This window comes from Arenibacter nanhaiticus, from assembly GCF_900141935.1.
GTDB classification, from domain to species: Bacteria; Bacteroidota; Bacteroidia; order Flavobacteriales; family Flavobacteriaceae; genus Arenibacter; species Arenibacter nanhaiticus.
The window spans coordinates 235,167-292,837 of record NZ_FQYX01000001.1; the positions used below are offsets into that span (position 1 = coordinate 235,167).

The 57,671-nt window shown below is 41.4% G+C and carries 48 protein-coding genes, 2 tRNA genes and 1 pseudogene (2 of these 51 cut by a window edge); 23 read left to right on the top strand and 28 right to left on the bottom strand.

The annotated features are described in order from the left end of the window. From BUA16_RS01010 to nadD, 4 genes are all read left to right on the top strand, one after another. A protein-coding gene (locus BUA16_RS01010; RefSeq protein WP_072762775.1) for a 3-keto-disaccharide hydrolase crosses the window boundary here: on the top strand, positions 1 to 331 show its 3' end. Its footprint begins 485 nt before the window's first position; only the last 331 of its 816 coding nucleotides appear in the window; its start codon lies beyond the left edge, outside the window; its stop codon occupies positions 329 to 331. 430 nt (positions 332 to 761) lie between these two features. Continuing rightward, the gene (locus BUA16_RS01015) at positions 762 to 1,619 is read left to right on the top strand and encodes a YicC/YloC family endoribonuclease (protein WP_072762776.1); all 858 of its coding nucleotides are present in this window, start codon (positions 762 to 764) and stop codon (positions 1,617 to 1,619) included. Further along, positions 1,619 to 2,200 carry a guanylate kinase gene (gmk, locus tag BUA16_RS01020; RefSeq protein WP_072762777.1) on the top strand — a complete coding sequence of 194 codons (582 nt, stop codon included), beginning with the start codon at positions 1,619 to 1,621 and terminating at the stop codon, positions 2,198 to 2,200. Before BUA16_RS01015 ends, gmk begins: the two co-directional genes overlap by 1 nt. A gap of 87 nt (positions 2,201 to 2,287) precedes the next feature. Then, positions 2,288 to 2,875: a nicotinate (nicotinamide) nucleotide adenylyltransferase gene (gene nadD / locus BUA16_RS01025; RefSeq protein WP_072762778.1), complete on the top strand. Its 588-nt coding sequence runs from the start codon at positions 2,288 to 2,290 to the stop codon at positions 2,873 to 2,875. 378 nt (positions 2,876 to 3,253) lie between these two features. Here nadD and BUA16_RS01030 read toward each other — a convergent pair whose 3' ends face one another. The 7 genes from BUA16_RS01030 to BUA16_RS01060 all read right to left on the bottom strand — a co-directional run bounded on the left by BUA16_RS01030 (position 3,254) and on the right by BUA16_RS01060 (position 11,202). Continuing rightward, a complete protein-coding gene (locus tag BUA16_RS01030; protein WP_072762779.1) occupies positions 3,254 to 5,521 on the bottom strand; it encodes an inorganic phosphate transporter in 2,268 nt (755 codons plus the stop codon). Between the two features lie 129 nt (positions 5,522 to 5,650). After that, positions 5,651 to 6,313, bottom strand: a complete 663-nt coding sequence (phoU, locus tag BUA16_RS01035; protein WP_072762780.1) for a phosphate signaling complex protein PhoU — start codon at positions 6,311 to 6,313, stop codon at positions 5,651 to 5,653. A gap of 11 nt (positions 6,314 to 6,324) precedes the next feature. After that, a complete protein-coding gene (gene pstB / locus BUA16_RS01040; RefSeq protein ID WP_245795493.1) occupies positions 6,325 to 7,164 on the bottom strand; it encodes a phosphate ABC transporter ATP-binding protein PstB in 840 nt (279 codons plus the stop codon). Then, positions 7,143 to 7,997, bottom strand: a complete 855-nt coding sequence (gene pstA, locus BUA16_RS01045) for a phosphate ABC transporter permease PstA (RefSeq protein ID WP_072762781.1) — start codon at positions 7,995 to 7,997, stop codon at positions 7,143 to 7,145. Before pstA ends, pstB begins: the two co-directional genes overlap by 22 nt. Continuing rightward, a complete protein-coding gene (pstC, locus tag BUA16_RS01050) occupies positions 7,990 to 8,868 on the bottom strand; it encodes a phosphate ABC transporter permease subunit PstC (RefSeq protein ID WP_072762782.1) in 879 nt (292 codons plus the stop codon). The genes pstA and pstC overlap by 8 nt, the downstream gene beginning before the upstream one ends. A 67-nt stretch (positions 8,869 to 8,935) precedes the next feature. Continuing rightward, on the bottom strand, positions 8,936 to 9,880 hold the full coding sequence (locus BUA16_RS01055; RefSeq protein WP_072762783.1) for a PstS family phosphate ABC transporter substrate-binding protein: 945 nt from the start codon (positions 9,878 to 9,880) through the stop codon (positions 8,936 to 8,938). Positions 9,881 to 9,999: 119 nt separating this feature from the next. Next, the gene (locus BUA16_RS01060; protein WP_072762784.1) at positions 10,000 to 11,202 is read right to left on the bottom strand and encodes a porin; all 1,203 of its coding nucleotides are present in this window, start codon (positions 11,200 to 11,202) and stop codon (positions 10,000 to 10,002) included. Positions 11,203 to 11,535: 333 nt separating this feature from the next. On the opposite strand from BUA16_RS01060, the gene dgt reads away from it, so the two are divergent. Beyond that, complete coding sequence (gene dgt / locus BUA16_RS01065) at positions 11,536 to 12,879, top strand: dGTP triphosphohydrolase (protein ID WP_072762785.1); 1,344 nt, start codon at positions 11,536 to 11,538, stop codon at positions 12,877 to 12,879. Between the two features lie 6 nt (positions 12,880 to 12,885). Here the strand turns inward: dgt and BUA16_RS01070 are convergent, their stop codons facing one another. Next, entirely contained in the window at positions 12,886 to 14,163 is a 1,278-nt protein-coding gene (locus BUA16_RS01070) for a DUF3078 domain-containing protein (RefSeq protein WP_245795494.1), read from the bottom strand. Between the two features lies 1 nt (position 14,164). Continuing rightward, the gene (locus tag BUA16_RS01075) at positions 14,165 to 15,943 is read right to left on the bottom strand and encodes a 1-deoxy-D-xylulose-5-phosphate synthase (protein WP_072762786.1); all 1,779 of its coding nucleotides are present in this window, start codon (positions 15,941 to 15,943) and stop codon (positions 14,165 to 14,167) included. Positions 15,944 to 16,111: 168 nt separating this feature from the next. Here BUA16_RS01075 and BUA16_RS01080 point away from each other — a divergent pair, with 168 nt between their 5' ends. Further along, the gene (locus tag BUA16_RS01080) at positions 16,112 to 16,561 is read left to right on the top strand and encodes a nucleoside deaminase (protein WP_072762787.1); all 450 of its coding nucleotides are present in this window, start codon (positions 16,112 to 16,114) and stop codon (positions 16,559 to 16,561) included. 249 nt (positions 16,562 to 16,810) lie between these two features. Here BUA16_RS01080 and BUA16_RS01085 read toward each other — a convergent pair whose 3' ends face one another. The 4 genes from BUA16_RS01085 to aspS all read right to left on the bottom strand — a co-directional run bounded on the left by BUA16_RS01085 (position 16,811) and on the right by aspS (position 20,956). Then, positions 16,811 to 17,005 (bottom strand): cold-shock protein, encoded by a 195-nt coding sequence (locus BUA16_RS01085; protein WP_072762788.1) that lies wholly within the window; start codon positions 17,003 to 17,005, stop codon positions 16,811 to 16,813. 93 nt (positions 17,006 to 17,098) lie between these two features. After that, positions 17,099 to 17,350, bottom strand: coding sequence for a hypothetical protein (locus BUA16_RS01090; protein ID WP_072762789.1), 252 nt, complete (start codon positions 17,348 to 17,350; stop codon positions 17,099 to 17,101). Positions 17,351 to 17,366: 16 nt separating this feature from the next. Then, positions 17,367 to 19,160 carry a chloride channel protein gene (locus tag BUA16_RS01095; protein WP_072762790.1) on the bottom strand — a complete coding sequence of 598 codons (1,794 nt, stop codon included), beginning with the start codon at positions 19,158 to 19,160 and terminating at the stop codon, positions 17,367 to 17,369. Between the two features lie 41 nt (positions 19,161 to 19,201). After that, positions 19,202 to 20,956, bottom strand: coding sequence for an aspartate--tRNA ligase (gene aspS, locus BUA16_RS01100; protein WP_072762791.1), 1,755 nt, complete (start codon positions 20,954 to 20,956; stop codon positions 19,202 to 19,204). Positions 20,957 to 21,130: 174 nt separating this feature from the next. Between aspS and BUA16_RS01105 the strand changes: the two genes are divergently transcribed. Together BUA16_RS01105 and BUA16_RS01110 are read left to right on the top strand one after the other, a co-directional pair. Then, positions 21,131 to 23,764, top strand: coding sequence for a TonB-dependent receptor (locus BUA16_RS01105; protein WP_072762792.1), 2,634 nt, complete (start codon positions 21,131 to 21,133; stop codon positions 23,762 to 23,764). A 178-nt stretch (positions 23,765 to 23,942) separates the two neighbouring features. Next, positions 23,943 to 24,290 carry a toxin-antitoxin system YwqK family antitoxin gene (locus BUA16_RS01110; RefSeq protein ID WP_072762793.1) on the top strand — a complete coding sequence of 116 codons (348 nt, stop codon included), beginning with the start codon at positions 23,943 to 23,945 and terminating at the stop codon, positions 24,288 to 24,290. Positions 24,291 to 24,406: 116 nt separating this feature from the next. Here the strand turns inward: BUA16_RS01110 and BUA16_RS01115 are convergent, their stop codons facing one another. Genes BUA16_RS01115 through BUA16_RS01130 form a run of 4 tightly spaced genes read right to left on the bottom strand, consistent with a single transcriptional unit; the run spans position 24,407 to position 31,148 of the window. Continuing rightward, on the bottom strand, positions 24,407 to 27,934 hold the full coding sequence (locus BUA16_RS01115) for an efflux RND transporter permease subunit (protein WP_072762794.1): 3,528 nt from the start codon (positions 27,932 to 27,934) through the stop codon (positions 24,407 to 24,409). 6 nt (positions 27,935 to 27,940) lie between these two features. Next, positions 27,941 to 29,110 carry an efflux RND transporter periplasmic adaptor subunit gene (locus BUA16_RS01120; RefSeq protein WP_072762795.1) on the bottom strand — a complete coding sequence of 390 codons (1,170 nt, stop codon included), beginning with the start codon at positions 29,108 to 29,110 and terminating at the stop codon, positions 27,941 to 27,943. A 51-nt stretch (positions 29,111 to 29,161) separates the two neighbouring features. Continuing rightward, complete coding sequence (locus tag BUA16_RS01125) at positions 29,162 to 30,499, bottom strand: TolC family protein (RefSeq protein WP_072762841.1); 1,338 nt, start codon at positions 30,497 to 30,499, stop codon at positions 29,162 to 29,164. 43 nt (positions 30,500 to 30,542) lie between these two features. Then, the gene (locus BUA16_RS01130) at positions 30,543 to 31,148 is read right to left on the bottom strand and encodes a TetR/AcrR family transcriptional regulator (protein WP_072762796.1); all 606 of its coding nucleotides are present in this window, start codon (positions 31,146 to 31,148) and stop codon (positions 30,543 to 30,545) included. Between the two features lie 162 nt (positions 31,149 to 31,310). Here BUA16_RS01130 and BUA16_RS01135 point away from each other — a divergent pair, with 162 nt between their 5' ends. Next, positions 31,311 to 32,285, top strand: coding sequence for a polyprenyl synthetase family protein (locus BUA16_RS01135; RefSeq protein WP_072762797.1), 975 nt, complete (start codon positions 31,311 to 31,313; stop codon positions 32,283 to 32,285). A gap of 6 nt (positions 32,286 to 32,291) precedes the next feature. Here the strand turns inward: BUA16_RS01135 and BUA16_RS01140 are convergent, their stop codons facing one another. From BUA16_RS01140 to BUA16_RS01150, 3 genes are all read right to left on the bottom strand, one after another. Then, positions 32,292 to 33,434, bottom strand: a complete 1,143-nt coding sequence (locus BUA16_RS01140) for a lycopene cyclase family protein (protein ID WP_072762798.1) — start codon at positions 33,432 to 33,434, stop codon at positions 32,292 to 32,294. Between the two features lie 122 nt (positions 33,435 to 33,556). Beyond that, positions 33,557 to 34,063 (bottom strand): thioredoxin family protein, encoded by a 507-nt coding sequence (locus BUA16_RS01145; protein ID WP_072762799.1) that lies wholly within the window; start codon positions 34,061 to 34,063, stop codon positions 33,557 to 33,559. Positions 34,064 to 34,066: 3 nt separating this feature from the next. Next, positions 34,067 to 36,370, bottom strand: coding sequence for a TonB-dependent receptor (locus tag BUA16_RS01150; RefSeq protein WP_072762800.1), 2,304 nt, complete (start codon positions 36,368 to 36,370; stop codon positions 34,067 to 34,069). Positions 36,371 to 36,449: 79 nt separating this feature from the next. On the opposite strand from BUA16_RS01150, the gene BUA16_RS01155 reads away from it, so the two are divergent. The 9 genes from BUA16_RS01155 (at position 36,450) to BUA16_RS01195 (ending at position 44,648) form a co-directional block, all read left to right on the top strand. Further along, positions 36,450 to 37,109: a metal-dependent transcriptional regulator gene (locus BUA16_RS01155; protein WP_072762842.1), complete on the top strand. Its 660-nt coding sequence runs from the start codon at positions 36,450 to 36,452 to the stop codon at positions 37,107 to 37,109. Between the two features lie 53 nt (positions 37,110 to 37,162). Then, on the top strand, positions 37,163 to 38,089 hold the full coding sequence (locus BUA16_RS01160) for a metal ABC transporter solute-binding protein, Zn/Mn family (protein WP_072762843.1): 927 nt from the start codon (positions 37,163 to 37,165) through the stop codon (positions 38,087 to 38,089). Between the two features lie 21 nt (positions 38,090 to 38,110). After that, complete coding sequence (locus tag BUA16_RS01165; RefSeq protein ID WP_072762801.1) at positions 38,111 to 38,848, top strand: metal ABC transporter ATP-binding protein; 738 nt, start codon at positions 38,111 to 38,113, stop codon at positions 38,846 to 38,848. 6 nt (positions 38,849 to 38,854) lie between these two features. Continuing rightward, on the top strand, positions 38,855 to 39,982 hold the full coding sequence (locus BUA16_RS01170) for a metal ABC transporter permease (RefSeq protein ID WP_072762802.1): 1,128 nt from the start codon (positions 38,855 to 38,857) through the stop codon (positions 39,980 to 39,982). Then, on the top strand, positions 39,975 to 41,135 hold the full coding sequence (locus BUA16_RS01175; protein WP_072762803.1) for a metal ABC transporter permease: 1,161 nt from the start codon (positions 39,975 to 39,977) through the stop codon (positions 41,133 to 41,135). The genes BUA16_RS01170 and BUA16_RS01175 overlap by 8 nt, the downstream gene beginning before the upstream one ends. Positions 41,136 to 41,213: 78 nt before the next feature. Then, positions 41,214 to 43,247 (top strand): S9 family peptidase, encoded by a 2,034-nt coding sequence (locus BUA16_RS01180; protein WP_072762804.1) that lies wholly within the window; start codon positions 41,214 to 41,216, stop codon positions 43,245 to 43,247. A gap of 94 nt (positions 43,248 to 43,341) precedes the next feature. After that, complete coding sequence (locus BUA16_RS01185; protein WP_072762805.1) at positions 43,342 to 43,770, top strand: hypothetical protein; 429 nt, start codon at positions 43,342 to 43,344, stop codon at positions 43,768 to 43,770. 41 nt (positions 43,771 to 43,811) lie between these two features. Further along, complete coding sequence (locus tag BUA16_RS01190; protein ID WP_072762806.1) at positions 43,812 to 44,222, top strand: DUF2141 domain-containing protein; 411 nt, start codon at positions 43,812 to 43,814, stop codon at positions 44,220 to 44,222. A 39-nt stretch (positions 44,223 to 44,261) separates the two neighbouring features. Continuing rightward, a complete protein-coding gene (locus BUA16_RS01195) occupies positions 44,262 to 44,648 on the top strand; it encodes a DUF423 domain-containing protein (RefSeq protein ID WP_072762807.1) in 387 nt (128 codons plus the stop codon). A 228-nt stretch (positions 44,649 to 44,876) separates the two neighbouring features. Here the strand turns inward: BUA16_RS01195 and BUA16_RS01200 are convergent. The 5 genes and pseudogenes from BUA16_RS01200 to BUA16_RS01220 form a co-directional block, all read right to left on the bottom strand. After that, positions 44,877 to 45,233: pseudogene (locus BUA16_RS01200) on the bottom strand (helix-turn-helix domain-containing protein). 2 nt (positions 45,234 to 45,235) lie between these two features. Beyond that, positions 45,236 to 45,529 (bottom strand): type II toxin-antitoxin system HigB family toxin, encoded by a 294-nt coding sequence (locus tag BUA16_RS01205; protein ID WP_072762808.1) that lies wholly within the window; start codon positions 45,527 to 45,529, stop codon positions 45,236 to 45,238. A gap of 556 nt (positions 45,530 to 46,085) precedes the next feature. After that, a complete protein-coding gene (gene feoB, locus BUA16_RS01210) occupies positions 46,086 to 48,323 on the bottom strand; it encodes a ferrous iron transport protein B (protein ID WP_072762809.1) in 2,238 nt (745 codons plus the stop codon). After that, positions 48,320 to 48,565 (bottom strand): FeoA family protein, encoded by a 246-nt coding sequence (locus BUA16_RS01215; RefSeq protein ID WP_072762810.1) that lies wholly within the window; start codon positions 48,563 to 48,565, stop codon positions 48,320 to 48,322. Before BUA16_RS01215 ends, feoB begins: the two co-directional genes overlap by 4 nt. 117 nt (positions 48,566 to 48,682) lie before the next feature. After that, positions 48,683 to 49,360, bottom strand: a complete 678-nt coding sequence (locus BUA16_RS01220; protein WP_072762811.1) for an SCO family protein — start codon at positions 49,358 to 49,360, stop codon at positions 48,683 to 48,685. Positions 49,361 to 49,523: 163 nt separating this feature from the next. Between BUA16_RS01220 and rseP the strand changes: the two genes are divergently transcribed. From rseP to BUA16_RS01245, 5 genes are all read left to right on the top strand, one after another. Beyond that, positions 49,524 to 50,840: an RIP metalloprotease RseP gene (gene rseP, locus BUA16_RS01225; protein WP_072762812.1), complete on the top strand. Its 1,317-nt coding sequence runs from the start codon at positions 49,524 to 49,526 to the stop codon at positions 50,838 to 50,840. Positions 50,841 to 50,943: 103 nt separating this feature from the next. Continuing rightward, a tRNA-Asn gene (locus tag BUA16_RS01230) sits at positions 50,944 to 51,017 on the top strand. A gap of 249 nt (positions 51,018 to 51,266) precedes the next feature. Beyond that, a tRNA-Asn gene (locus BUA16_RS01235) sits at positions 51,267 to 51,340 on the top strand. A gap of 559 nt (positions 51,341 to 51,899) precedes the next feature. After that, entirely contained in the window at positions 51,900 to 53,963 is a 2,064-nt protein-coding gene (locus BUA16_RS01240) for an amino acid carrier protein (protein WP_245795495.1), read from the top strand. 476 nt (positions 53,964 to 54,439) lie between these two features. Beyond that, complete coding sequence (locus BUA16_RS01245) at positions 54,440 to 55,612, top strand: dicarboxylate/amino acid:cation symporter (RefSeq protein ID WP_072762814.1); 1,173 nt, start codon at positions 54,440 to 54,442, stop codon at positions 55,610 to 55,612. A 4-nt stretch (positions 55,613 to 55,616) separates the two neighbouring features. Here the strand turns inward: BUA16_RS01245 and BUA16_RS01250 are convergent, their stop codons facing one another. From BUA16_RS01250 to BUA16_RS01260, 3 genes are all read right to left on the bottom strand, one after another. Next, a complete protein-coding gene (locus BUA16_RS01250; protein WP_072762815.1) occupies positions 55,617 to 56,069 on the bottom strand; it encodes a hypothetical protein in 453 nt (150 codons plus the stop codon). Next, entirely contained in the window at positions 56,063 to 56,623 is a 561-nt protein-coding gene (locus BUA16_RS01255; RefSeq protein WP_084668380.1) for a hypothetical protein, read from the bottom strand. The genes BUA16_RS01250 and BUA16_RS01255 overlap by 7 nt, the downstream gene beginning before the upstream one ends. A 573-nt stretch (positions 56,624 to 57,196) precedes the next feature. Then, positions 57,197 to 57,671, bottom strand: the final stretch of a protein-coding gene (locus BUA16_RS01260) for an FMN-binding glutamate synthase family protein (protein WP_072762816.1). Its footprint extends 1,112 nt past the window's final position; only the last 475 of its 1,587 coding nucleotides appear in the window; its start codon lies off the right edge, out of view; it ends in the stop codon at positions 57,197 to 57,199.

The following is a 57,671-nucleotide window of genomic DNA, read 5'->3' on the forward strand; positions in this document are numbered from 1 at the left end:
TAACGATACCTATGTAAACGGGCAGGTAGGGGCTATCTATAAGCAGCATGTGCCTTTAGCGATGGCATCGGTCCCTAGTGGCGAATGGAATACCTATGATATTATTTATCACGCCCCAGAGTTTAATGCGGAAGGTGAAAAAATAAAATCGGGAACCCTTACACTTCTACATAACGGTGTCTTGGTACAAGACCATGTAGAAATTAAAGGAACTACCCCATATATTGGATGGCCTAAAAATCCACCGCACGGCAAGGGTCCCATTAAATTGCAAGACCATGGTGATAATAGCCGTGTAAGCTATCGCAATATTTGGGTAAGGGAATTATAAGTTCCAAAGGTCTATTGCTAGAAACCATACGCCCTACTGTTTGTTTTTTTTAGATAATTTTGAAGTGTTTTTTAAAATTCGGGATCAAAAAAAATCTCCTTTTAGGTTATAGTACAGTAGGGCGTGTGGCAACTAGTAAGAATAAGAATGTTCGATTTTAAAAGTCTTCCAAAGCGCTTAACTTTAAAAACAACATAGCTGCCGATCATAGGGGCGGTAGGTCTTCTATAAGGAGGCTTGGCAAAGGGGCATTATCTTTTATGTTAGTTTGGAAAATATTGAAACTCAAGAACCCCAATAGAAAAGTCCGGAAATGCCCGAAAAACAAGCCGAAGATCTCTAAAGGGAGATATTTTACTTTTTTAGCCCTGATCCTTAAAAGTACAAAACCCTATTTTTATGTACCTTTGCCAAAATTTAAAGCAATTTTATGATTCAATCCATGACGGGTTTTGGAAAGCATGTAATACAACTTTCCACGAAGAAAATTACCATAGAGATTAAATCCCTTAATAGTAAAAGTCTCGATTTAAATGCCCGAATTCCATCGGCCTATAGAGAAAAGGAATTGGAATTACGCAGGACTATTGCGAATTCTTTGGAAAGGGGAAAAATAGATTTTGGACTGTATATTGAAAACACTGGAGGAGAAACTTCCTCTTTTGTCAATGAAGGAGTGGTACGCCAATATATGCAGCAATTAGGGAATATAGTACCTGGTAACGAAATGGGCTTGTTAGAAATTGCCATGCGTATGCCCGATACCATGAAAACCGAACGTGAAGACATCAATCCAGAGGAATACCTGGTGATTAAGGATACCTTGAGCAAGGCCTTGGAAGAAATAAATACCTTTAGAACGGAGGAAGGGAAAGTCTTGGAAGCGGACTTTTTAGCGAGGCTGGCAACATTAAACGACTTATTAGGACAAGTCGCAGCAATGGATCCAGATAGGCTTTTAACCGTTAGGGAGCGTTTGGAAAAGGCGGTATCAGATTTAAAAACAGAATTGGATGCCAACCGATTTGAGCAAGAGCTGATTTATTATTTGGAAAAATACGATATAACCGAAGAGAAGGTCCGTTTAAAAAATCACTTGGATTATTTTGGGAGTACCTTAAAGTCTGACGATTCTAACGGAAAGAAACTAGGGTTTATCAGTCAGGAAATCGGAAGGGAAATCAATACAATAGGATCAAAGGCCAACTTTGCGCCTATGCAGCAATTGGTGGTACAGATGAAAGACGAATTGGAAAAGATTAAGGAACAAATGTTGAATGTATTGTAATGGCAGGAGGTAAATTAATAATTTTTTCTGCCCCTTCTGGCAGTGGAAAAACAACCATAGTAAAGCATTTATTATCAAAGCCAGAGCTTAATTTGGCCTTTTCAATTTCGGCTACTTCCCGTCCTAGAAGAGGGAAAGAAAAGCACGGGGAACATTATTACTATATGTCCTTGTCCGAGTTTAAAAACCATATTAAGAACGATGACTTTTTAGAATGGGAAGAGGTATATCGCGATAATTTTTACGGTACCCTAAAAAGTGAGGTAGAACGTCTCTGGGCCGAAGGCAAGAATGTTATTTTTGATATAGACGTGGTCGGAGGATTGCGGATAAAAAAAACATTTCCTGACCAAACCTTGGCTGTTTTTGTAAAGCCGCCGAGTATTGACGAACTTAAGATCCGTTTAAAAAAGCGCAGTACCGAATCTGAGGATAAAATAAACATGCGTATTGCCAAGGCATCGGTTGAATTGGCTACCGCACCACAGTTCGATAGCATTATAAAAAATTACGATTTAGACACTGCCCTTGAGGAGGCCCATACGTTGGTGGCTGACTTTTTGGGTGTAGAAAAAAAATAATAATATATCGGTCCTTCCCCCAACAGTATATTGCGGGGAATGGCCGATATTTGGTTTTAGCCGAATAAAGCGCGGTACAATTTCTATATGAAGAAAAAAATAGGACTCTACTTCGGGACATTTAACCCCATCCATGTGGGACATTTGATCATTGCCAATCACATGGTGGAGTTTTCAGATCTGGAGGAGGTCTGGTTTGTGGTAACGCCTCATAATCCGTTTAAGAAGAAAAGTACTTTATTAGACGACTATCATCGTTATGATATGGTGTACGAGGCTACCAAGGAATATCCTAAGTTAAAACCGAGTAATATTGAGTTTAAGCTACCGCAGCCCAATTATACTATCAATACCTTGGTGCATTTGGAGGAAAAATATCCTAACAAATACGACTTTGCACTCATCATGGGGAGGGATAATTTAAAGAGCCTTCACAAGTGGAAGAATTATGAGGTCATTTTGGAGAATTATAGTATTTATGTGTATCCAAGAATAACCGAAGTCGAGAATATTGCTGTCCTAAAAAACCATCCAAAAATCGTAGAGGTCGATGCCCCTATCATGGAAATTTCATCGACGTTTATCCGCAAACAAATCAAGGCCGGTAAAAATATCAAACCTTTATTACCTTTAACTGTTTGGGAGTATTTGGATAAAATGAATTTTTATCGCTAGTTAGGCAATTCTAGGATTCCTTAAACTTTGTACCGGTATCTAAAAGAGCACCTTCAATAGGCGCGCAGTAGATTTGGTTTAGTTCCTTTCTAAGGGTTGCTGCTGCCTTTTAGGTAAGGCTGCTTCATTCCTCTTATCTAATATTGAATAGCTGGCTGTAGCGTACTGCGTACAGAGCCTTTCTGTGTCGTTTTTAGTTTTTATGGAACTGATGTAGGCTTGTTTGGTTAAGCAATCTTAAAACCGATGTAAAGGGCAAAACAACACCCTGATTGAGTCATAGAGTCGACTGTTCCTAAGTGGAAGAGGTTTGTCGTTGCATAGAAGGCAAAAAAAATACCGTAGCGAAGGCTACGGTATTTTTGGAAAGCTTTTTAATTAAGGCTCTATGGTTGCTGGTTTTACAGAACTGTCGTGTTCTTGGTAGTACAGCTCCAATAAGTTCATAGTAGCATTTATAAAATCCTTTGTTTCTAATAAAAAGGTAAAGTATAAGGTGGTATTTTTTGGACTGGATTCTTCCGTACGTGTCCTAGCCACCTGCTTTTCTATTTTAGAGGAAACAAGGTCTAATAACTCTTGTTTGCTAGCCAATATAGAACCAATATTCTCAAAGGAACGAGTTTCGAAAGTGTGTTTGGTCTCACTTAACAAGGTATCTAGTTTTAGGTCTATCTCCTTAAGTTCCTTAATTTGGTTGTACTTTAATTTTTTGTGATTGTTGTGAATATGCTTGTGGCTTATCTTGGTCAAATATTCCAAAGATTGGGCCATATCCTGGAGGTATCCCAATATATTGATGTAGAAATTACTGGCGCCAACACTGGCATCGTCCAGGTTTTTGATAAAGTAAAAAATATGATCCCTTAATTCATCTACTTCATCAGAAAGTTTAACAACGCCTTTTTTGTTCTTTTTCAACATATCCAAATCTTGTTTGGCAAGACCATCAATGGTATTGGTGAAAATCTTGTTACTTCGTTTGGCAACGTTAGAGATGTTGTTGGCACTTTCTTCGATAACGCCCTGTATAGAACTGCTTTCTGCCTTTCTAAGGCTGTCTTCGGCTCTTATTTCTTTAGATTTTTTATTGTGGGAGATATAGTTTCTCACCAATAAAAATACCGCTATCAATAATAAGATAGCCAACATAGAAGGCACATGGATATTTAATAGGTAAACGATTACTGCCGCAGAAATAAAGGCGATAAAGGCTGTAAAAAACCAACCTCCAATTACATTTAATACTCCAGCCACCCTGTAAACGGCACTTTCCGCACCCCAGGCCCTATCGGCCAAGGACGTACCCATCGCAACCATAAAGGTAACGTAGGTTGTAGACAATGGTAATTTATAAGAGGTCGCAATAGAGATCAAAACCCCGGCAACCATAAGGTTTACCGCTGCCCTTACCATATCAAAAGCCGGCAGTTCATAGGTTTTGTCCTTCGATAAGGCGATGACCGGTTTTTGAAAATTCAAATCGATTTTTTTCTGTAATGAATTTGGGATAAGGGCGTTTGCCCCAGCAGACAGTAACATGGCGGTCCTTACGATGCCACGTGATAGGAAATTGGGCTGAAAACGCTCTTTAGACTCCCCTTCCCTGGAAAGGTTTATTTCGGTTTCTGCTACGTAACGTGCCTTTTTGGAAAACCATAAGGTGATAACCATGATCATTCCGGCAACAAATAACAATACCGTAGGCGTAGGAACTTTTTTAGCCAATATGTTCATGCTGAATTCCGTCGCAGGGATACCAGAGGCACTCCATGCTTCAAAAGACTGCCAAGCGGCGATCGGAACACCGATAAAGTTTACCAAGTCGTTCCCCGCAAAGGCCAAGGCCAAGGCAAAGGTACCAGCGACAATGATAAGTTTGTAGATATCGTATTTTAAAACGGAAGAGACAATGTAAGAAATTGCAGAACAAACAACAAGACTTCCAACGATGATCACTTTGGTGCTGTGTTGAATAAAGTATAACACATCTTCACTGACAAAGGTGGCTCCTTTTAAACCTTTGATCAATATAAAATAAGTGATGGCGGTTAAAGCAGCCCCTCCAAATAGGGCGCCCACCCATTTCGGTTTTTTTCTAAAATCGAAAGAAAGCAATAAACGGGAAAAATATTGGACCAAGGCCCCTATGGTAAAGGCAATGACCACCGAGAGCAAAATACCCAATATAATTTCTGTGGCCTTGGAAGTGTTAATATGGTTGTAAACATCCATATAGTCGCCCGTTGTATTGGCAACTTTTATAAAGGCCATTGCAACGGCAGCTCCCAAAAGTTCAAAAACGATCGATACCGTCGTAGAGGTAGGCATCCCTATGGTATTGAAAAAATCCAGGAGAAGAATGTCGGTGATCATGACCGCCATAAAGATAATCATAATCTCACTGAACATAAATTCACTCGGATTAAAGATCCCTTTTCTGGCAACCTCCATCATTCCGCTCGAAAATATGGCACCTATGGCAATTCCCAAGCTGGCAACGATCATGATGGTCCTAAAAGAAATCGCCTTGGAACCAATGGCAGAATTCAGGAAATTAACGGCATCATTACTAACGCCTACTACCAAATCTGCCGCTGCCAAAAAGACAAGGGCAATAATCATTAAGAAATATATATTATCCATAACTATTTGTTAAAAAGCAACGGTGCAAACCTAATTAAAACCTAACAATCTTGGATATTAATTTGGTAATAATTTATAAAAAAATAGAGAGTGACAATACATTACACAACAAGGGAATGGCCTTTGTTCCTATTTTTTTTTCTTGTGCTTTACTACTTCGGCTTCTATATAAAAAATAATTTCCTCGGCAATATTTTTAAGCAGATCGCCTACCCTTTCCATTTTTTTTACTACCGAGAATAAAATCAAGGATTGTTTAATAACGGCGATATCCTTTTTTATTTCTTCTTCGATAATTCCAAAGGAGTCTCTGTTGATCTGATCTAGGATCTTATCCTTTTTAAAGACCTTTCTGGCCAGGCTTACGTCTTTCTCCTCATAGGCGGTCGTAATATAGTTGAACATCTCCATGATGGTGCTGTACATTTTTTCGAATTGTAAGACCTGGAATAATTCGGGTTTAATTTTCTCGTCCATATCGTCTACATAGCGCGAAATACTATAAGCATGGTCAGCGATACGTTCTAGGTCGAAATTAATTTTCCTGATGGCCATGACAAAGCGTAGGTCTATGGCTACGGGATTGTACAGGGCCAAGAATTTTTCACAATCTTCCTCTATCTTTAGATCTAGGGCGTTAACACGGGCTTCTTTAGTGATGACTTCCTCTGCCAGATCGCTATCGTGCTCCATAAAGGCTTCCTTTGCCTTTTCCATTTGGGATTTGCAAAGAGTAAGCATTTTAAAACCAGCTTGGTTTATAACGTCTCGTTGGTGGGTTGCATTTGCCATATACAAATTGTTTATCCGAACCTACCGGTAATGTAGTTTTCGGTTTGTTTTTTTTCTGGGTTAGTAAAGATATTCTTTGTTTTATTAAATTCTATGAGTTCCCCCAGGTAGAAAAAGGCAGTATAATCACTGATTCTACTGGCTTGTTGCATATTATGGGTAACAATAACAATGGTATATTTCTGTTTTAGCTGAAAGATAAGTTCTTCAATTTTTGCCGTAGAAATAGGGTCTAATGCAGAGGTAGGTTCGTCCATTAAAATAATGGAAGGTTCTACCGCCAAGGTCCTTGCAATGCACAAACGTTGTTGTTGTCCTCCTGAAAGGGCCAGTCCCGATTTTTTTAAATCGTCCTTAACTTCCTCCCATAATCCTACTTGTTTCAAAGAAGAAATTACACGGTCATTGATCAACTGTTTGTCCTTGATGCCTTGTATTTTGAGGCCATAGGCAACATTGTCGAATATTGATTTTGGAAAGGGGTTCGGTTTTTGAAAAACCATTCCTACCTCCTTGCGCAACTCTTCGACATTCACATTTTTCTTGTAAATGTTTTGTCCGTTGATCTTAATTTTTCCTTCTAGAGAAAATCCGTCTACATAATCGTTCATCCTATTGAATAGGCGAAGGAAAGTAGATTTTCCACATCCCGATGGGCCAATAAAAGCAGTTACTGTATTTGGTTTAATACTCATGCTAATGCCTTTGATGGCATTAAACTCTTCGTACCAAACCTTAATATTTTTGGTTTCTATTTTCGGGGTCTTTTTAAGGCTAGTATCGACAATGCTATCTAGTACTACACCTTTTTTCTTTGGATTCTCCATAGTTATTTCCATTTCTTTTGCCATTTATTTCTAAAGTATACCGCTATACCGTTCATTATAAAAGTGATGCCCAATAATATGATAATCGCAGCGGCGGCGTTTTCTATAAATCCTGCTTGTGGCCTAGAGATCCAATTGAATATTTGGATGGGCATGACCGAAAATTCATCCATGGGGCTTTGAGGGACAAAGGGCACATAGGCCAAAGCTCCTACGACTATTAAAGGGGCTGTCTCTCCCACAGCTCTGGAAAGGGCCAGGATGACCCCGGTAAGGATTCCTCCTCCCGAAGCGGGAAGAATTTGGTGCCAGATAGTTTGCCATTTTGAGGCTCCCAAGGCAAAGGAAGCATCTTTAATAGATTGTGGCACCGCTTTAATAGCTTCTCTTGTCGATACGATTACGATAGGAAGTATCAGCAGGGACAAGGTTAAACTACCTGCTAGGACACTAGCTCCCAAATTCATGATTCTTACAAATACTTCCAATCCCAGAAGCCCGTATATGATAGATGGGACACCGGCTAAATTAGAGATGTTGATTTCTAACAATCCGGCCAGTTTGTTATTCTTAGCGTATTCTTCCAAATAAATACCAGCCGCAACGCCAACCGGAAAAGCTATGATGGTGGTAAGGGCTAAAATCCATATACTCCCCATTAAGGCAGTATAAATACCGGAGTTTTCGGCCTTTCGAGAGGGAAGATCGGTAATAAAGTCCCAATCGATTCTACGAATACCATCAATAAGAATGTCACCAATAAAAATGGTCAACAACACCAATCCTATAACGGTACAGAATATACCCCAAAATTTGAAAACCTGGTCTTTCCACCTATTTTTTTGAATGTTATTCATATTTCTCCTGGTATTTTTTTCTGATTCTATAACTCAATGTGTTCAACAAGAAGGTAAACGTAAACAAGGTGATCCCTGCTGCAAATATGGTTCTGTATTCTAGGGATCCGTGCTGTACATCCCCTAGGCTTACCTGTACAATGTAGGCGGTAATTGTCTCTACCGGTACTGTAGGGTCTAGGGTTAGTCTTGGTTGTTGGCCGGCCGCTATCGCTACAATCATGGTTTCCCCAATAGCTCTTGAAATAGCCAAAATTATGGAGACGATGATCCCGGAGGAGGCCGCAGGGACAATGACCTTAAAGGCGGTCTGTAATTTTGTAGCCCCCATACCATAAGAAGCTTCACGAAGGGAAGCAGGAACGGCATGTAAGGCATCCTCACTAATAGAAGATATATAAGGAATAATCATGATCCCCATCACTATCCCGGCAGAAAGAGAGTTAAAGCCGGCAAGATCGGGAAAGAATCCTTGTAAAAAAGGCGTTACTACGACCAAGGCAAAGAAACCATAAACTACGGTAGGGATAGAGGCCAATAGCTCTAATAAGGGTTTAACGGCTTTTCTAAAAGCTTTAGGGGCGTATTCGCTTAAGTAAATACTTATGGTCAACCCAATAGGCAAGGCCACGGATATCGCAATAAAAGAAGTGAGCAAGGTTCCAGAGAGCAGGGGCAATATCCCAAAGTGTTTCTCGGTAAACAATGGAGTCCATTGGGTATCGGTTAAAAAATCGAAAATGGAAACCTCACTGAAGAATTGAATGGCTTCAATAGAAAGTACCAATATAATGCCCAGAGTTACGGCAATGGTTATTAAGGCGCTTGTCATAAGCGTTTTCTCAATAATAAGCTCTTTTATTTTGCGCATGGAAGCAGGTTTAAAAAAAGAAAATCAGGAGCAGGATAACTCCTGATTTTCGAAATAAATCTGGATTTTATTGATTGTCGGCAACAAAAGATTTAAAACTTTCTTTTTGTTGTGTGTACTTTTCCTCTGGTAGTGGAATGTATCCTACATCTGTTGCCAATTCTCCTGCAGTTTCCAAATAGAAGTTTACAAACTCAACCACTTCAGGCGATTTTACAGAAGTACTGTTAACGTATACAAACAGGGGTCTAGACAAAGGAGAATAGGTGCCGTTCTTAACAGTTTCTATGCTCGGTTTTACGACCTCGGTCCCATTATGAACCCCTATTAGGGATAATTTATCCTTGTTTTCGGAATAGTAAGCCAATCCAAAGAAACCAAGGGAATATTTATCGCCAGAAATACCTTGTACCAAAACATGGTCGTCTTCACTGGCCGTAAAGTCACCTCTACTAGAACCGCTTTTTCCAACAACGGCTTCCGTGAAATAGTCATAAGTTCCGGAAGCAACACCAGGACCGTACAAATGTATTTCTTCGTCAGGCCACTCTGGACGGATCTGATTCCATTTCATGATGGTTCCCTGTGCTGCAGGCTCCCATATTTTCTTTAATTCTTCAATTGTAAAGCTGTCTACCCAAGTGTTTTCCGGGTTTACCAATACTGCCAAACCATCATAGGCTACTTCTAACTCTAGGTAATTGATGTTATTTTCTTTACAAATGGCAATTTCTTTGTCCTTAATAGGACGCGAAGCATTGGAAATATTGGTTTCTCCTCTAGAAAACTTTTGGAATCCACCTCCAGTACCAGACACTCCTATGGTAACCTTTACATCGGGCTGTACATTTCTAAATTCCTCGGCAACAGCTTCTGACACAGGGAATACGGTACTGGAACCATCTATTTTAATGGTGCCATTCAATGCCTGGGCATCTCCTTTTTTCTCATTCTTACTTCCGCAGGCACCTAAGGTCAAGGCCAGGGATAGGATACAAACAACTTTTTTCATGTTATCTTTTGGATTTATATTGTATAAATAATTTTTAAAATTAGATACTTTAAAGTCGGGCCGGGTTAACTGAAGGTTAAGAAGCTATGGACCTTAAGTAATTGGTTGTAAATTATTGTTTAGAAATGAATATCCATTTGAAGGCGGAACATAAGTTCGTCCTTGCCGGCATCTAGGGATAAGTAACTTATATCTGACTGAACCTTTAATTTATGCCCAGCAATGTATTTTGACAAGCCTAGGGTGTATTGGTTTTCCGGTGCTTTTCCGGTAATATCCTGATCTAGGGTAATATTGGTATATCTTCCAGAAACCTCCCAGTTTTTCTTAAATAGATAGCCTGTTTGTAGGTTTAATCCGCTTCCTACCTGTACTTTATCACCCGTTAGGGTACCGTCAGAATTTTTAGCCAAGGGATCTTTGGCATCTCTATGTGCGTATTCGCCCATAAATGAAAAGCCATTATATTTAAACATAGCATCTAAAAAGAAGGTGCTGATGTTAGTGGAGTAAAATCCGCTTTCATCGTCAATGGTCATATAAGAACCTTGGTTACTTCTGTTTTTTACGGCATCTTGGTTAAAGTCGTAGGTTGCTCCTATCATTAGTTTTGGCGATGGTTCCCTTTGTAAATCTCCTCCTTGGTAATCTCCCTTAAAGGTTCCAAAAGGTAAAAGCTCTAGTCTTGAGGTGTATTGGTAGCCACCTAAATTGGCAGAAGTAATGTTTCGGCCTTCACCTTGAGAAATCGCAAATTTTTCGCGAATGACAAAGTTATCGCTTACATCGATCTGGTGTCTTAACTGAATCCCAATATCCCTGTCCAAGTTGAACCTGCTATTTAATAGGGAACGGTCTACCATTTGTAGGTTGGCAGAAGATACTACACGCTCTAAATTCCCTGGAAGTTTGGTTTGTCCTACCCAAAGGTCAAAATTCTCGTAGAAGTTCCATTTGGCAACGGCATCTAAAATATATCTTGGCGCATTGCTGGTGAATTCCGAAGCTCCGGATATATCTCTATTCGATAGGCCTAACTCTACTTTATATCTTAATTTTGGAGAGTAGGCGAACCCTTCAAATTTTAACCTCGATCTGCGGATCATAAAACGAGTCTCGGGATCAACAAGGTCGTTGTTGTTTCCTTCTTCCCAATTGGCGATGCCTAGAATTTGCATTCTAAAGCCAATCTTCATACTAAAAGTACTGTCTTTTCCAACCAAATTAAATAACCCTTTTCCAAAAGCAGGAGCATTGCTGTCCTGGGCAAAGGATGTCGAAATAGCAAATAATAAAGTGATTACTAGGATCTTAATTTTCATTTTTATTAGTTTTTGTCGCTGCAAAGAACTAACAGTAATGTTAACTTAAGGTTAACTGAAAAACAATTTTACTTTAAGTAAAAAAGCTACCTTGGCCAGAGGTAGCTTTATTGATCTCCAATAATTTAGTCGACAAAAACTAATAATTTAAGGAAAATCAGCTTTGTCTTAAGACGTGTGCTAAATTCGCCTTTATTGTTAATGTTGATGTAAACTCAATATTAATTTAATATTAAGCTTGCTGCTTTCCCAATAAAAAGGGAATTTATAGGTCTAGTTTTAATTATGTAGAAAAGTGCCAATCGTGTATATTGCATGTATTAATAAGCAGTTATGAATTGGGAACAACTACTATCGCTAAAACGATTTGGAGACAGACATAAAAGGATTAGAAAGGAACAGGACGAAACCCGTTTGGGCTTTGAGGTCGATTATGACCGAGTCATATTTTCTTCGGCCTTTAGAAGTTTACAAGATAAGACACAGGTGATACCGCTTTCGAAAACCGATTTTGTACACACCCGTTTAACCCATAGTTTAGAAGTTTCTGTCGTTGGGAGGAGTCTTGGAAGGATCGCGGGCCGGAAAATATTGGAGAAGCATCCTTATTTACGGGAGATACACGGATATCAATTTAACGATTTTGGGGCTATCGTTGCCGCGGCGGCTTTGGCACACGATATTGGGAACCCACCCTTTGGACATAGCGGCGAAAAGGCAATAGGGGAATATTTTAAGACGGGGAAGGGGCAGCAATATGCGGCGGTATTATCGGAAAAAGAATTTCAGGACATCGCCGATTTTGAGGGGAATGCCAATGGTTTTAAACTATTGTCGGAATCGCGCACCGGGGTAGCGGGCGGACTAAGGCTTAGTTATGCCACCTTGGGGGCTTTTATGAAGTATCCCAAAGAATCCCTGCCTATAAAACCTACCAAACACATTGCCGATAAAAAGTTTGGGTTTTTTCAGTCTGATGTGGCTTCTTTTGAAGAAATAGCCAAGGAATTGGGACTTATTCAGACTAGAAGTGGCAAGGATATCGGCTATTGCAGACACCCCTTGACCTTTTTGGTAGAAGCAGCAGACGATATTTGTTATACCATCATAGATTTTGAGGATGGTATTAACCTAGGACTTATTTCCGAGGACTACGCCTTGGAATACCTAATAAAATTGGTGAAAGACTCCATTAATATCCAGAAATACCACGAGTTGGTGTATCGGGAAGATAGGATAAGCTATTTAAGGGCCTTGGCCATTAATACTTTAATTTCGGATGCTATCGATGTTTTTGTGGCTCATGAAGAAGCAATATTAAAGGGAGAATTTACGGTGTCCTTGTTAGAAAAGAGCAAATTTAAGGCTCAAATAAACGACATCATTGACCTCAGTGTACGAAAGATCTATGAATCGCAAGAAGTGATCGAAAAGGAAATTGCGGGCTATAAAATTATATCCGATATTCTAGATGTGTATACGACCGCCTTGATTAGGGACCGGGAAGGAAACAGTTCTAATTACGATCAGCTGATGATAGCTACCCTGCCTGAATTTTACAGGCAGAGCGATACCTCTGTATATAAGATCTTATTAAATACTTGTTGCTATGTTGCTAGTTTATCGGATAGTGCTGCCGTACATATTCACAATAAAATTATGGGTAAAACACTCTAGTTCAATTTAGAAATTATAGGAGATACCTACCGCAAAGAGTTGCTTAAACTGAATTTTAGGGACCCCTTCACTTATAATGGAACCATCTTCGGCCTTTACAGGATCCATCAAAATATCATCATCATATAAGATATGGGTGCCTAATTTTGTGCTCACATATTTATTGACTTTAAGGTCAAGGTTCAGTTCCCAGTCGAGATCAATATTTCCAAAGCTTTTCAGGTAATCGGAATATAAACTGGCCCTGCTCCTTAACTTTACATTCTCAGAGATCTTAGATTCCCATGTATTGGTAACGAGGAACCCAAATTCCATGAGCACATTTTCACCGTCGGTTATTTTATTGCCATCGGCATCATATTGTGCTTTTTTTGCTCCAAAGGCACCTTTATCTGCCAAATCTTGATCTAATATAAAGGTTGCTTTTTGTGTAAAAGGGGAAATGTATAAGTTTAGTTTTTTCCCTTCAGGAATAAAGGAGGTTCCGGCTCCAATAAATCCATACCCAGGGGCCATAAACCTGGAAATAGGAGTTTTTCTATTGGGATATTTAAAACCTTTTGAAAATTGGGTGTTAAAGTTCGCCCGAACCGAGTAGTACCAGTTACTGATGGTGTCTCTTCGGTATGCAAAGGTCGATGAAATACGGATCGCATCATCTGTCTTTCGCAGCTTTTCATTTTCTTGGGAGTTTATGCCATACCTGAGTTCTAGGTCATTATCCCATTTTATATATCTAAATTTATAATTTCGGACAAATTTGATGTTGGCCAAGGCCGAAACGGAATTGTTACCCCCTGCATTCCAATTGATAAAGGCTACTTCACTTAGATTTATTCCTAATTTATTTTCTTTTTCCCAAAAAGACGGAATCCTAAATCGTTTGTATTGTTCGTCTAAGGGCTTTGTTCTTTTAAAAGAAATTACGGGGTTCGTAAGGTTGGCGCCTCTAGGGATATTTTTAATCTTATCCTGAAAGGTCCTAATGACAATAGTATCGACAACGCGCATGCTATCGATCTGCATGGAATCTAAATACTGAAAAGGCATTATGGAATCTATCGCCGGAGCAGGTCTTAGCGAGTCTATAGTAGGGGTAGGCCTAAGAGAATCAATCTCCCGAGCAAGTCTTATCGAGTCTACAGTAGCGCTGGTTCTAAGAGAATCTATCACCGGAGCGGGCCTCAGAGAGTCTATCGCCGGAGCGGGCGGAATAGTGTCCTGTGCATTAAGTTGGTTAAAACAAAGTATTAAAAAGGCAATGAAAGTTATTTTACTACGCATGTTAATCTGTGTTCAAAATAGAATTAATGTAATTATTAAGGCTCAACATATCAATTTCAGTAAGCGATTGAAGCTCTTCAACGGTACCGTGTTCTATAAATAAATCTTCTATTCCAAAGATTTTGATTGGTTTTCTTATCCCAATTTCATTGGAAAACTCTAGGACGGCACTGCCGAATCCACCAGCTTTACAACCGTCTTCAATGGTTATAATATGGGTATAGGTTTCCAGGATACTTGTCAGCATTTTGGCGTCCAAAGGTTTTATAAACCGCATATTATAATGACCAATTTTACTAGCATCTTTTCGAGCTTCCAGTAATTGGGTGACCATATTACCAATATGGCCGATGGAAAGAACAGCAATTTCCGTACCTTTTTTTAATTCTTGAGCGATTCCTATGGGAATTGCTTTAAATTTCTGCTTCCAATCGATGGTTACTCCCCTTCCTCTAGGGTATCTGATGGCAATAGGGTGCTGTAATCCCAATTGGGCCGTATACATTATATTGCGCAATTCTACTTCGTTCATTGGTGCAAAAATAACCAGATTCGGAATACATCTTAGATAAGCAATATCGTAAAGTCCGTGATGGGTAGCCCCATCCTGACCTACTAGGCCGGCACGATCCAAACAAAAAACCACCGCTAGGTTTTGCAGTGCCACATCGTGAATTATTTGATCGTAGGCCCTTTGTAAAAAGGTTGAATAGATATTGCAAAAGGGCACTAAACCTTCAGCAGCCATCCCGGCGGCCATGGTAACGGCGTGTTGTTCGGCAATGCCAACATCGAAGGCCCTTTCTGGAATTTGTTCCATCATAAACTTTAAGGAACTACCGGTAGGCATAGCAGGGGTAATACCCACGATACGTCGATTTTCCTTGGCGAGTTCTACGAGCGATAGACCAAAAACGTCCTGGTATTTGGGCGGTTCAACTCGACTTGATTTTGGCAAAAGATCGCCGGTTAGTTTATCGAATTTCCCTGGGGCGTGATATACGACCTGATTTTCCTCGGCCTTTTTCAATCCCTTGCCCTTGGTGGTAATAATATGTAAGAACTTTGGGCCTTGAATGGTTTTTAACCTTTCTAGTTCCTGTATAAGCCCCGGTAAATCATGTCCGTCTATAGGACCTGAATAGTTGAAATTTAGGGCCTCGAATATATTTTCTTGTCGTGCCGTGCCTTTTTTTACGTTCGTCAAATATTTTTTTAAAGCTCCCACACTTGGATCAATGCCAATGGCATTATCGTTAAGAATAATTAATACATTGGCTGTTGTTACCCCTGCATGGTTAAGGCCTTCGAAGGCCATACCGCTAGCAATAGAGGCATCCCCGATGACGGCAATATGTTGGCGTTCCTTTTCTCCCTTTAATGCAGATGCCAAGGCCATTCCTAGAATAGCAGAAATTGAAGTAGAGCTATGTCCGGTTCCGAAATCGTCATAGGGACTTTCGCTGCGGTTTGGAAATCCGCTAATTCCTCCTTTTTGTCTGTTGGTATGGAAAATATCCTTTCGACCAGTCAAAATTTTATGTCCATAGGCTTGGTGGCCCACATCCCAGATAAGTTTGTCATTGGGCGTATCAAAGACATAGTGTAGGGCTATAGTCAGTTCTACGACTCCTAAACTAGCGCCTAAGTGACCTTCTTTAGTAGCCACGATATCGATAATAAACTCCCTTAACTCTTGGGCGAGTTGATGGAGTTCGGCAAGTTTTAATTGACGAAGCTCAAGAGGACTATGTATATGTTGAAGGAGACCTGTAGGCATGAAAAAAAATTAAAGCACAAAACTACGGTATTTACGGATTCAATTTAGAATTCCTTAGGGTATCCTTAACGGTTTTTAGTAATATTTGTTGAAGGTGAGGACAGGAGAGCCCAATTTTTTTTTGCTCATAGGCCATTATTGTTTACTATTGTATCTAAACTTTTTAGGATGATAACACCCTTTGATGACGCCTATTTTATGAAGAAGGCCTTGCAAGAAGCCGAAATTGCCTTTGAAAAGGGAGAGGTTCCGGTAGGGGCAGTGATTGTGGTAGAGGACAGGATTATTGCCCGAGCGCACAACCTTACCGAACAATTAAACGATGTTACTGCCCATGCAGAAATGCAGGCTATTACGGCTGCGGCCAACTTTTTAGGAGGGAAATATTTACATAATTGTACCCTTTACGTCACTTTAGAGCCTTGTCAAATGTGTGCGGGGGCCCTTTATTGGAGTCAAATTTCCAAAATTGTCTACGGTGCCAAGGACACAGAAAGAGGTTTTTCTACCATGGGAACTAAAATACACCCTAAGACAAAGGTGGTACAAGGGGTCATGGAAAAGGAGGCGGCGCAACTATTGAAGCGATTTTTTATCGAAAAAAGAAATTTAAATTAAAGTTCTTTTTTGCGTTAGGGATCGCGGCGGCATCCCCGCAGCAAGGCAAGGGATAAAGCCAAGAGCCCGACCGACGAAGGAGGGAACGCCCAAATTATTTTGCTGAACACCTTGGAAAATTGAAGGTGACGAGATCTAGAATGCTTGCTGTTATAAGTTTCGAGATGAATGGCTTGTACCCTCGATAAAATCCATAAAAAAACCCTCAGCGTGACTGAGGGCTTTGCATTTTTTTCAAAATAAAATATATTAGCCTATTACCTGCACTTGTGCGGCAACGATGCCCTTTCGTCCTTCTTCTTCCTGATATTCTACTTTGTCACCTTCGTTAAGCTCGGTTCCGTTCAGTGCCGTGGCGTGAACAAAAATGTCTTGTCCTGTGTCGTCGTTTGTAATGAATCCAAAACCTTTGGTTTCATTGAAAAATTTTACTGTTCCTGTCATTCCATTAAGATTAAAATAATAACTGATTAGCTTACTAAGCTATGTTTATTTTAATATAAAACCAAACGGAATTAATTTAAAATGGGGAAAAACTTACTGATTTTGAGGCTTCTTCTTTTCATTTGCCTGCATTTTTTTTATGTTTTCCTCGTTCAGCATATAGTCTTTCATGTTTTTGCCCTTGCTGACTTTTATTAAAAAAAGCGGCATGGCCACCAAAAATATGCCTACAGTGCCAAAGCCAATACACTTGTTTGCTAGGACCAGGTTTTCTTCGTTGATGGTGAATCCGTAAGTAATGGAGGCCAAGGAGCCTACAAAAATTAGAATTATAAGATACTTCATTGGTATGGAATGAACATTATCGTGTAAAATTAATTAATTTTCTTCGGTAAGAGGTCAATAGTTTTGATTTAGAAATGAATCCGGAGTATTTACCGTCCTTAACTACCGGAAGGTTCCAGGCGCCACTAGCTTGAAATTTGTCCATAATATCGGTCATCTTATCCTTTTCCCACGCAATAATCTCGGGTGGGGTCTGCATTATATCACTGGCTATTACTTCTTGGTACATAGATTGGTCGAACATGATGGGTCTTATATCGTCTAATAGGATGACCCCTAGTAGGGAGCCGTCTTTTTCATCGATTACCGGAAAAATATTCCGATTAGATTTTACGACGGCCCGGTGGACAATATCGCCAAGGTTCATTTCTGGATAAATAGGAATGAAATTGGTCTCTACCACCTTTTCAATATCCATTAGGGTTAAAATGGCATGATCTTTATCGTGGGTGATCAATTCCCCTTTTCTACCCAATTCCATATTGTAAACGGAGTGCGGGTGTACGTATTTGGTAATGGCGTAAGAGATGGTAGCGGTAATCATTAGGGGAATAAATAGTTCGTACCCTCCGGTGACTTCTGCGATAAGGAATATTGCGGTCAAGGGGGCGTGGAGCACCCCTGCCATTAAACCGGCCATGCCTACCAAGGTAAAATTACTTTCGGAAATTTGTTGGGGGAATATACCGATCTGGTTGATGATTTTGGCAATGCAGTTGCCCATGATACTGCCCATAAATAGGGTAGGGGCAAAAATACCACCAACGCCACCCGCCCCAAAGGTAAGGGCGCTAGCAATGATTTTAAAGAATATGAGGCCAATTAATAAGGCTATAACCACCCATGCATTGCTGAGGTCTAAGTGGAAAATATTGGTTTCAAGGGCTTTCTCGGGCTGTCCTAGGATAAGGTTGTTGATAACATCGAACCCTTCTCCGTATAGGGGCGGAATTAGATAAATCAGTATCCCGATTCCAATTCCCCCTATGAGGAGGCGTTTTATGGGCGATTTTATGCGGTCAAAGAGCTTTTGTATACGATCGTAGACTTCGGTAAAATATATGGAGGTCAACCCGGCAAACAGTCCTAAAATTATAAAGTAGGGAACATCGCTAATTTTAAATCCGTCTATAATTTTAAAAGGCAGCAATATATCGTTTCCAAAGAAAAAGTAGGACGTAATGATAGCGGAGATAGATGCCAGCAATAGCGGGATCATGGACGCTATGGTCAAGTCTAGGCTAAAGACCTCAATGGCAAAAATAATAGCGGCTATGGGCGCTTTAAAGATAGACGACATGGCCCCTGCAGCTGCGCAACCGATCAATAGGTTTCTGGTACTCTGGTTCATATGGAGCACCCTCGAAATATTGGAGCTAATGGCTGCACCGGTGGCTACGGTGGGGCCCTCAAGACCTACGGATCCTCCAAAACCTATGGTAATGGGAGCTGTTAATATTGAGCCCAGCATTTGATACTTTTTCATAACCCCCTTTCGTTTGGAAATAGCAAAAAGGGTAGAGGGGATGCCGTGGCTGACCTTGTTTCTAAGGACATATTTTATAATGAGGTAGACCAGGGCAAACCCAATGAGAGGAAAAACAAAATAAAAGGCATTGTGGTAATGGCGAACTAAATTCCCTTCTAATAAATGCTGAAAAAAATGGGTGAGGTTTTTTAGGATTACTGCCCCTACTCCAGAGGTGAATCCTACTAAGATACTCAGTATATAAATGAAGTGTTTCTGGGAGATGTGCTTAGCACGCCAAACCAAAAAATTGGTCAACCAAGATTTTTTTAGTGTCGCCATAGGTTGAAAAAAAAATCCCGTATAAGAACGGGATTTTAAAGTTATAAAGAAATATTTAGTTTCAGATTAAGTTCTTTTAGTTGTTCTTCATCAATAGGGGAAGGGGCATCGATCATCACATCCCTACCGCTGTTGTTTTTTGGAAAGGCGATAAAATCGCGGATGGTTTCCTGACCTCCTAAAATAGCGACCAATCTGTCTAGACCAAAGGCAAGTCCACCATGTGGGGGAGCACCGTACTTAAAGGCCTCCATTAAAAATCCAAATTGTGCTTTGGCTTCTTCCGGACTAAAACCTAAATGTTTAAACATCGTGGCTTGCATATCGGTATCGTGGATACGGATAGACCCGCCTCCAATTTCATTACCGTTCAATACCAAATCGTAGGCATTTGCCTTCACTGCTCCCGGGTCTGTATCCAATAGTGCTAACTGGCCAGGTTTTGGGGAGGTAAACGGGTGGTGCATGGCATGGTAATGGCCAGTTTCTTCATCGAGTTCCAACAATGGAAAATCGATGACCCATAGCGGGGCGAACTCGTTGTTTTTTCGCAATCCCAGGCGCGTGGCGAGTTCCATACGAAGGGCACTCAGTTGGGTTCTTGTTTTGTTGGCATCCCCAGAAAGCACACAAATAAGGTCGCCTGGTTTTGCACCGGTAATTTTTGCCCATTCGGCAAGGTCGTTACTATCGTAGAATTTATCTACCGAAGATTTTAAGGAGCCATCGGCATTGTATTTTACATATACCATTCCTTTGGCACCTACCTGTGGTCTACGAACCCAATCGATAAGGGCATCGATTTCTTTTCTGGTATAGGTTGCGGCACCCGGAACAGCAATTCCGACAACTAGTTCGGCATCGTTAAAAACGCCAAACTCTTTGTGTTGGGCAACAGCATTTAATTCGCCAAATTCCATTCCAAAACGAATGTCCGGTTTGTCGTTCCCGTATTTCTTCATGGCATCGTCGTAGGTCATTCTTGGGAAGGAGTCTACGGTTACACCTTTTATTTCCTGTAACAGGTGTCTGGTAAGACCTTCGAAGACGTTTAAAATATCTTCTTGCTCCACAAAAGCCATCTCACAGTCTATTTGTGTAAATTCTGGCTGACGGTCGGCTCTGAGGTCTTCGTCCCTGAAACATTTTACGATCTGGAAATATTTGTCCATTCCCCCTACCATCAACAACTGTTTAAAGGTTTGTGGAGATTGGGGAAGGGCATAAAATTGTCCTTCGTTCATTCTGCTTGGAACCACAAAATCTCTAGCACCTTCCGGAGTAGATTTAATAAGGTATGGGGTTTCTACTTCAATAAAGCCTTCATCGGAAAGATATTTTCTGACTTCGATGGCAACCTTATGTCTAAAAATCAGGTTCTCTTTTACCGGATTCCTACGGATGTCCAGGTAGCGATATTTCATACGAATATCTTCACCTCCATCGGTCTGGTCCTCAATTGTAAAAGGAGGTACCAAGGATTGGTTTAGGACTTTTATCGCAGTTACCAACACCTCTATCTGTCCCGTAGGGATATTTGGGTTTTTGGAAGTACGTTCTATTACCGTTCCTGTAATCTGAACAACAAACTCGCGGCCTAGGCCTTTTGCGGTTTCCATAATTTCTTTAGGGGTACGCTCCTCATCAAAAATTAATTGGGTAATTCCATAACGGTCGCGTAAATCTGCCCAAATGACAAATCCCTTGTCCCTTACTTTTGCTACCCAACCCGATAGGGTTACCTCCTTATTGATGTCTGAAAGGTTCAGTTCACCACAATTATGACTTCTATACATGTTTTGTTCTTATAATGAAAGGACAAATGTAAGAAGTAATACGGGAAGCTGAAAAATTATAATCGTTTCAGAAATAAAAAATATCAAAATAATATTTTGCTGATTTATAGGGTATTATGTATTAATTCCTAAAAATTTGTTAAATTAGTAGGAATATCAACTAAATTATAGAATATGGGACACATTTTAAAAAAACACATTTTGCTGTTGTTAATGCTGGCTCCCGTGCTAGTGTTGGGACAAAATGTTATACAGGGAAAAGTTAGCGATTCGGGAAACGGAGACCTACTCCCTGGAGTAAACGTGGTGGTTAAGGGCACAACTACCGGAACGACCACAGATTTTGATGGGAATTACGAACTTAATGTGGGTAGTTTGCCGGTTACTTTGGTGTTTTCATCGATTGGCTTTAAAAGCCATGAAATTTTGGTCTCCTCTGCTGGAACGGTCAATGTAACGTTGGACGAAGGGCTTATGCTACAAGAGGTGATTATATTAGGGAACCGATCTAAACCTAGAACGGTTATCGGTTCGCCCGTACCTATTGACAATATAGGGGTTGCCGAACTTAAGAATACGGGTCAGCCTACGGTAGATAAGATGTTGACCTATAAGGTGCCATCTTTTAACTCTTCTACCCAGGCGGTTTCTGATGGAACAGCACATTTTGACCCAGCCGATCTTAGGGGACTGGGGCCCAGTAGAACATTGGTTTTGGTGAATGGTAAGCGTAAAAACCTAAGTTCCTTGGTGTATATTAATGATACGCCTGGGAAGGGAGAAGTTGGGGTAGATTTAAAGAGTGTGCCTTCTGCGGCCATAGAAAGGATAGAGGTTTTACGGGATGGTGCTTCTGCGCAATACGGTTCCGATGCCATTGCCGGGGTGATTAATATGGTCTTAAAAAGAAATGTAGCATATACCACGGTAGGGGCCAGTTCTGGCATTACCACAGAAGGGGATGGATTTAATTTTGCTGCCGATGTCAATAGTAGCATCAACCTAGGGGAAGATGGGGGTTTCTTAAACCTAACACTAGGGTATTACAAACAAGAGAAAACCAATAGGGCCGGCACCCCTGGGGAGGATACCTTATTCGGTGTTCCGGCCAATGATCCGGATTGGGGCTCCTGGTTGGCTGCCAACCCAGATTTGGGGATGAACGTTGGACAGCCAGAATTAAAAAAAATAGACATGTTTTTTAATGCCGGGGTACCTTTTAAAAATGGAAACGGCGAGTTATATACTTTTGGAGGCTTGACCTATAGGCAGGGAACAAGTTTTGCATTGTACAGAACACCCTATTGGATTCCGGATCCCTTTAATTTATTACATGCCCCGGGAACTACCTACCAAGGGTTTCAGCCTACTTTTGAAACCGATGTCAGGGACAATAATGCAACGGTGGGTGTAAAATGGAAATTGTTCACCATGGATGTCGATCTTAGTGGTACTTATGGGCGTAATGCGGTAGATTACGATGTTAGCAACTCTATTAACCAGGATTTAGGGGCCAATAGTCCAACCACCTTTGATGTCGGTGCCTATACCTTTAGCAATACCTTGGCAAATTTAGATTTCTCCAAAGATTTAGGAACCGTAAGTATTGCCTTTGGTGCCGAGCTTAGAGGCGAACGTTTTACGGCAATGGCCGGGGAACCAGCATCTTATTTTGGGGCAGGTACCCAATCATTCCCGGGATTACAACCGAGTAATGTCGTAGAAGCGACCCGGGAAAATTTTGGACTTTATGGTGAACTGGAATGGGAGCCTACCGATAGAATATTATTTGGGGGTGCTGTGAGGTATGAAGATTTTAGCGATTTTGGCGATAACACTTCCTGGAAAGTCAACGGAAGGTATTTATTGGGCGACAACCAAGGCGCTATTAGGGCTTCCTATAGTACAGGATTTAGAGCCCCTGCCTTGCACCAAATTTATTTGAGCAACATACAAACCTTGGTATCCGGGGGGACTATTTCCAATCAGGGAACCTTTAATAATGTAGACCCAATTATCAGGGATGGTTTAGGGGTGCCACAGCTAACCGCCGAAACTTCCAAAAATATTACGGCCGGATTTACCTATAAACCTATAGAAAACCTATCGTTTGCGGTAGATTTCTATAACGTAAAAATAGATGACAGGGTGTTGTTTACCAATGAAATAGGGTTCGATGGGGATGCCACTACAGATAATCCTGTGGAAGAAATTTTGCTCGCCAATGACATTACAAGTTTAAAGTTCTTTATAAATGCTGTAAACACCAATACTACAGGGGTTGATGTAGTGGCCAGTTATTCTAATATTGCGATGGGAAATGGCAATTTAGGAGTTAATATAGCAGCGAATTTTAACAATACAAAGATAGAAGGAGAAATAAAAACACCCGCTATCCTCGCTTCTAACGGGTATCAGATGTTTAACCGCAAGGAACAAGCAAGGATTACGAAAGTCCGCCCAAAATCGAAAGTACTTTTAGGGCTAGACTACGCTATTGAAAAGTGGAATTTTATCTTGAACAATACTTATTTTGGAGAGGTGTCCTGGGATCATGGGTCGGACCCTCAAAAAGATCAGGTGTTTGCAGGAAAGGTAATTACCGATCTGATCCTGGGGTACGATTTCTCCGATAAAATTTCGGCAAACATTGGCATCAACAATTTATTAAATGTGTATCCCGATGAATTGGACCCAAAAGGCGATGTTGTAACCGACCTTGGAGGACGATTCAGATATCCTTGGGAAGTGAATCAGTTTGGGTATGCAGGAACGATTATAAATGCTGGGATAAGCCTTAAGTTTTAAGGAGATGGCAACCATTTTAAAAATCGTCTAAAAGTTATTTTAGGCGTTTTTTTTTTGCCCTTATCGTAGGAACGAACCCGTTCCAATGTTAAGCTATTGTAAACTTAACATTGAATTTATGTAAATTATATGTATATTTAGGTAAAACAATAATACACCACCTAAAATCTATAATACTATGAAAGCAATACCATTAATTTTCGCATTTATATTTTCGATAGCCATCAATGCCCAAAAAGTAAAACCTGTTTTTGAAAAAGAAGGAACCCTAGTCAAGGCTACTTATTTCCATGAAAACGGCCAAATTGCCCAAGAAGGACATTTTTTAAATAGCAAACTGCACGGGGAATGGAATATGTATAACGAGAAGGGAGAGAAGTTAGCCGCCGGAAAATATGAACAGGGAACAAAAACCGGGAAATGGTTCTTTTGGGACAACAAAGTACTTAGGGAAGTCGATTTTAATGCGAATGCAATTAGCAGTGTTACCGAATGGGATAAAATAAACCCTGTAGTGTACAACTAATTACCGGCAATGATCGCTGGTTTTGTAAAGGAAAAGAATTCTTTAAATGTAATTATATTAAAAAGAGATGGCCCAGATTTGGGCCATCTCTTTTTTAGTACATATCAATAGAGCGATTAATCTACTATACTAGCAGGACTGACCGTCTCGGAATCTTGCTCATTAGTTTCTTTGTCAGCATTTGTTCCTTTAAACCGTATTTTAAAGCGGTACACGATACTAAATAATACCGGAACGATAATCAAGGTTAGGAAGGTAGCCACTACAAGGCCGTAGATCACCGTCCAAGCCAAAGGTCCCCAGAAAATAACATTGTCTCCCCCAACATAAATATTGGGATCAAAGGACGAGAATAGGCCAAAGAAATCGATGTTGAGTCCAATGGCAAGCGGTATTAATCCCAGTACGGTAGTAATTGCCGTTAATATCACTGGCCTTAACCTAGCTTTTCCTCCTTTAATGATCGCGGCGGTGGCAGCTGCTTTTGTCAACAGATCCTTTTCGCCTAGGCCAAGGGCTTGTTTGCTCCTATCTATGAGGATTTGGGTATAATCTAACAATACCACCCCGTTGTTCACCACAATTCCCGCTAATGAAATAATACCCATCATGGTCATCATAATAACAAAGGGTTTCCCGGTAATAATAAGTCCACCAAAGACACCTATAAAACTTAGGAAAATAGCGATCATAATAATAGTAGGTTTAGAAATCCCTCCGAATTGAAATATTAAGATCAGCATTATCAGTCCAAGACCAGAGAAGAAGGCACCGACCAAGAAGGTCATTTGCTTGTTTTGCTCTTCAATCTGTCCTGTGAAGTCTATGGTCACTTCCTTGGGAAGGCCTGTATAGTTTTCCATTTCCTTCTGGATTTCCGCGACGATGGCAGCAGCATCCGTAAACCCTGGTTTTAGACCAGAGTATACTGTTACCACACGCTTATTGTCTCGGTGTTTTATGGCACTAAAGGAGGAGGTATTTCTTTGTTGGGCCACGGCCGAAACAGGAATTTCCTTGATGGTACCCGTCGATGGATCCCTAAAGATGATATTTTGGTTGAACAAAGCATTTTTATCGTATCGCAGCGCTTCTTCAAAGCGGACGTTTATATTGTAATCATCGCCATCTTTTTTAAAGACCCCTGCTTTTTCCCCAAAGAGGGAACGTCTTAATTGGTTGCCCACTTGGCCCACGGAAACACCCAATTCTCCAGCTTTTTCCCTATCGACCACTACTTGCATGGCTGGTTTTCCCTTGTTGACATCAATTTTCAACTCTTCAATTCCGGGAATGTTCTTGGTATTGATAAAGTTCCGCATATCTTCTGCGGTATTGATCAATTGGTCATAATCTTTCCCTTGCAGTTCTATGTTAATGGCGTATCCTGCTGGGGGTCCTGCGGCATCTTTTTCTACAGAAATAGCTACCCCTGGGTAAATCCCTTTCAGGGATTCTTGAATATGGGTACGCAATTCTTCGGTATCCAACCCATTTCGGTATTTAAACTCCCTCATAGAAACGGTCAGTTTGCCACGGTGGGGCATTTCTGCGGCCGATCCACCATCGGTCTGTGGGTTTCCGGCGCCTTCCCCAACTTGGGAAACAGCAGATTCTACCAAATAATTGAAAGATCCGTCGGGCGAGGTATATTTTTTGTCATTGATCACCCCATAGATCCTTTTCTCAATAGCCATGGTTAGTTCATTGGTTTTTTCTATGGATGTCCCTTGAGGATATTCTATATACACATAGATCTCATTGGGGATGGTGTCGGGGAAGAATTCAATTTTAGTTCTTTGGGATGAAATGGAGAGTCCAAACAACATAAATGCCCCTATCAATAATAGAACGGTCACTCCAAAATACCAATATACATTACTGCCTTTTAGGGCGTGCATCAGTCTTTTTTCATACCAGTTTTCGAAGCGCACCATAGTGGTTCTTTGAAAAGTGACAGCCCATCTTTTAAGGAAATACTTGTAGATCCAGAACATGGCAGCGGTAAAAATCATTACCGATCCCAATCCTCGCATGGCCCCACCGAAAACAAGGATAAGAATTCCAATGCCCCCTAGAATAATACTAAGTCTGATCAGTTGTTTTGGAGAAAGGTCTTTTTCACCGGTGTCCATAAAAGAAGAAACCAACATGGAGTTCATAAAGATTGCCACAATTAGGGACGATCCTAGAACAACGGATAAGGTAATCGGGAAATAGATCATAAACTGTCCAAATATCCCTGGCCAAAGCCCTAAAGGAACAAAGGCCGCTACTGTTGTCGCCGTCGAAATAATAATCGGGAAGGCAATCTCTCCTATCCCTTTCTTTGCCGCTTCGGTTCGCGACAGGCCTTCATCCATTAATCGGTACACATTTTCTACTACTACGATACCGTTGTCCACCAACATTCCCAAGCCCATGATCATACCAAATAAAATCATGGTATTTAAGGTATAGCCCAATAGGGATAAGATCATAAAGGACATAAACATGGACATAGGAATAGCAAAACCTACGAACAAAGCGTTCCGAAAACCTAAAAAGAACATCAATACGGTGACCACCAAAATAATCCCGAAAATAATATTGTTCACCAAGTCGTCTACTTGGTTCAGGGTTCTATTCGATGAATCGTTGGCAATAGAAATATGAAGGTCTGCGGGATAGTAATTTTTCTGGGCTTCTTTTACGATGCTTTTGATTTTATCGGCCGCTTCGATCATGTTTTTTCCGGCTCGTTTTTTAACATCGAGCATCACCACGCTTTCGCCAAACTCACGTGCAAAGGTGGTTTTTTCTTTTTCGGAAAAACGTACCGAAGCAATATCCTTTAAATAAACGGCATTCCCGTTTTCGGCCTTCACCACAAAGTGATAAAGTTCTTCTGGAGTGTCTATTTCTCCCAAAATACGAATGGTACGTCGTTGCCCACTGGTCTGTAAGTTTCCTGCGGACATGGTTACGTTTCCGTTGCGAATGGCTCCAAGAACATCGTCGAAACTGACCTTTGCAGCCATCATTTTATAGACATCTACGGCAATTTCTACCTCTTTCTCCTGCGCTCCTCGGATGTCTACCTGTTTTATTTCTGGAAGGTCTTCAATCTCGTCCTGCAGGTATTCTGCGAATTCCTTGAGTTTTTCTACCGGATAGTCTCCCGTAAAATTGACGTTCATGATAGGAAACTGCTCGGAAAGGTTTAAATCAAAAACATTGGGATCTACCTTGGCATTATTAAAAATGGGCCAATCTTCGGTGGCCTTTTCGCTATCGACCTCGTCTTTTACCTTTTGTTTGGCCGCATCTACGGTGATTTCCTCATCAAATTCTATCGTAATAAGAGAATAATCTTCTTGAGAATTAGAGGTGATTTCTACCAGATTGCTTAAGTTTTTAAGCTTTTCCTCCAAGGGATCTGTAATCAACCGCTCTATGTCTTCGGCGGTGTTCCCAGGATAAACGGTACTAATATATATCTTGGTTTCCTTTATTTCAGGGAAATCTTCCCTGGGCATCGAAAAATAGGCGTTAAAGCCGATCCATAGGAATAGCCCTATCATCACATAGATGACCGAAGGGTTGTCTATGGCCCAAGAGGAAAGTTTAAACTCTTTTTCAGTTTTTTTATGTTGGTTGCTCATGGACCCTTAGTTTAATATTTTTACGATTTGTCCGTCTTTTACACTTCTTGCTCCTTCTTTTATCACGTGCATGCCAGCTTCTATACCCGAAAGAACTTCTATATAAGCCCCTTGGGTTTTTCCGGTGGCAATAACGGTCTTCTGGGCCCTAGCTTCACCGTCTGCATTGGGAGATAGCGCGACATAAGCATATTGTTCGCCCATAGCGTTTTCTGAGATGATCCCTTGAGGCAGTAATATGGCGTTCTCATTGGTATAGTCGTTAATGCTCACCTTGGCGTTGAGGTTGGGTTTTATCATCCCATTTTTGTTGGGAACCGGAATTTCTATGGAAAAGGAACGATTGCTTGGGTTGATGTAGTTTCCGGTTTCACGGATACTGGTCACAACGCTGTCGCCCAAGATGGGGAAATAAACGATGGCTTCTTTCCCTTTGTTGACCGTATTGATGTAGTTTTCGGGAACTTCTACCTCTATATACATTTCGGAAAGATTGATAATCCTGAAAATTTCGGAACCGGGACCAGGAGCGACAACCGTACCTTGGTCTTTGATTACATCATCTATAATGCCCGAGAAAGGAGCCCTTATATTAGATTTTCCCAATTGGCTTTCCAATTGCTTTACGTTGTCATTGGTTCCTTCATAATTGGCTTTGGCTTGTAAATACTGAATTTCTGATCCGATCTTTTGTTCCCATAAACGTTTTTGACGCTCAAAAGTTGTTTGTGCCAAGGCCGCCTGTGTTTTTAGCTGTGCCAATTGACTGCTTAGTCCACCATCGTCTATGGTAGCCAATAGTTGCCCCTTGGCGACCTGCTGCCCTTTTGTGACATATACCCTTTGTAATAAGCCTTGGGATTCTGGATAGATCAATACGTTCTGTTTGGTTTTTACATCGCCTTGTAGATCTAGATAATGATTAAATTTTTCCTTTTTGGATACTACGGTGGTTACCAAGGGAAAATTATCATTCTGATCGAGTAGGGCAATGACAGAATCTAATTGTCTTATTTCTTTGTTTAATGCTTTCTGTTGTGCCGAAATTTCGGTTTTCTTTTGGCGAATGGCCTCAAGGTTTCCTTCCGTAATTAAGGTATCTATGGATGATGATGGGGTATCTCCGCAGGAGGAAAGTAAAATTCCAGTAACGAATAAGGATACTATTTTTTTCATTGTATGAGTATTAGTAGATAGATAGTGTTTATTTTTGATTGTGTTTCAATCTTATTTTTTGTTCAATACGGTTTCCAAGGCTGTTTTCTGATTGATGACATTTACCATGGACTGTAAATATTCTTGTTGGGCCGTATAGAGTTGGGTTTGGGCCTGTCGTAGTTCAAAACTAGAGGCAAGTCCTTCTGTATATTTAATCTGATTTTTGTGTTCGATGCGTTCTGCCAGACCTAGATTGTCCTTGGCGGTTTGGTATTCTTCTATAGCGAACAAATAGTTGCTTTTGGCACTTTGGTGTTCTAGCCTTAAGTTTTGTGCTGTTTCTTTCAGTTGTGTTTTTGCTTTGTCCAAGGCAATTTTAGCGCGTTGTGTTTTGGCCGATCTTCCAAGAGAACTAAAAATAGGAATGGTTAAGTCTACCCCAAATACAGAGGCATCGAACCATTCGGCATCACTGCTGAAAAAATTGAAGCTATCGCTATACGAGGTACTGCCATAATTGATAAAAGCGTTTAGTTTTGGCAAGGCCATACTTTTTTGCAGCTTTAGCTCTAAGGCCCTTTGTTCGTTTAAATTGGTGATTATTTTAAAATCGACATTGTTATCGATCACAAAATCCGATTCCAATAAATCTAAACGGATCTGATTCTGTGCCAAATCGTTGAGGTTATCTTTCAGTTGTGTTGGCGCTTCAATATCGATCCCCATGATTAAATTTAACATCTGCTGGGTGATGCCCTTTAAACGGATCGAATTTTTAAGTTGATTGGCTACCGAAGAAAGGGTTATTTGCAATTGCTCTGCACTTTCTTCATCCCCCAAACCATTCTCGAATAGTTTTTGCGACTCCAAGAGGTTCTTTTCCAAGTTGACTTTGTTTTTTTCTAGAATGCTAATGCTTTCTTGTGCCAATAACACATTGCCATAGGCTTCTACTACTGCCTTACGGACTTCTAGAGCTGTTTTTTCCTTATTGTTCTTGCTGTAATTAATAAAGGTCCTTGCCGCTTGAATTCCAATAATATAAGAGCCGTCAAAAATTTGTTGCTTTAGGGTAACTTTGGCATTGGCCGTTTGGGGTTGTCCAAAGACGACCGGAATAAAAGTTCCGGGAGTGCCCCCGCCAAACTCAGCTGGAATTAAGGAAACTTGCTGTTTCAGCTGGTTTTGGTAGCCGATATCTCCGTTAATCTGTGGGAGCCCCGTGGCTATAGTTTCCCATTTTTGCTTTTTGGCATCCAATAAATCCCTATCCGCATTGATGGTCTGGTAATTGTTTTCTAAGGCAAAATTTATGGCTTCTTCCAAGGTAAAACTTTGGGGGTGTTCCTGAGAATATCCAATAAGGGCGGTTAAAAGTGCCACAAAGGTAACGATGCTATTCCTCATGTGTTTTATTTGTTGATTGTCTAATTGAACCATGGAGTGTTTATTAATCGATGTTGGTGTCTATTAATTTATTTAAAATTTTGCGACCTTCCTTATTAATGATACCGCGAACGTGGTATTCTAAATAATTGTCCATTAAATCGGGCATAGGAAAAAGATCGTTGGGGAAAAGGGACTGGTCCTTAATACTGGTAATCCCGGAGAAATATATCCTAGAAGCAAATTTTAGATCTAAATTTTTCCGATAGATCCCCTGTGCAATTCCTCTTTCCATATTTTCGACTATACAATTTTGAACGTGTTCAAATTGCTTTTGTCTAATGGTGTCATAAATCTTAGGGTAGTACTTCTGTAGCTGATATTGAGGCGAAGATTGTTCGTTTTTCAGGTGTATCATTACAAACTTTTTAATCTCGTACAATTCTGATATAGGATCCTTGTTCAGGGCACATATAGTGTCTATCCCTAGAGTTATGGCTCCGTATACCTGCATGGTGCAGGCCTCTATCAGTTTGGTTTTATTATTAAAGTGGGCGTAAATGGTTTTTTTGGAAATCCCCAGTTCTTGGGCCAAGTCGTCCATAGTAACGCTTTTAAAACCAAAGCTTAAGAACATTTCCGTGGCCTTATCTAAAATTTTTTCTTTCATAACAGATTGCAAAGATACGATGGAAACTATAAAAACAAATAAAGTTTCCAAAGTATTTTAAAGGGAAGCCTGTGAATGTTTTTTAGAATGCAAGGGAAAGGATTTTAGTTTAGAATTGGAAGTGATTTGATTTAGTGTATTTTTGAAAAAAAAATTGGCTATATGCACAGCATTGAACAGTACCGTGAAGATTTTCTTTCCTATATGGAAACTAAGATAGCGACCAAGGAACCTAAAAACTTATACGAACCCATCACCTATATTCTTGGTTTGGGCGGGAAACGGTTACGTCCTGTGTTAACTCTTATGTCGGCCGAAATTTTTGGAGCCGATTATAAGAAAGCCTATGATGCTGCCTTGGCAATAGAGGTTTTTCATAATTTTTCGCTGGTTCATGACGATATCATGGACGAAGCTCCTTTGCGAAGGGGAAAGGAAACTGTGCATAAGAAGTGGGATGTGAACACCGGAATATTGTCTGGTGATGCCATGTTGATTTACAGTTACCAACTTTTTGAGGGTTATCCACCGCAAACCTTCAAAGAATTGATGCATTTGTTTAGCCAAACCGCTATGCAAGTATGTGAGGGACAACAATACGATGTGGATTTTGAGGAAAGAGACGATGTAAGTATCCCCGAATACCTTAGGATGATTGCCTATAAAACAGCCGTATTGGTCGCTGCGGCCATGAAAATGGGGGCTATTATTGCCCAAACTACGGAAGATGTCCAGGACCTTATTTACGATTTTGGGAAAAACCTTGGAATCGCCTTTCAATTACAGGACGATTATTTAGATGCTTTTGGTGATCCCAAGACTTTTGGGAAACAAGTAGGAGGTGATATTATAGAAAATAAAAAGACCTTCTTGTATTTAAAAGCCTTGGAAATGGGGAGTCCTGAACAGAAAAGGGAGCTAGAGCACCTATTTTCTATTAAGCCACAAGATGCGGCCGATAAAATAGCCACGGTGAAGGAATTGTTCGTAGACACCAATGCCGTTAGCCGTACCCTTCAAGAAATTGAAGACTATACCGAAAGGGCATTTAAAACCTTAGAAGTACTCAACGTCAGCGAGGATAAAAAACAACTGCTAAGAGCCTTTGGAGCTTCCCTGATGCAACGAAAGGTGTAAATAGGGTTAAAACAACCTGCGCAAGAGCGCTTTAATAAATAGTAATTTAGGGCAGGCAGCAATAATTTGTAGGTCTTCCCATAAGGTTGTTTCCTCATCCAGGAATTTAAAGATCTTTTGTGGGGTTTGGTTTTTAAAAAGCTGCTCAAAAATCACCCGGCCTTGGCTATTGTCATGGTCTAAAATATCTAATAACAGCAGGTCGTAAAACCAAAAGCGATCTTTTTTAAGGAAGGCGTGTAAGGGCCTGTCCGTTTTTAGAAACTGCACCAACTGCTTCGATTTTTTAAAGGTTGGCATAAAAGTATAACCAGAACTGGCTTTTGCCCAGCCTCCGGCAATTCCAATATGCAATACATTTTGGCTGTTAAAAGTATTGTAGTCAAAACAGCTCATCGGGATATTCCCTTTTTCAACGGCTGTTATTTCATAGTCATCGCACCCCAACTGTTCTTTGAGGTACAATTTTAGGGCATCTTCATATTCGCCCTGCGACAATACCTTTTTAGAAAATAGGGTGTACTCTATCAGGGCCTCCGTTTCCGAGCTTGGCAATACGTACATAAACCTGGTATTCCCATTTTGTGGAATGGAAAAATCCATAAAGGTTGCTCGGTCCGGATGAAAGGTGGGCTTGGCGGTTTTTACAAACCATCCTAAAAAGTGTTGTTGTAATACAGGGAATTGGTCTTGCTGCAATAACTTTTGATAATCAAAAGCACTGTTAAATACCTTTTTGGCCGTAAAAGTCTCTTTATTGGTAGCCACTGCCACTTTGGTAGTTTTATCTGTTATGCCGGTAACCGTTCTGTTGGCAAAGGTAATATTGGGGTATCTTTTTATACGCTCTAAATAGGCATCATAAAAGTCTTGCCCACGGACCATTTTATAAGTGTATGGTGCTATAGTCGATTTTTCGGAATAGGCTTTGCCTGCAAAAAAGATCTGGTTCCAACTTTTGTGAAGTACGGGTGCAAAGTGACCTTCTCCCGTTTCCCAAAAACACCAGGTACGGTCATTTTGTTGTTTGCCGTCCTTTTCTAGGATTAAGACTTTGGTGTTGGAAAAAAAAGGATCTTTACCCAGCGCATCGGCAAGCATTAATCCGGATGCGCCAGCGCCAACAATAATATAATCGTAAATTGCCATGAAATTATAATCGGTTGCTAAAATATTCTTGAAAACTCAGGAGAAATATGTGATCTAGACCTCTGTGAGCTTTTCAAAATTACAAATTATAACCGTGGTTCTATGCATTAGCTACCTTAAGATTATCGGGTGACGGTACGGGGTTGTTTTTGTAAGATTCCTAATAGTTGTCGCGGGTCTAAATATTGAAAATAGCGCCCCGTGGCCTTAAAATTCTCATCGAGGAATACCAGGGCAGGCAGTGTAAAAGGGGCATCTTTTCTACTGGCCATTAATAGCGGAATTTCGTGGATGGGATTCCGCTTTTTCCATCTTTTATTGACGAACATTTGTTGTCCAAAATAAATGGTATCCCTTGTTTCCACATCCATTTTTACCGCATAGAACTCAGCATTTATAAGCTTGACAACCTCTGGATCTCTAAAGGCCACTTTCTGCATTTTTAGACAGGGCCCACACCAGTCTGCATAAAAATCGATGAATACTTTTTTGGGCGTTATCCGTAGAGAATCTTCCAATTGGGCAAAGCTTAACCAATTTATTTGTTCTTGCTTTTGAGCAAGACCAGCCGTACTGAAGAACAGTAGGCTGGATATTACAAATAATAGGCTTGTTGCTTTGTTGTACATGGTTTAAAGAGATTTAATACGAATTCCGGCAAATACGGTCCTTGGTAATGCCGGACCATATACATAATTGCTATCCCTGTTTTTGCTGATATCAAAATCTTGTTGGTAGGCATTGGTAAGGTTTTTGGCCCCTGTGAATAGTTCCACGGCGGTACCGGTATTGGGGAATTCGAAAGTGTAGCCCGCTCTGAGGCTCAGTTCAGTAAAGGAGGGCGTACTAACATACTCATCGATCAATTGACCGGTGCCTTCCCCTCCAAAGTGGGCGATATCCATAGTGCCAGTGTATACCAAATTGGTGCTTACGCTAAGTTTTTTGGTGGGTGTATAGGTCAGGGTCGCATACCCGTAGGTGTCTGGCGTCCTTAAAAACTCCCTTTTTGGGGCCAAGCCGTCTATATTTAGAACAGCATCTTTAAATTGGCTCGATTGTAGGGTTACTCCAGCATCTATTTGTAGCACATAGTCAAAATTGGCCCTTGTTTCTAAAGTTATTCCCTTAACAGTGGCACCGCTGCCGTTTCTTTTTTCAAATTGCTCTCCAAACTGGTCTTCTCCCAATGGAAATAAATAAAATGCATCCTTAAGGTTGGTATAAAAACCTTCCAAGGTAAACCCTGCAATAAAATGTTCCGTGGCCTTGTCGTAATTAACGGAAGCCGTAAAGCTGTTAGAGCGTTCTTCCCATAGGTCATCGGCCAAGGAAATCCTAGATATCCCTCCACCGGAAAAAGCAATGTGCAAATCGGTATCAAAAGCTTGTGGGGCGCGGAAACCGGTTCCCCATCCTAATCGGAACTGGGTTTCCTTGTTCCATTTGTAGAGCAAGGAAAGCCTAGGGCTTACAATGGCCTTATCCAACATGTTGTGCTTATCTATCCTAAAACCACTAAGGAAGTTTAAGTCTGGCGTTATATCCCAATCATTTTGAAAAAAACCGCCAATGTTTTGCGTGGTCTGGTCTATGTTGTAGTTATAGGCATCTATAATATCCAATACATCGTCATACACATATTCGGTACCCACGGTAAGAACCGTTTTTCCGCCCAAGAATTTGTTGAGCTTATGATTGTACTGTATGCCTCCCTGATGGGTGGTCACCGCAGAGGTACCATAAGGAGGGGCAGCGAAAAAGTCTTGGCGTTCCCCTTCATCATCAGGGATAATCCCGGTATAGTGATCACGATCGGTATGCTGTCCGCCGTAATAAATAATCAAGGAGCTCTTTTCTTCGTTAAAATTTATCTGATAATCCAAGCTTCCCATAAGCACATTATGGGTTCTTTCCTCGGATTGCTGGGCCATATGGGCTGGCTTGTCTACCATTTCACCACCGTATCGGTATTCGTTAATACTGCTGATACTGGCCTCTAGTTTTTGATTTTCTGCCGGAAGGTAAAAAAGGTTGGTGCCGAAGGAGTTGGTTTTTAATTGGGGCAATTCCGAAAAATTGTCGCCATTGGCATCGTAGGCAGCTCGGTCTCGTTTGTTGACAAAGAAGGTAGCTCCCGCATTTCGTTCCTCGCTAACCACCGTGGCATTTCCATCTATAATATGATCGCTGGCAGCCTTGTCTATGCTCTGGTAGGTATAGGTAAGGTTATAGTTATTGCTTTTCGGGATTTTTGTGATAACGTTTACCGTACCCCCAATAGCGCTAGAACCATAGAGTGCCGATACCCCGCCACGGACCACTTCTATACGGTCTATCATATTAGAAGGGATCTGTTCCATACCGTATAATCCGGTAAGTGGACTGAATATGGGGCGGCCGTTGATCAAGATTTGCGAATACCCCCCCTGCAGGCCGTTCATTCGCAATTGGGTGTAGTTACAGGTCTGGCAATCGGTCTCTACGCGCAATCCCGGCTGAAAACGAAGGCCTTCCGAAAGATTGGTCGCTACTACATTGTCTAAAGTTGTACTATTGATAAGGTTAACGATTACAGGGGAATCTGTTCGTCGTTTATCCGTTCTGGTACCGGTAACAACTACTTGTTCCAGGCCCAAAATGTCTTCGCGTAAATTAAAATCAGCTCTTAATCTAGCGGTAGCGCCAAGCTGAATTTTCTTTTCTTCCGTAGTATATCCGATACTTTTACAGATTAGGGTATAGTTGCCCTCCGGAACCTTTAAGATATAATAGCCGTTATCATCCGTGGTGGTTCCTAAGGTGGTCCCTTCTAACTGTATGCTTGCCCATGCCAAGGCTTCACCATTGGCCTTTACATGTCCTTCAATAATTCTTGTTTGGGCTAATAAGGTAATGGGTAGTAAAATTAGAACCAAATAACTAAACTTCTTCATTAGTGTAAATTATATTTTAGGCAAAGCTAAAAATTTGTTTTTACATTTAAAAATGTATTTTTGTATAAACATCGATTTAATGACACGGTCAGAGGAAAACTATATTAAGACAATATTCCATTTAGGGAGGCAGGGAATGGAAGCGGTGTCTACCAATGCGATAGCCGAACTAATGGAGACCAAACCTTCGTCGGTAACGGATATGATTAAGAAGTTATCCGAAAAAGACTTGGTAAACTACAAGAGGTACCAAGGGGTTTCCTTAACGGATTTGGGCACGCAGACCGCCTTGGGGATTGTAAGAAAACACAGGCTTTGGGAGGTTTTTTTAGTAGAGAAATTAGATTTTTCATGGGATGAAATTCACGATATAGCCGAGCAGTTAGAGCATATAAAGAGCGATAAGCTTATAGATAGGCTGGATAAGTTGTTAGATTATCCCAAGTTTGATCCGCATGGCGACCCCATTCCGGACAAGAACGGCGATTTTAAGGAACGCGATAGAAAGTTGTTGAGTGAAGTGGCAATAGGCACTAAAGGAGTATGTGTTGGCGTAAAGGATTCTTCAACCAGTTTTTTAAAATTCTTGGACCGGAACCATATTGCCTTGGGACATCAAATAGAAGTATTGGAAATAGAGGAATTTGATGGGTCTTTAAATATTAATATCAACGAGAACAATATGCAAATATCCCATCAGATTGCATCGAACCTCTATATTAAAATAAGCGAACAATAATGGCAAAGCACCTACAGAATAGAAAAAAGACAAATCGACAAGGGCTATTTTATATGGTAAAGGCAAAACAAGTTTTAGGCGTATTGCTCCTTTTAGGAATGATGTTGGGGTGCAAGGACAGTCCAAAAAAAGAATCGAACGGGAAACTTAAGGTGGTTGCCACCACCTCTATGCTCACCGATCTGTTGCAACAGGTCGGCGGCGATGCCATCGAAATTCAAGGCCTAATGGGCAGTGGGGTCGATCCTCACTTGTACAAGGCAAGCGAAGGCGACGTCAATAAGCTCTTTACGGCCGATATGGTTTTTTATAGCGGACTCCATTTAGAGGGGAAATTGGTAGAGATTTTCGAAAAAATGGAAAAACAACACAGGAAAACGGTGGCCGTCACCGATGTGTTGGACAAAAAGGAGTTGTTGGCCTCGGAATATTTCGCCTCTAATTACGATCCGCATATTTGGTTTAATATCGATTTCTGGAAACAAATTACCGAATATACGGCTCAGAAATTACAGGAAGCCGATCCTAAAAATGCGGTATTGTTTGCTAAAAACAGTGCTCGTTACCTAGAAGCGCTCGAGGTGCTCGAAAAGGAAATTAGGGATATCATCAGCACCCTGCCGGCAGAAAAGCGCATTTTGGTGACCGCCCATGACGCCTTCAATTATTTTGGGGAGGCCTTTGGCTTTCAGGTATTGGGGCTCCAAGGGATCTCAACGGCGACAGAGGCAGGGGTACAAGATGTACAGCAACTGTCTGAGTTTATTATTAAAAATAAGGTGAAATCTATATTTATAGAGACCTCTGTACCTAGAAGAACCATAGAGGCCTTACAGGCATCGGTAGGATCCAAAGGGCACCAGGTTACTATTGGGGGCAGTTTGTATTCCGATGCTTTGGGGACAAAAGGGACCATAGAAGGTACGTATATAGGGATGTTCAAATACAACGTCAATACTATCGTTAGCGCCTTAAAATAATAGTGTAATACAGCATTTAGTATGAAGGAAAAAATAGCTATAAAAGTAGACGACCTTACGGTAGCCTACAATTTTAAGCCTGTATTATGGGATATAGACCTCTCGGTACCGGAAGGGGTGCTTATGGCCATTGTTGGACCTAACGGGGCAGGAAAATCTACCCTGATCAAGGCCATGCTCGATATTATTAAGCCTATTGCCGGTTCCGTGGAGATTTTTGGAAAGCCTTATAAAAAACAATACAAAGAGGTGGCCTATGTCCCTCAAAAAGGAAGTGTCGACTGGGATTTTCCTACCACTGCATTGGATGTAGTGATGATGGGAACCTACGGAAGTCTGGGCTGGATAAAAAGACCTGGGCGACAACAGAAGAAAGAGGCCTTGGAGGCCTTGGAAAAAGTAGGGATGCTCGAATTTAGGAGCCGTCAAATCAGTCAGCTTAGCGGCGGACAACAACAACGGATATTCTTGGCAAGGGCACTAGTGCAAAAAGCGAGTATCTATATTATGGACGAACCCTTCCAAGGGGTCGATGCCACCACCGAAAAAGCGATTATCAATATTCTGAAGGAACTGCGTAAAGAAGGGAAAACGGTCGTCGTAGTACACCACGATCTGCAAACCGTCCCTGAATATTTTGATTGGGTGACTTTCTTGAACGTCAAAAAAATAGCAACGGGATCCGTCAAGGATATCTTTAACGACGATAACCTTACCAAGACCTATGGGATTAATTATAAGGTAAGCGTTTTACAATAATAGCCTATGTCTGTACAGGAATATTTTTCGTTAGTATTTACCGACTATACCCTGCGTACCATTACCTTGGGGACTGCCATTCTCGGGATAGTTTGCGGGATGTTGGGGAGCTTCGCCGTGCTTAGGAAACAAAGTCTGCTAGGGGATGCTATTTCCCATGCCGCCCTGCCAGGGATTGTCATAGCCTTTCTAATTACCGGGGCAAAAAATAGCAACACCCTATTGGTAGGGGCTTTGATAAGCGGATTGATAGGGACGTTTTGGATCAAGGGAATCATCACAAAAACCCATTTAAAATCGGACACTGCCCTAGGGCTTATCCTTTCCTTGTTTTTTGGGTTTGGGATGTTGTTGCTCACTTTTGTTCAAAAAATGCCCAATGCCCAACAGGCCGGATTGGACAAATACCTCTTTGGGCAGGCCGCGACCTTGGTAGAAAGCGACGTATGGTTAATGGGGGGGGTAATGCTTATTGCCCTCGTAGTATTGGTGGTCTTTTGGAAAGAATTTAAACTGCAGCATTTTGATGCCGATTACACAAAATCGCTAGGATTCAATACCCGGTTTTTAGATGTGGTCATGACTGCCTTGATCGTATTGTCTATCGTTATAGGTTTACAGACCGTAGGGGTAGTGCTTATGAGTGCCATGTTATTGGCGCCGGCGGCCGCTGCACGGCAATGGACCAACAATTTAGCCGTCATGATATTCCTGGCGGCGGTATTTGGGGCCTTTTCCGGGATCTTCGGAACTGCTATAAGTGCTACTTCCAACAACCTGTCTACAGGTCCGGTGATTGTTTTGATCGCTGCTTTTTTTGTGGTAATATCCTTTATTTTTTCACCGGGAAGAGGCCTGTTATTTAAACAAATCAGGCATTGGAAAAACCGAAACGACCTTCAGCTGCACAAAACCTTGTATTTTATGTATGAGATCGCCAAAACCCACCAGGATATTTCCCATCCCCACGCGGTTAAGATTTTAAATAATTTTCAAGGCTATACCAAGAACTCCCTAAAAAGCCTTGCCGATAGGGAATACATTACCGTCGATGGTGCCATGTGGTCCTTAACTCCAAAAGGGTATGAAAAAGCCATTAATTTATATAACCAACAAGACAATTTAAATGACTAGCGCTCAAATAGAAATACAACTTATAGCGTGTATCGTTGCCATAGCCTGTGCTATTCCCGGGACCTTTTTGGTACTCCGTAAAATGGCCATGATCAGTGATGCCATTAGTCATTCTATCCTTCCCGGAATCGTGATCGGTTTTTTTCTGACCGAGGATTTAAACTCTCCTTGGTTGATATTATTGGCAGCGCTGAGCGGAATTATCACCGTTGTGATGGTAGAATACATTCAGAAAACGGGATTGGTGAAGGAAGATACCGCCATTGGGCTGGTTTTTCCGGCCCTCTTTAGTATCGGGGTCATCCTGATCGCTAAAAATGCCGGGGATGTACATTTAGATGTCGATGCCGTTTTGTTGGGGGAGTTGGCCTTTGCTCCTTTTGATCGGTTGTTGATTGGCGGAACGGATGTAGGTCCTAAATCGCTTTGGGTAATCGGGACCATTTTGCTCCTTACCCTAGGCCTATTGATTGCTTTTTTCAAGGAGCTTAAGATCAGTACTTTTGACAAGCAATTGGCAGCGACTCTGGGGTTTTCGCCGGTTTTAATGCATTATGGCCTTATGAGCATCGCTTCCGTGACCACGGTCGGGGCCTTTGATGCCGTAGGGGCCATATTGGTGGTGGCCTTAATGATTGCACCCCCTGCCATGGCGTATTTGTTGATAAAGGACCTTAAAAAAATGCTCGTTTTGGCTTGCATTTTTGGCGTCATTGCGGCCCTTGCAGGCTATTGGATGGCACATTGGTTGGACGCCTCTATAGCAGGCTCCATAACCACGGTATTGGGAATGTTGTTTTTGGCAGTCTACCTATTCGCACCGAATAGTGGGCTGATCTCTGTCTTACATCGTCAAAAACGTCAAAAAATAGAAGTGCATTTACTGACGTTTTTGCTTCACTTGCAAAATCATCGGGAAAAATCGGAACGACATATCAATCACCTAAACGAGCATATCAATTGGCATAAGGTTAGGGCCACCTCCGTAGTAAACCTGGCTTTAAAGAATAATATGATTACCATTGACGACCATATTATTTCCCTGACCGAGAAGGGAAAAATATTTACTACCGAGGCTATTAATTATATTATTACCAATAAAAGTGCTGCCATTGAAGATATGAAAGAGCGATTCTTTTTGTTTAGGGGATAATAGTTTTTTTTAAAAGAAATTAGCCATTATTTTTGGGTTGATCTTTTGTGATCTTTATCACCTTATAAATATATTGGCATGTCATGTAGGTTTTTGTTATTTCTTTTAATTCCCTTGTTAAGCCTTTCCCAGACGCAGGAAAAGGTATTTTCTTATTTAGATGTATTTGATCTGGAATACGTATCGGACCCTCAAATATCTCCCCAGGGCGATTGGATCGTATATCGCAGGATGGGATTTGATATTATGGAGGATAAGGCCGTGGGCAATTTATGGATGATAAAACCCGACGGCTCCCAACATCAAAAAATTACCGCTCGCGAGGTGAGCGAATCCCAGGCCATTTGGTCTCCCCAGGGCGATCGGTTGGCGTTTATCAGCGCTACCGGGGAAGGGGCCGAAATATATATCTATTGGGTAGCTTCTGGAAAGCTGGCCAAAATTTCACAACTTCCATTTAGTCCGGCTTCCCTAAGATGGTCGCCCCAAGGCACAGCCTTGGCCTTTACCATGAATGTAGAAAAGGAGGCTCCTGTAGCGGCAAAAATGCCCAAAAAACCAAAGGGGGCAAAGTGGGCCCCGGCACCAAGAATTACCGATAGAGTCTATCACGAAGGCGATGGACGAGGATATATAAATCCTGGTTTCGACCATGTTTTTGTGATTCCCGCTGATGGGGGTGCAGTGCGTCAACTTACCAGTGGCGATTATCACCATAGGGGATCCTTGTCTTGGTCCGTAGACGGGCAGGAGATCTTTTTTACGGCCAATAGACATGAAGACTGGGAGTACGATTTTAGAAATAGCGAACTCTATTCCGTGAATGTAACTTCCCAAGTCATAAAACAGCTGACCGATAGACCGGGACCTGACAAAAATCCTTCGGCCTCGCCCAACGGAAAGTATATTGCATATTTGGGCTATGAAGATAAGGTACAGGCCTATCAGCTGACCCGCTTACAGCTGATGGATGTTGATGGAAACAACAAAAGGGTGCTTTCTCAAGAACTAGACAGGGATATCAGCAATATTATTTGGGCCGCCGATAGCAAAGGGCTCTACTTTTCCTATGACGAATATGGAAACAGTAAAATTGGCTATATTTCCTTGACAGGAAAGGTGCAGAAAGTTTCCGATAATATGGGGGGGACCACCTTAGGGCGTCCCTATGCCAGCGGCTCTTTTAGCGTGTCCGATAAGGGAAGCATTGCCTTTACCCAAACAACGCCACAATATCCCTCAGAATTGGCCGTTATAGCTCCAAAGGCCAAACAGCCTTCAAAAATTACAGATCTTAACGGGGCCCTACTAGGATTTAGAACCTTGGGAGAGGTCAAGGAAGTATGGTACACCTCCTCGGTAGATCAGCGAAAATTACAAGGTTGGGTAGTGTATCCTCCGAAGTATGACCCTACCAAAAAGTATCCTTTCTTGGTAGAGAACCACGGGGGGCCTATTTTGAATTATGGAGATCGATTTTCGGCAGAGATGCAGCTTTTCGCCGCCGCTGGATATGTTGTTTTTTATCCTAACCCTAGAGGCAGTACTAGCTATGGAGAGGAATTTGGGAACCTGTTGTACCACAATTACCCTGGAGAAGATTATAACGATGTCATGGACGGGGTAGACCATTGTATAGCCATGGGGATCGCCCAAGAAGACCAATTGTTCGTTACCGGCGGTAGTGCCGGGGGCATTATGTCTACATGGATGATAGGAAAAAATAATAGGTTTAAGGCCGCAGCAGTGATAAAACCTGTGATCAATTGGATCAGTAAGACCTTGGTAGCCGATAATTATTTTGGGTATGCCCATGCTAGATTACCGGGGCAACCTTGGGAAAACTTTGAGGAGTACTGGAAATTTTCGCCCCTATCCTTGGTAGGGAATATAGAGACCCCTACCATGGTGATGGTCGGAATGGACGATTTAAGGACGCCTCCTAGTGAAGCCAAGCAATTGTACCATGCTTTAAAGCTGCGAAAAATAGAAACCATACTGATCGAAATTCCAGAAGCAAGCCACGGGATTGCCAGTAGACCCAGCAACCTGATCACCAAAGTGGCGAACATTTTAGCTTGGTTCGAAAAATATAATACGCCCAGGCAATAGTAGTATTAAATGAGCAATACCGAAAACTGCTCGCAAAAACGAATTCAGCGATGCGAATTACATAGGGCGGTTAAAAAACAATAAATAGTTCTAAATGAAACCGAATAAAAAAAGACCGTGGTTGCTCAATATCCTTATTGTGGTAACCCTATTGGTGGTTGGCTTGGCCTATACGGCACATGTTAAAAACTGGACCAAGATCGAGAAAGATTCTTTTCAGATCTTGTCCGGAATTTATTTTTTGAAGATTCCCTTTGCGGAATTGGATAGTATAAGCATGGTTAAAAAGATCCCTTCCATGGAGCGCATCAACGGATTTTCGGTCAAGGAAACAGAGAAGGGAGTGTTTAAGGACAGTATAGGAGAGAAGAAGGTGTATGTATATGTAGACAAACTTTCCCAGCCTAAAATAAGGGTGGTGTACCAAGATTCTTTACAATTGTTCCTCAATTTTTCGGACAGTACGGAAACAAAAGCTACCTATGATTTTTTAGAACAAAAAATTAATCTGGCCAAGGAGTAAATCGGTTTTATATTTGCAAATCAAATAGTTATTATAAAGCCATGAAACAATTATTGCTACTTTTTCTATTCTTGCCAATGGTCGGGATGTCTCAATACAAGCTCTCCGTAGAAGTGCAGGGGGTGCCTTCGGACAAAGGCAAGGTCAGTGTTGCCGTATATAATGAGGCGAACGGATTTTTAAAATTCGACAAGGTTTTTAAGACAGACAGTACGCTTGCCAAAGAGAATATGACCAAGGTGGTTATAGACGATTTGCCAGACGGGGAATATGCCATAGCGGTTTTCCACGACGAAAATGGCAATGATACCCTGGACACCAATTGGTTGGGCATTCCCAAGGAAGCTGTAGGTTTTTCGAAGGCTAAAATGAAAACCTTTGGTCCCCCCGGCTTTAAAGATTGTGCCTTTGAGGTGCACGGAGACATGAATATAAAAGTTTGGTTTAATTAGCCTGCTTCCTTTCCTTATATTTATCCCTAAAAAATATATATGGTTCTTTTGGCACAGTTTATCGGCGCACTTTATGGTTTATTGGCAGTAATTTTTGGTGCCTTTGGCGCCCATGCGTTAAAAAAGATCATGAGCGAAGAGCAGTTAAAAAGTTTCGAAACCGGCGTAAAATATCAAATGTACCACGCTGTAGTGTTGTTGGTTTTAGGGTTTAATTTTAACTTGGAAACCTCTTTGGAACGCAGTATGGTTTATTGTTTTATCATAGGGGTGTTCTTGTTTTCCTTTAGTATTTACGGACTTTGTTTAAGTGCTGCCAAAGGAAAAAAGTTACGGTTTTTAGGCCCTATTACGCCATTGGGCGGACTCTTATTAGTGATCGGATGGGGGCTGTTGCTATATTCCTTTATCCAAAATATAGTCTAAGAAGTCGTACTTCCCTGAGGAAGATTGGCTGTTTTTAGACATTGTTAATTCGTTAGTGTTTACTGTAAAAGTTTTGGGCGTTTCCCTAACGGGTCGGGCTCTTCGCTATATCCCTTGCTCCGCTGCGGGGATGCCGCTGCGATCCCTAACGCACGAAATGACTCAATCTGCCAAGAAAGAGATAAGGTAGGATGTGTAAAGACTAAAGTGTAGCTGTTACTTATATTTTTAATACTCTTGAACTAAAACTTCAGTCGGAATATGTAGGGTTGTGTTCAGTTTTCTAATGATATCCAAAGTCAGTTTGCGTTTTTTACTTAGAATTTCACTGACTCTACTTTTATATCCTACAACGGCTACCAGATCTTTTTGTTTCATGCCTAATTGTTCCATTCGGAATTTAATGGCCTCAATAGGGTCAGGCATGGCCATGGGAAACTGTTCGTTTTCGTAGCGGTCAATCAGAATGGAAAGAATTTCTAATTCATCGCCATGTTCAGATCCTTTTTAAGCATCAAAAATTATCTCAAGGCGGTCCAGAGCGTTTTGATAGTCTTCTTCGTTTCTAATGGGTTTTATGTTTATGATTAGATGTTGTTTGAATCTATTTTATCGTATTCGGCATGAGTACCAATAAAACGTATCCAACATATTTGGTATTCAAAGTTGAATGTTACAATCAAATGATAATTATTGCCTTTTATGTTATAAACTATTCGATTGTCTTTTAGAATACTTGCGCTTGGATACTCACTTTTTAATTCATTGATGTTATTCCAATTAGATTTTTCGGTTTCTCTGAACCATGATTTTAGTTGCTGTTCGCAATCAGCATGTTTTACCCAAAAATCTCGTAAAATTCGTCTAGCGATTACTCTCACATCACAATTCTTTCACTCAAAGACACCAAATAGTTACCAATATGGTAACAAACATTCTTTAACACTGTCGTTAGAGTAAGATATAGTATTAAAAAATCGGTTGTAGTCAAGGCCAACGCACGAGCTGGCCACCCACGGCAAATGCAATTCGTTGTATTTGAGGAGTGATCCTCTTTTTTCTTTTCTCTCTTCTCTTTTTTCTATTTTCACAGAATCCCGCGTTAGGGATTGCAGCGGCATCCTTTTTTGGAGGGCCAGGGGCCTTTAAAAAAGATATAGCGGAAAGCGCGACCCGTTAGGGGAACGCCCAACATAAACAAAGGGGCATCGTTCACCACGATGGGGAGAACGGTCTATGGGCCAAGAAAATGGGCAAGGTTGTGGTTGTTCCTAATAGTAAACTAGGAACAACCGCAATTGCCGTCGCCACAATTCTTGTTATTATTCTTTTTCTTACCAGCAAAGAGGGATTTGGGCAAGAAGAATTTCTTGGTGATGTATCCTACAGCCAGGGCCAAGGTAATATAGACTAGAATATGTTGAATAATGTTCATCATTACTTTAATAGTTGATACGCTATTAATGCTACAATATACGCAAATAGACTCATAAATACTAGTTGGGCGGCTGGCCATTTCCATGTGCCCGTCTCGCGTTTTACAATGGCTAAAGTACTCATGCACTGCATTGCAAAGGCATAGAACAGCAATAGGGAAATACCGGAAGCCAAGTTAAATAATGGCCTTTTGGTGACCGAATCTATTTCGGCGCCCATTCTGTTTTTAATGGTTTCTTCCTCGTCGCTACCCACACTGTAAATGGTCGCTAAGGTACCTACAAACACCTCTCTAGCAGCAAAGGAGGTTAGCACGGCAATACCAATTTTCCAATCGTATCCCAAGGGGCGTACAATAGGTTCTATGGCCTTGCCCATATATCCCATATAGGAGTTCTCTAATTTATGGCCCGCTATTTCCTGATTTTTGGCCTTTTCGAACAAAACTTCCTTCTTTAAGGAAAGGGAATCTTGAAGGGCCTGGGGAGTAATAGCATAGGTGTTTTGTTGTATGCTGTCTTGTAGGGCTGCTTTATAGGCCGTAAGGTTTTTGGCTATATTGTTATTGTTATAGTCGGTAAAACCTTCTGTTTTAATCCTGTTCTCTACAATGGTCTCGGCATTTTCAAAGTCGTCTGCATAGCCGTTAGAGCCCATGAACCATAGGATAATAGAAAAAGCCAAAATTATTTTACCAGCACCCAGTACAAAACTTTTAGTCTTTTCCCAAACGGTATAGACCACATTCTTTAGTAGGGGAAGTTTGTAATTGGGCATTTCCATCACAAAAAAGGACTTCCCTTTAATTTTCATGATTTTATTGAGGATCATTGCCGAAACAATCGCTGCCCCAAAGCCAATAAGGTACAGGAACATAAGGGTCAGTGCCTGATAGCTGAGTCCCAAGAACCGGCCTTCGGGAATGACCAGGGCAATAATAATCAGGTACACCGGCAAACGGGCAGAACAGGTGGTAAAGGGAGTGACCAATATGGTAATAAGGCGTTCCTTCCAGTTTTCAATGGTCCTGGTAGCCATAATGGCCGGAATAGCACAGGCGGTACCAGAGATCAAAGGCACCACACTCTTACCGCTCAATCCAAATGGGCGCATTAAACGGTCCATTAAGAATACCACTCTACTCATATAGCCCGACTCTTCCAAGAGGGCAATAAAGAGGAATAAAAAGGCAATTTGAGGGATAAAAATTATGACTCCCCCAATACCGGCGAGGATTCCCTCGGCGATTAGATCCGTGAAGACTCCAGGGGGCAGTGTATCTTTTACCCATTCACTGGCAGCGGCAAAAGACTCGTCTATGAAATCCATTGGGTAGCTGCTCCAATCGTAGATGGCTTGGAAAATAGTGAGCAAAATCACAAAAAAGATCAGGTACCCAAATACCTTATGGGTCAAAATCTTATCCAAACTGGCCCTTAGGCCTTTGGCAGCATTGATATCGACCTTATAGGCCTGTTTTAAGATGCCGTTTATAAACTGATATCGCAGGATGGTTTCCTTTTGCTGTAAGCGCTTTAATTCTGGTTTGGACTTGGTGGCAAAATCGGACGGAATCTTGATAGGGGTCTTCTCTATGGGCATAAAGTTGACGTCCTGGGTAATGACCAGCCACAACTTGTATAAATCTTCTTTAGGAAAAGTGTCCCTTAGTTTGTTAAAATAGGCCGGAGCAATCACGGTGGTATCGATTACCGGCCCTACAGAAAGGTTTTTATAATCGGCAATAAGCTCTTTTATACGCTCTATACCCGTGCCTTTTCTGGTACTCACCAAGGCTATTTTGGTATCTAGTTTTTCTTCTAGGAGGTCTATGTCCAGGGAAATTCCGGTTCTGCTCATCCTATCGGCCATATTGATGACCAGGATGGTAGGGATTTTAAGGTCCTTTATTTGTGTAAACAGTAAAAGGTTACGCTTTAGGTTCTCTACATCGCTAATGACTACGGCAACATCCGGATAGTCCTTGTCGTTCTTGTTCAGCAATAATTCTACCGCCACACTTTCGTCCAAGGAGGTAGTGTTAAGGCTATACGTCCCCGGCAAATCCAGGATATGGGCCTTTACGCCCCTTGGTAGTTTGCAAACGCCTTCTTTTTTCTCTACGGTGATCCCAGGGTAGTTGCCCACCTTTTGTTTTAAGCCAGTAAGTTGATTAAAAACGGAGGTTTTACCAGTGTTGGGGTTGCCTATTAATGCAACCTTGATCTGTTTACTCATAGTAAGGGAGAATCTTCAATGATTTCTAACTCTATTAATTCTGCCATGGCACGCCTAATGGCGATGTGCGATCCATTGACATTAATATAAATGGGGTCCTTTAAGGGGGCTACCTGAACCAATTCTATTTCATTGCCAGGCAAACATCCCATTTCCATTAGTTTTATGGGAAGTATTCCTTCGGCAAATTCTTTGATGATTCCCCTTTGCCCTCGTTTTAAATGTGCTACGGTTGTAATCAATTTTTATTTAGATTGATTTTAATTAAGCACAAAAATAAGTAAAAAGCGGCAGTAAAGGGGGAAAATAAATTAAAGAATTCTTAAAATTTATCCATTTATGTGGAATTTATTGGGGTTTTATTTTTTCTGGTAAGACGATTTCAGGATTTCCAAGTCTTCCAACAATTTTTCCATATCCTCGGATTTTGTACCGTCATAAAAACCTCTGATTCTTCTTTCCTTATCGACCAGAATAAAGTTCTCGGTATGGATCATATCGTAGGGACCGCCATCGCCATCGGTTTTAACGGCCATATAGGATTTTCTGGCCATTTCGTAGAGTTCTTTTTTATCGCCGGTGACCAAGTTCCATTTGTGGTCCAAGACGCCTTTTTCCAGGGCGTATTTTTTTAATTGGGGTACAGAATCAATATCTGGGGTAACCGTGTGCGAAAGCAGCATCACCTCCTCATCATTTAAGATCTTTTGTTGGATGTCTGCCATGTTTTTGGTCATAATTGGGCAAATGGTAGGGCAGGTGGTAAAGAAAAAATCGGCTATATATATCTTGCCCTCATAATCTGCCTGGGTAATCTGTTTTCCGTTCTGGTTTAGAAAGGAAAAATCGGCCACGGTATGGTATTTCTTAATGTGCTGCATGGTGGTGTCTACCAATTCAAAGTTTACCATAGCTGGTTGGTAGATCGGTAATATTTTCTGGGGCTGTAGGGCGTGATAGAACAAAAAAACGATGATGGAAGAAACAATAAAAAGGGCTATCCCCCTAGATTTTAATTTACTAAAATAAGAAAGCATGTTTTTTTTACAAAGGTAGACTACACGGTACGACATTTCAAGGAAAAGGGGGGTGTTTTGCTGCTAATTGTTTCTTAAAAATTAGTACGCTTTCATAGTTTCTTTTTTTAAGACTTTCTAAAAATGTACTTTTGTTTGTTTTATAAAATTAAACAGCGATTTAATGACAGTAGCAATTCAGATAGTACAGTTTGTACTTATCATATCCATTTTGGTCATTCTTCACGAATTGGGCCATTTTCTTCCAGCAAAATATTTTAAGACCAAAGTAGAGAAGTTCTATTTGTTTTTCGATGTAAAGTTTTCACTTTTCAAAAAGAAAATAGGCGATACCGAATACGGTATCGGGTGGTTGCCTTTGGGCGGTTATGTAAAGATCTCGGGAATGATAGACGAGAGCATGGATACCGAACAGATGAAACAAGAGCCCCAACCATGGGAGTTCCGTTCCAAACCGGCGTGGCAGCGTTTAATTATAATGACCGGTGGGGTTATTGTAAACTTTTTGTTGGCATGGGGAATTTATACGGTGCTATTGTTTAGCAATGGGGACAGTTATATTCCGTCCGATAACTTAAAATATGGGATCGTGGTAGATTCTATTGGTGAGCAATTGGGACTGAAGACCGGAGACCAGATTTTGGCGGTCGATGATAAAAAGACCAAAAAATTTACCGATGCCAAGTTAGATATCATCCTTGGAGACAAGATTACGGTAAATAGAGATGGAGAACAATTAACCTTTCCATTATCGGATGAGGGGAAAGAAACTGTCTTTTCTACTTTGGGCAAGAATTTCCTAGGGTACAGGTCCAAGGCTAAAATAGCTTCGGTAGTAGATACTATGGCAGCCAAAAAGGCCGGAATATTGGTGGGCGATGAAATTTTGAACGTCAATGGTAAGGAAGTAATCTATTGGGACCAGTTTACCAAAATCATCAAGGCATCGCCTAATAAATCCTTGGCGCTTCAGGTACAACGTGAAGGAAGCATTAAGGAATTGCAATTACAAGTGCCAGAAGAGGGCGTTATCGGGGTATTACCAGATACGGAAGACCTATGGGTTACCGATGAGTACGGCTTTTTTGCGGCCATCCCGGCAGGGTATAATAGAACAATACAGGTACTTACCGATCAGATACGACAGTTTAAGGTAATCTTTAATACCAAAACTGGCGCCTATAAGCAGGTGAAAGGCCCTATTGGAATCGTAGAACTGATGCCAGAAACTTGGAACTGGTTGTTCTTCTGGAACTTTATGGCGATGTTCTCGGTATGGTTGGCATTTTTAAATATTCTACCGATTCCGGCCTTGGATGGTGGCCATGTGATGTTTTTGTTATACGAGATGATTTCGGGGCGTAAACCAAGCGAAAAAGTGTTGGAAACAGGGCAAATTATTGGTTTTGTGATCCTTATGGGGCTAATGGCTGTGGTGTTTGGGAACGATATCTGGAATATTGTGAAGCGATTTATTTAGGCCTGGAAACAAAAACCGATATTTTTTAAAAAACTTTCGGTTTTTGTTTGGGGAATCTAAAAAAGCTTCTATCTTTGCACCCGCTAAGGCAATATAATAACACTCCTCCTTAGCTCAGTTGGTTAGAGCATCTGACTGTTAATCAGAGGGTCCTTGGTTCGAGCCCAAGAGGGGGAGCAGCTTTACAGAGAGCTACACGAAAGTGTAGCTCTTTTTTTTTGCCTATTTGTCATGGCGTAACGCAGGGGCGCATGGCAATCTGTAGAAAAGGAACTCTAATTAAATGGTTCCCATGGTGCGTCACTATCTCGGCGAAATTCCACTTTAAAAAAAATTAACAACAATAAGGCGTAAAATTATTTTGGATTCGATTGGTAGTTTTAAAATTCCTATTATATTTGCAGCCGCTAAGGCAAATAATAACACTCCTCCTTAGCTCAGTTGGTTAGAGCATCTGACTGTTAATCAGAGGGTCCTTGGTTCGAGCCCAAGAGGGGGAGCATAGCAACGAAAAGCCACTCATTTGAGTGGCTTTTTTCATTTTGAAAATCTTGGGCGAGAAGTTTACCCTGTGCGTGGTCGAAGGGAGCCCAAGAGGGGGGAGCAGTTTAACAAAGAGGTACACGAAAGTGGAGCTCTTTTTATTTGCCTAATGGTCATAGCAAGCGAAACGCAGTGGCACGTGGCAATCTTTTCCTGTTATTGTCGGTGGAATCACGGTAAACTACTAAGTCTTTGTTATCTGCCCATTCCTCCCTTACATCACTTCCGAGAATTATATCGCCTCCTATTTCCTTGGCTATTATAATCGTAGCTGGTCCTTAAATATTGGGTAGAGAAGGAGGGTGTCTTGACTAAAAAATTAAGGGGTAAACACCCTGCTTTCACAGCCGTTTTTGCTAGGGATCTCCTAGAGAAATATGTCCAATCCCTTGGGAAGCCTTATTCTTATCGTTAAATTGGGGATTTTTAAATTTAAAACGAAAAAGAAAAAGATATTTGATGTTCAAAACAAGACTTTTCCCCACTTTATTAATCTCTTTATTTACTACTATCGTTATGGCACAGGACCGGGTTAGCTCAGTCAGCCAATTGGTAGTAGATATCGCTCTTACCAATCCATCCAAGGAAATCAACAACGGAATAGCGGAGGTAAAGGTTACAGGGGGCAAAGCACCTTATAAGTACAAATGGAGTGATCCCCAGACGGCATTGGACGCAAATAGCGCTACCGGATTGATAGAAGGTATGGAACATGCCGTTAGTATCACGGATGCGGATGGGAATACCATTTCTAAAACATTTACTATTCCGGCAAAATCCATCACGGAGATATTTAATAGCAACGTACAGCCGGCAGTAGACTATTTGGGCGCTATTTTGTTTTGGGACCCCTTTGAGGCTATAGGAGTTTATGACCCGGTGGTTTATAGTGATAAAAGCACGGTAATGGTCCCTTTAGAGGAAGCTGCCAATAAAAATTATACCTTGGAACAATGGTTGGTGGTTGAAGGGGAGACCGTAGAAAAAGGGCAGAAAGTGGCTCTTCTGAAGGGTGATAATGATGATGAAATACTTGTGGTTGCCACCGCAGAAGGAAGTTTAAAGCACCTAGTAAAGGAAGGGACTCTTATTGCTGATACTAGAGATGGACTTTCCATGAGTGCTATTCAGATAGCTGAGATACAATATGAGACGCCGCGACCATTATATTACCCTAATGGGGATATAAAAACCACTACGATTCCCTTCATCGTCATCTGGTTAATTCTAGGAAGTATATTCTTTACATTTCGACTAAAGTTTATTAATATAAGAGGGTTTTTACACTCCATAGATTTGGCAAAAGGGAAATATGACGACCCCAATGCTCCTGGTACGATAACGCATTTTCAAGCGATGGCAACCGCTACATCGGCAACCGTAGGCTTAGGTAATATTGCAGGGGTGGCCGTAGCGATCTCCCTAGGAGGGGCAGGGGCAACATTTTGGATGTTTACCGCCGGATTCTTTGCGATGTCCCTAAAGTTTGCAGAATGTACCTTGGGGGTAAAATATCGTTTTATCGATGAGGAGGGGCGGATTTTTGGCGGACCGATGAATTATTTGCGCTATGGATTGGAAAAACGAAACTATAAAAAGCTCGGGAAATTTCTTGCGGCGCTTTTTGCTATGTTGGGAATCGGTGCTTCTTTTGGCGGGGGCAATATGCTGCAATCCAACCAAGCATTTAAAATAGTATCCGAACAGCTTCCTTTTTTACAAGAACACGGTTTTTGGTTTGGAGTTGGGTTTGCCTTCCTAGTGGGGATGGTCATCATTGGCGGTATAAAAAGTATTGCCAAGGTTACGGAGAAAGTAGTGCCATTTATGGCAATCCTATATGTGTTGGGCTGTTTGGTGGTCATAGGGACGAATATAGAAAATATTGGATGGGCATTACGTTCTATTATTGATGGGGCCTTTTCTGCCCAAGCCTTAAAAGGTGGATTTATTGGGGTGTTGATCATAGGGTTGCAACGAGCAGCCTTTTCCAGTGAGGCGGGGGTTGGTTCCGCAGCAATTGCCCATAGCGCCTCAAAGACCAACAATCCCATCGCTGATGGGTTTACCTCCTTGGTAGAACCTTTTATAGATACGATGTTAGTGTGTTCCATGACGGCTTTGGTGTTGATTTTTACAGGGAAGCACGAAGTATACGGCCTGGGAGGGGTAGAGCTCACCTCCGATGCATTTGGAAGCGTGGTTTCTTGGTTCCCTATGGTGCTAGCCGTGGCGGTATTGTTGTTTGCATTTTCTACGATGGTATCTTGGTCTTATTACGGAATGCGTTCGTGGACCTACTTATTTGGCCGTAGCAAAAAATTGGAGATGGTATATAAAGTGCTGTATTTGGTATTTGTGGTATTAGGGGCTTCTGTAAGCCTTGGGGCTGTATTGAGCTTTGCAGATATGATGATCCTAGCCATGTCATTTCCCAATATTATTGGACTCTATATTCTGTCGCCCGAGATAAGTGCCGATATGAAGGTATACTGGGAAAAACTGAAACAAGGAAAACTCTATGTCAATCCTAAATTCCGCGAAAAACAAGAAGTGCTTAGTGAGAGTGTTACAGAGTAATTAATAATATTTAAAAAGTAGCGGTAGCACCTTAAAAATCTATCTCTTCTCATACAGCAGAAATCTTTACAAAGAGTTACACGAAAGTGTAGCTCTTTTTTTTTCTATTGGTCATTGCCTGCGAAACGCAGTGAAGCGTGGTAATCTGTCTAGCAATCTGTACTAGAATGAACCCTCATTACGAGGGGTGCATGGCAATCTGTCCCTTTTCAATGGCAATACAAAAGTGTTAAATTTTAGAATAGTAATATTTTAGGAACAATTTCTGTATGATAGAATGTATCTTAGCGAACTTACTTAGTAAGAAGGGATTTTAAAAAGTAAAACATCGCTTTAACTCGTAATAGAGGACATTTAGGTGTTTTGGTGGTAGCAGAGTAGGGGCCAATAGGGCCTTTTACCTTGACGGCCCTCTCGGAAAAGCGGAAAAAGCTACTTTTTAAACTCTTTTTCAAATTATATCGCATAAATTACAAATGAAACGTCTTTTTTCAAACCTACTATTTAAAGTCTTTTTAGCCATTGTTTTGGGAATCATTTTTGGACTCGTTTTGCCAGAATCGGTGAGCAGGGTATTTGCCACCTTTAACGCGTTCTTTGGCCAATTTCTAAACTTCTCCATTCCGTTGATTATTATGGGGCTTATTATGCCCGCGATATCAGATCTTGGCAAGGGAGCGGGAAAGCTGTTGTTGTTAACCGCTGCTATAGCCTACGGGTCTACACTTTTTTCTGGATTTATGACCTACTTTACGGCCTCCGAAATTTTCCCGGCCCTCTTGGAGTCGCATGCCAATAATGCCGCTGCCATAGCCGATTCTGGCAAAGAACTTCTGCCTTATTTTAGTATCAATATTCCACCTGCTATCGATGTGATGACGGCCTTGGTACTGGCTTTCGTGATTGGTTTGGGATTATCTTATCAAGAGAAATCGTCCTTAGGAAATATGGTAAAAGATTTTCAGCTCATTATCATGCAGCTAATCGAAAAGGTCATCGTACCGCTTTTGCCGTTTTATATTTTAGGAATTTTTGCCAGTATGGCCTATAACGGAACAGTTTTTTCGGTACTATCGGTCTTTGTCACCATCATAGGGGTCATTTTTGCCCTACATGTCTTATTGTTGTTGTTGCAATACAGTATCGCCGGATTGCTTACGAAAAAGAATCCCGTGCGTTTGTTGGCCACTATGATGCCGGCCTATTTTACGGCTTTGGGAACACAGTCCTCGGCAGCAACCATCCCGGTAACCTTAGAGCAGACATTAAAGAACGGGGTATCCGATAAAATATCTGGATTTGTAGTGCCGCTTTGTGCTACCATTCACCTTTCGGGTAGTATTATGAAAATTACCGCCTGTGCCATGGCATTAATGATTTTACAGGGCATTCCCTTTACCTTTACCTTGTTTGCCGGATTTATCTTGATGCTTGGAGTTGCGATGATAGCGGCACCTGGGGTTCCTGGGGGAGCGATTATGGCCGCTGTAGGGATATTGCAATCCATGTTAGGCTTCGATGCGGAGATGCAAGGGCTTATGATTGCCTTGTATATTGCTATGGATAGTTTTGGTACGGCTTGTAATGTCACCGGCGATGGTGCCATTGCCCTAGTGGTGAATAGGCTTACCAAATCGGTACCCGCCTAAATCACTATTTTTTGCGGTAGTTTATGGGCGTGTATCGACGCAGGTATACCTTGGCGTAGGCAATTTTCCGTTTGCGGGTAATTTTGTGAACAGCGAAGGTCACTAGGAACGAAATGCAGCCTGCCGTGCCCAAGGCACCGCCATACCCCTCAAAATAACTACTGGCATAAAGGAAGAAAAGCGAGAATACCATTCCCGTAATCCCTATAAATCGGTAACTCGATACGATCTTGGACGAGGCCATCCCAATAAAAGTACCCCCAAAGAATAGAAGGGGAATGTTTTGGGTAAGGTGTGGCGATAGTAGTTTGGGGAAAAGATAAAAAAATCCGGCTACCACTAAGCTAAGCATGGCAGAAGCCCTCACCGGGCCTTGGTTTAACTTGTTGCTGAGGACAAAAGCCAATACGGCCCCCAGGGTGCCAGAGAGAATAAGGATACTATTTTCTACTACCATTCTATTAGCATATACATTACAAAAGCGGCTAGGCTTACGCCCCCAAAGGCGATGCTGCCCAGTTTGCCGCTAACCCCCTGAAAAACATTCCTGGTCATTACTAAAACAAGTCCCGATAGTATTCCCGCTACGATAATAAACACATAGTCTGCCGCAATGCTTTTGTGAGACATGCCTACAAAACAGCCACAATAAATGGCCGCGGGGGACAACTGCAAAAGACGGCTCTTTTTGTTTATGGAAGGAAGAAAAGAAGCGATAGTCCCTACCATAGCGGCGGCCAAAACAGGGCCTGGAGACCAATAAAGCTGTATGGAATAAGTAAGTACTGCCCCTAAGACCACTAAGGCGGCCGTAGATAGATCGGTTATAAGGGCTTTTCTATGAAATATCGGAAGCTTGGGGTGGGCCAGAATGGTAAAAAAGAGAATAATAAATAGGATACAGAGGACAGTATGGATGGTTGTCCTATCCATAAAAATGGCCGAAATAAACAAAGCATGTACCACTGCTAGTAAAGAAAAAGGGAGTATACGGGTAATCGTTGCTTTCAAAACAGTCCTATTCGGCGGTTGGCCTTTTAAAATGAAGCACAAAAGTATTTTATTTTAAAAGCTTCAACCACGAGATTGCCCTTTTTAACAGTACTTTCTTAAAGCGAAAATTTACATTCTGGATATCGAATATTTTTTTTGGGCGTTCCCTCCTGCGTCGGGCGGGCCCTTGGCTATATCCCTTGCTTCGCTGCGGGGATGCCGCCGCGGTCCCTAACGCGAATTTAATGTAACAATGAATCAATGAGAAAATGTCGTAATTAAGGGGAAGGCTAATAGGAATTGGGAACCATGATTTCAAGAGAGGATATTAGGGCTCTGAAAATGAGCCTATGTAACAATTAAACAATTTGTAAATGTTACAAGGCAGTTCCCAGATGAATGTTGACCGATTACTCGTATATGACCAAACCTTCATTGGTAGGAGCCATAACAAAGTGCATTGCTAATTTACTGAGCCTTAATATTTGTTGCGTTATATAGTTGGTAAAAGTCATATTAGGGGGCAAATCCCCCGATCTGGCGGGGGAGATACTGTTCACCGTTTATTGTTTCCTGTATTTACTTTGTGTATTACATGATTCTGGTTAGCTGATAGAATCGCTGATAACTATCGGGGATAGTGGCCGTATGCAGTAAGGAGCCTTCTTTTATATAAGGATAAATCTCGTCATAGGTCTTTACATTATACATGCCTACCCTTTTGCTAATATGGTTACGGGTCAGTTCGTGTGGACCATTGAGTCCGGCAGCGGCGACCAGCTCCAGGAAACTGTGGATGGTAGCTTCGTGGTAATTTTTCACCCTAGGCGCTTTATCTTCTACCACAAGGCCTTTTACCAGTGATTTCTTTTGCGTGGCCACTCCAACTGGGCAATCATTGGTATTACATTTTAAGGCTTGGATACAGCCAACGGACAACATGATGGCCCTGGCACTATTACAACCGTCTGCGCCCAGGGCAATGGCCCTGGCCATATGGAAACCGCTGATGATCTTCCCGGCCACAATAACTTTTATCTCATCTCTAAGTCCAAACCCTACCAAG

Excerpts from the sequence above, each read along its gene's own strand:
- BUA16_RS01240 (WP_245795495.1), top strand. The coding sequence starts at position 51,900 with ATGGCACAGGACCGGGTTAGCTCAGTCAGCCAATTGGTAGTAGATATC.
- BUA16_RS01105 (WP_072762792.1), top strand. The coding sequence starts at position 21,131 with ATGGGACACATTTTAAAAAAACACATTTTGCTGTTGTTAATGCTGGCT.
- pstB (WP_245795493.1), bottom strand. The coding sequence starts at position 7,164 with ATGGCAAAAGAAATGGAAATAACTATGGAGAATCCAAAGAAAAAAGGT.
- BUA16_RS01155 (WP_072762842.1), top strand. The coding sequence starts at position 36,450 with ATGACACGGTCAGAGGAAAACTATATTAAGACAATATTCCATTTAGGG.
- pstA (WP_072762781.1), bottom strand. The coding sequence starts at position 7,997 with ATGAATAACATTCAAAAAAATAGGTGGAAAGACCAGGTTTTCAAATTT.
- rseP (WP_072762812.1), top strand. The coding sequence starts at position 49,524 with ATGACAGTAGCAATTCAGATAGTACAGTTTGTACTTATCATATCCATT.
- BUA16_RS01220 (WP_072762811.1), bottom strand. The coding sequence starts at position 49,360 with ATGCTTTCTTATTTTAGTAAATTAAAATCTAGGGGGATAGCCCTTTTT.
- BUA16_RS01085 (WP_072762788.1), bottom strand. The coding sequence starts at position 17,005 with ATGACAGGAACAGTAAAATTTTTCAATGAAACCAAAGGTTTTGGATTC.
- BUA16_RS01170 (WP_072762802.1), top strand. The coding sequence starts at position 38,855 with ATGTCTGTACAGGAATATTTTTCGTTAGTATTTACCGACTATACCCTG.
- BUA16_RS01180 (WP_072762804.1), top strand. The coding sequence starts at position 41,214 with ATGTCATGTAGGTTTTTGTTATTTCTTTTAATTCCCTTGTTAAGCCTT.
- BUA16_RS01175 (WP_072762803.1), top strand. The coding sequence starts at position 39,975 with ATGACTAGCGCTCAAATAGAAATACAACTTATAGCGTGTATCGTTGCC.
- BUA16_RS01095 (WP_072762790.1), bottom strand. The coding sequence starts at position 19,160 with ATGGCGACACTAAAAAAATCTTGGTTGACCAATTTTTTGGTTTGGCGT.
- feoB (WP_072762809.1), bottom strand. The coding sequence starts at position 48,323 with ATGAGTAAACAGATCAAGGTTGCATTAATAGGCAACCCCAACACTGGT.
- BUA16_RS01165 (WP_072762801.1), top strand. The coding sequence starts at position 38,111 with ATGAAGGAAAAAATAGCTATAAAAGTAGACGACCTTACGGTAGCCTAC.
- gmk (WP_072762777.1), top strand. The coding sequence starts at position 1,619 with ATGGCAGGAGGTAAATTAATAATTTTTTCTGCCCCTTCTGGCAGTGGA.
- BUA16_RS01060 (WP_072762784.1), bottom strand. The coding sequence starts at position 11,202 with ATGAAAATTAAGATCCTAGTAATCACTTTATTATTTGCTATTTCGACA.
- BUA16_RS01250 (WP_072762815.1), bottom strand. The coding sequence starts at position 56,069 with ATGGTAGTAGAAAATAGTATCCTTATTCTCTCTGGCACCCTGGGGGCC.
- BUA16_RS01075 (WP_072762786.1), bottom strand. The coding sequence starts at position 15,943 with ATGCCTACAGGTCTCCTTCAACATATACATAGTCCTCTTGAGCTTCGT.
- BUA16_RS01125 (WP_072762841.1), bottom strand. The coding sequence starts at position 30,499 with ATGAGGAATAGCATCGTTACCTTTGTGGCACTTTTAACCGCCCTTATT.
- BUA16_RS01015 (WP_072762776.1), top strand. The coding sequence starts at position 762 with ATGATTCAATCCATGACGGGTTTTGGAAAGCATGTAATACAACTTTCC.
- pstC (WP_072762782.1), bottom strand. The coding sequence starts at position 8,868 with ATGCGCAAAATAAAAGAGCTTATTATTGAGAAAACGCTTATGACAAGC.
- BUA16_RS01190 (WP_072762806.1), top strand. The coding sequence starts at position 43,812 with ATGAAACAATTATTGCTACTTTTTCTATTCTTGCCAATGGTCGGGATG.
- nadD (WP_072762778.1), top strand. The coding sequence starts at position 2,288 with ATGAAGAAAAAAATAGGACTCTACTTCGGGACATTTAACCCCATCCAT.
- BUA16_RS01145 (WP_072762799.1), bottom strand. The coding sequence starts at position 34,063 with ATGTACAACAAAGCAACAAGCCTATTATTTGTAATATCCAGCCTACTG.
- BUA16_RS01080 (WP_072762787.1), top strand. The coding sequence starts at position 16,112 with ATGATAACACCCTTTGATGACGCCTATTTTATGAAGAAGGCCTTGCAA.
- BUA16_RS01055 (WP_072762783.1), bottom strand. The coding sequence starts at position 9,880 with ATGAAAAAAGTTGTTTGTATCCTATCCCTGGCCTTGACCTTAGGTGCC.
- BUA16_RS01150 (WP_072762800.1), bottom strand. The coding sequence starts at position 36,370 with ATGAAGAAGTTTAGTTATTTGGTTCTAATTTTACTACCCATTACCTTA.
- BUA16_RS01030 (WP_072762779.1), bottom strand. The coding sequence starts at position 5,521 with ATGGATAATATATATTTCTTAATGATTATTGCCCTTGTCTTTTTGGCA.
- BUA16_RS01195 (WP_072762807.1), top strand. The coding sequence starts at position 44,262 with ATGGTTCTTTTGGCACAGTTTATCGGCGCACTTTATGGTTTATTGGCA.
- BUA16_RS01115 (WP_072762794.1), bottom strand. The coding sequence starts at position 27,934 with ATGAGCAACCAACATAAAAAAACTGAAAAAGAGTTTAAACTTTCCTCT.
- BUA16_RS01090 (WP_072762789.1), bottom strand. The coding sequence starts at position 17,350 with ATGAAGTATCTTATAATTCTAATTTTTGTAGGCTCCTTGGCCTCCATT.
- BUA16_RS01120 (WP_072762795.1), bottom strand. The coding sequence starts at position 29,110 with ATGAAAAAAATAGTATCCTTATTCGTTACTGGAATTTTACTTTCCTCC.
- BUA16_RS01140 (WP_072762798.1), bottom strand. The coding sequence starts at position 33,434 with ATGGCAATTTACGATTATATTATTGTTGGCGCTGGCGCATCCGGATTA.
- BUA16_RS01110 (WP_072762793.1), top strand. The coding sequence starts at position 23,943 with ATGAAAGCAATACCATTAATTTTCGCATTTATATTTTCGATAGCCATC.
- dgt (WP_072762785.1), top strand. The coding sequence starts at position 11,536 with ATGAATTGGGAACAACTACTATCGCTAAAACGATTTGGAGACAGACAT.
- BUA16_RS01135 (WP_072762797.1), top strand. The coding sequence starts at position 31,311 with ATGCACAGCATTGAACAGTACCGTGAAGATTTTCTTTCCTATATGGAA.
- BUA16_RS01245 (WP_072762814.1), top strand. The coding sequence starts at position 54,440 with ATGAAACGTCTTTTTTCAAACCTACTATTTAAAGTCTTTTTAGCCATT.
- BUA16_RS01185 (WP_072762805.1), top strand. The coding sequence starts at position 43,342 with ATGAAACCGAATAAAAAAAGACCGTGGTTGCTCAATATCCTTATTGTG.
- aspS (WP_072762791.1), bottom strand. The coding sequence starts at position 20,956 with ATGTATAGAAGTCATAATTGTGGTGAACTGAACCTTTCAGACATCAAT.
- BUA16_RS01130 (WP_072762796.1), bottom strand. The coding sequence starts at position 31,148 with ATGAAAGAAAAAATTTTAGATAAGGCCACGGAAATGTTCTTAAGCTTT.
- phoU (WP_072762780.1), bottom strand. The coding sequence starts at position 6,313 with ATGGCAAATGCAACCCACCAACGAGACGTTATAAACCAAGCTGGTTTT.
- BUA16_RS01070 (WP_245795494.1), bottom strand. The coding sequence starts at position 14,163 with ATGCGTAGTAAAATAACTTTCATTGCCTTTTTAATACTTTGTTTTAAC.
- BUA16_RS01160 (WP_072762843.1), top strand. The coding sequence starts at position 37,163 with ATGGTAAAGGCAAAACAAGTTTTAGGCGTATTGCTCCTTTTAGGAATG.